At 67.4% G+C, this 57,349-nt stretch carries 53 protein-coding genes; 35 read left to right on the forward strand and 18 right to left on the reverse strand.

The window, feature by feature from the left end:
- Positions 1-33: 33 nt before the first annotated feature.
- From dapE to map, 6 genes are all read right to left on the reverse strand, one after another.
- Positions 34-1,170 carry a succinyl-diaminopimelate desuccinylase gene (gene dapE / locus SAHL_RS05710; RefSeq protein ID WP_123590442.1) on the reverse strand — a complete coding sequence of 379 codons (1,137 nt, stop codon included), beginning with the start codon at positions 1,168-1,170 and terminating at the stop codon, positions 34-36.
- Position 1,171: 1 nt separating this feature from the next.
- The gene (locus SAHL_RS05715) at positions 1,172-1,522 is read right to left on the reverse strand and encodes an ArsC/Spx/MgsR family protein (protein WP_123590443.1); all 351 of its coding nucleotides are present in this window, start codon (positions 1,520-1,522) and stop codon (positions 1,172-1,174) included.
- A gap of 16 nt (positions 1,523-1,538) precedes the next feature.
- Complete coding sequence (dapD, locus tag SAHL_RS05720) at positions 1,539-2,363, reverse strand: 2,3,4,5-tetrahydropyridine-2,6-dicarboxylate N-succinyltransferase (protein ID WP_123590444.1); 825 nt, start codon at positions 2,361-2,363, stop codon at positions 1,539-1,541.
- Between the two features lie 77 nt (positions 2,364-2,440).
- Positions 2,441-3,649 carry a succinyldiaminopimelate transaminase gene (gene dapC / locus SAHL_RS05725; protein WP_123590445.1) on the reverse strand — a complete coding sequence of 403 codons (1,209 nt, stop codon included), beginning with the start codon at positions 3,647-3,649 and terminating at the stop codon, positions 2,441-2,443.
- A complete protein-coding gene (gene glnD, locus SAHL_RS05730; protein ID WP_123590446.1) occupies positions 3,646-6,315 on the reverse strand; it encodes a [protein-PII] uridylyltransferase in 2,670 nt (889 codons plus the stop codon). The genes dapC and glnD overlap by 4 nt, the downstream gene beginning before the upstream one ends.
- Position 6,316: 1 nt before the next feature.
- Positions 6,317-7,081, reverse strand: a complete 765-nt coding sequence (map, locus tag SAHL_RS05735; protein WP_123590447.1) for a type I methionyl aminopeptidase — start codon at positions 7,079-7,081, stop codon at positions 6,317-6,319.
- 245 nt (positions 7,082-7,326) lie between these two features.
- Between map and rpsB the strand changes: the two genes are divergently transcribed.
- The 22 genes from rpsB to truD all read left to right on the forward strand — a co-directional run bounded on the left by rpsB (position 7,327) and on the right by truD (position 31,881).
- A complete protein-coding gene (gene rpsB, locus SAHL_RS05740; protein WP_123590448.1) occupies positions 7,327-8,241 on the forward strand; it encodes a 30S ribosomal protein S2 in 915 nt (304 codons plus the stop codon).
- 27 nt (positions 8,242-8,268) lie between these two features.
- The gene (gene tsf / locus SAHL_RS05745; RefSeq protein ID WP_123590449.1) at positions 8,269-9,150 is read left to right on the forward strand and encodes a translation elongation factor Ts; all 882 of its coding nucleotides are present in this window, start codon (positions 8,269-8,271) and stop codon (positions 9,148-9,150) included.
- A gap of 122 nt (positions 9,151-9,272) precedes the next feature.
- Positions 9,273-10,019, forward strand: coding sequence for a UMP kinase (pyrH, locus tag SAHL_RS05750; RefSeq protein WP_123590450.1), 747 nt, complete (start codon positions 9,273-9,275; stop codon positions 10,017-10,019).
- Positions 10,016-10,573: a ribosome recycling factor gene (gene frr / locus SAHL_RS05755; RefSeq protein WP_123590451.1), complete on the forward strand. Its 558-nt coding sequence runs from the start codon at positions 10,016-10,018 to the stop codon at positions 10,571-10,573. Before pyrH ends, frr begins: the two co-directional genes overlap by 4 nt.
- A 23-nt stretch (positions 10,574-10,596) precedes the next feature.
- Positions 10,597-11,319 carry a polyprenyl diphosphate synthase gene (gene uppS / locus SAHL_RS05760; protein ID WP_123590452.1) on the forward strand — a complete coding sequence of 241 codons (723 nt, stop codon included), beginning with the start codon at positions 10,597-10,599 and terminating at the stop codon, positions 11,317-11,319.
- A 2-nt stretch (positions 11,320-11,321) separates the two neighbouring features.
- The gene (locus SAHL_RS05765; protein ID WP_123590453.1) at positions 11,322-12,152 is read left to right on the forward strand and encodes a phosphatidate cytidylyltransferase; all 831 of its coding nucleotides are present in this window, start codon (positions 11,322-11,324) and stop codon (positions 12,150-12,152) included.
- A 105-nt stretch (positions 12,153-12,257) separates the two neighbouring features.
- Complete coding sequence (gene rseP / locus SAHL_RS05770) at positions 12,258-13,619, forward strand: RIP metalloprotease RseP (RefSeq protein ID WP_123590454.1); 1,362 nt, start codon at positions 12,258-12,260, stop codon at positions 13,617-13,619.
- Between the two features lie 13 nt (positions 13,620-13,632).
- The gene (gene bamA / locus SAHL_RS05775; RefSeq protein ID WP_123590455.1) at positions 13,633-15,975 is read left to right on the forward strand and encodes an outer membrane protein assembly factor BamA; all 2,343 of its coding nucleotides are present in this window, start codon (positions 13,633-13,635) and stop codon (positions 15,973-15,975) included.
- A 34-nt stretch (positions 15,976-16,009) separates the two neighbouring features.
- Positions 16,010-16,522 carry an OmpH/Skp family outer membrane protein gene (locus SAHL_RS05780; RefSeq protein ID WP_123590456.1) on the forward strand — a complete coding sequence of 171 codons (513 nt, stop codon included), beginning with the start codon at positions 16,010-16,012 and terminating at the stop codon, positions 16,520-16,522.
- A 1-nt stretch (position 16,523) separates the two neighbouring features.
- Positions 16,524-17,576 carry a UDP-3-O-(3-hydroxymyristoyl)glucosamine N-acyltransferase gene (lpxD, locus tag SAHL_RS05785; RefSeq protein ID WP_123590457.1) on the forward strand — a complete coding sequence of 351 codons (1,053 nt, stop codon included), beginning with the start codon at positions 16,524-16,526 and terminating at the stop codon, positions 17,574-17,576.
- On the forward strand, positions 17,573-18,022 hold the full coding sequence (fabZ, locus tag SAHL_RS05790; RefSeq protein ID WP_123590458.1) for a 3-hydroxyacyl-ACP dehydratase FabZ: 450 nt from the start codon (positions 17,573-17,575) through the stop codon (positions 18,020-18,022). Before lpxD ends, fabZ begins: the two co-directional genes overlap by 4 nt.
- Positions 18,012-18,785 carry an acyl-ACP--UDP-N-acetylglucosamine O-acyltransferase gene (gene lpxA, locus SAHL_RS05795; protein WP_123590459.1) on the forward strand — a complete coding sequence of 258 codons (774 nt, stop codon included), beginning with the start codon at positions 18,012-18,014 and terminating at the stop codon, positions 18,783-18,785. Before fabZ ends, lpxA begins: the two co-directional genes overlap by 11 nt.
- 17 nt (positions 18,786-18,802) lie before the next feature.
- On the forward strand, positions 18,803-19,960 hold the full coding sequence (lpxB, locus tag SAHL_RS05800) for a lipid-A-disaccharide synthase (RefSeq protein ID WP_123590460.1): 1,158 nt from the start codon (positions 18,803-18,805) through the stop codon (positions 19,958-19,960).
- Positions 19,957-20,580: a ribonuclease HII gene (rnhB, locus tag SAHL_RS05805; protein ID WP_123590461.1), complete on the forward strand. Its 624-nt coding sequence runs from the start codon at positions 19,957-19,959 to the stop codon at positions 20,578-20,580. The genes lpxB and rnhB overlap by 4 nt, the downstream gene beginning before the upstream one ends.
- A gap of 4 nt (positions 20,581-20,584) precedes the next feature.
- A complete protein-coding gene (gene dnaE / locus SAHL_RS05810; RefSeq protein WP_123590462.1) occupies positions 20,585-24,082 on the forward strand; it encodes a DNA polymerase III subunit alpha in 3,498 nt (1,165 codons plus the stop codon).
- Between the two features lie 24 nt (positions 24,083-24,106).
- Positions 24,107-25,078, forward strand: a complete 972-nt coding sequence (locus SAHL_RS05815) for an acetyl-CoA carboxylase carboxyltransferase subunit alpha (protein WP_123590463.1) — start codon at positions 24,107-24,109, stop codon at positions 25,076-25,078.
- Positions 25,075-26,403 (forward strand): tRNA lysidine(34) synthetase TilS, encoded by a 1,329-nt coding sequence (gene tilS / locus SAHL_RS05820; protein ID WP_184947416.1) that lies wholly within the window; start codon positions 25,075-25,077, stop codon positions 26,401-26,403. The genes SAHL_RS05815 and tilS overlap by 4 nt, the downstream gene beginning before the upstream one ends.
- A gap of 41 nt (positions 26,404-26,444) precedes the next feature.
- Positions 26,445-28,091 carry a CTP synthase gene (locus SAHL_RS05825; RefSeq protein WP_184947418.1) on the forward strand — a complete coding sequence of 549 codons (1,647 nt, stop codon included), beginning with the start codon at positions 26,445-26,447 and terminating at the stop codon, positions 28,089-28,091.
- A 187-nt stretch (positions 28,092-28,278) separates the two neighbouring features.
- The gene (gene kdsA, locus SAHL_RS05830) at positions 28,279-29,112 is read left to right on the forward strand and encodes a 3-deoxy-8-phosphooctulonate synthase (protein WP_123590465.1); all 834 of its coding nucleotides are present in this window, start codon (positions 28,279-28,281) and stop codon (positions 29,110-29,112) included.
- 34 nt (positions 29,113-29,146) lie between these two features.
- Positions 29,147-30,430, forward strand: coding sequence for a phosphopyruvate hydratase (eno, locus tag SAHL_RS05835; RefSeq protein WP_123590466.1), 1,284 nt, complete (start codon positions 29,147-29,149; stop codon positions 30,428-30,430).
- Position 30,431: 1 nt separating this feature from the next.
- Complete coding sequence (locus SAHL_RS05840; protein WP_245968402.1) at positions 30,432-30,818, forward strand: septum formation initiator family protein; 387 nt, start codon at positions 30,432-30,434, stop codon at positions 30,816-30,818.
- Positions 30,819-30,849: 31 nt separating this feature from the next.
- Positions 30,850-31,881, forward strand: coding sequence for a tRNA pseudouridine(13) synthase TruD (gene truD / locus SAHL_RS05845; RefSeq protein ID WP_123590467.1), 1,032 nt, complete (start codon positions 30,850-30,852; stop codon positions 31,879-31,881).
- A gap of 124 nt (positions 31,882-32,005) precedes the next feature.
- Here the strand turns inward: truD and SAHL_RS05850 are convergent, their stop codons facing one another.
- The gene (locus SAHL_RS05850) at positions 32,006-32,587 is read right to left on the reverse strand and encodes a DJ-1/PfpI family protein (RefSeq protein WP_221177854.1); all 582 of its coding nucleotides are present in this window, start codon (positions 32,585-32,587) and stop codon (positions 32,006-32,008) included.
- A gap of 4 nt (positions 32,588-32,591) precedes the next feature.
- Positions 32,592-33,167, reverse strand: a complete 576-nt coding sequence (locus tag SAHL_RS05855; protein ID WP_123590469.1) for a Smr/MutS family protein — start codon at positions 33,165-33,167, stop codon at positions 32,592-32,594.
- A 99-nt stretch (positions 33,168-33,266) separates the two neighbouring features.
- Here SAHL_RS05855 and surE point away from each other — a divergent pair, with 99 nt between their 5' ends.
- The 8 genes from surE (at position 33,267) to recJ (ending at position 42,083) form a co-directional block, all read left to right on the forward strand.
- Positions 33,267-34,016 (forward strand): 5'/3'-nucleotidase SurE, encoded by a 750-nt coding sequence (gene surE / locus SAHL_RS05860; protein WP_123590470.1) that lies wholly within the window; start codon positions 33,267-33,269, stop codon positions 34,014-34,016.
- A gap of 32 nt (positions 34,017-34,048) precedes the next feature.
- Complete coding sequence (locus SAHL_RS05865) at positions 34,049-34,699, forward strand: protein-L-isoaspartate(D-aspartate) O-methyltransferase (RefSeq protein WP_123590490.1); 651 nt, start codon at positions 34,049-34,051, stop codon at positions 34,697-34,699.
- The gene (locus SAHL_RS05870) at positions 34,699-35,274 is read left to right on the forward strand and encodes a YqaA family protein (protein ID WP_123590471.1); all 576 of its coding nucleotides are present in this window, start codon (positions 34,699-34,701) and stop codon (positions 35,272-35,274) included. The genes SAHL_RS05865 and SAHL_RS05870 overlap by 1 nt, the downstream gene beginning before the upstream one ends.
- Before the next feature lie 20 nt (positions 35,275-35,294).
- Positions 35,295-36,206 (forward strand): peptidoglycan DD-metalloendopeptidase family protein, encoded by a 912-nt coding sequence (locus SAHL_RS05875; protein ID WP_184947420.1) that lies wholly within the window; start codon positions 35,295-35,297, stop codon positions 36,204-36,206.
- A 114-nt stretch (positions 36,207-36,320) separates the two neighbouring features.
- Positions 36,321-37,529 (forward strand): alanine transaminase, encoded by a 1,209-nt coding sequence (alaC, locus tag SAHL_RS05880; RefSeq protein WP_123590491.1) that lies wholly within the window; start codon positions 36,321-36,323, stop codon positions 37,527-37,529.
- Positions 37,530-37,562: 33 nt separating this feature from the next.
- On the forward strand, positions 37,563-38,876 hold the full coding sequence (locus SAHL_RS05885) for a homoserine dehydrogenase (protein ID WP_123590473.1): 1,314 nt from the start codon (positions 37,563-37,565) through the stop codon (positions 38,874-38,876).
- A gap of 53 nt (positions 38,877-38,929) precedes the next feature.
- Complete coding sequence (gene thrC, locus SAHL_RS05890; RefSeq protein WP_123590474.1) at positions 38,930-40,318, forward strand: threonine synthase; 1,389 nt, start codon at positions 38,930-38,932, stop codon at positions 40,316-40,318.
- Between the two features lie 100 nt (positions 40,319-40,418).
- A complete protein-coding gene (recJ, locus tag SAHL_RS05895) occupies positions 40,419-42,083 on the forward strand; it encodes a single-stranded-DNA-specific exonuclease RecJ (protein WP_416235844.1) in 1,665 nt (554 codons plus the stop codon).
- Between the two features lie 18 nt (positions 42,084-42,101).
- Here recJ and SAHL_RS05900 read toward each other — a convergent pair whose 3' ends face one another.
- The 5 genes from SAHL_RS05900 to sufB form a co-directional block, all read right to left on the reverse strand.
- Entirely contained in the window at positions 42,102-42,422 is a 321-nt protein-coding gene (locus SAHL_RS05900) for a Rieske (2Fe-2S) protein (protein ID WP_123590476.1), read from the reverse strand.
- Between the two features lie 35 nt (positions 42,423-42,457).
- Complete coding sequence (locus SAHL_RS05905) at positions 42,458-43,705, reverse strand: cysteine desulfurase (protein WP_123590477.1); 1,248 nt, start codon at positions 43,703-43,705, stop codon at positions 42,458-42,460.
- Positions 43,706-43,714: 9 nt separating this feature from the next.
- A complete protein-coding gene (sufD, locus tag SAHL_RS05910; RefSeq protein ID WP_123590478.1) occupies positions 43,715-45,043 on the reverse strand; it encodes a Fe-S cluster assembly protein SufD in 1,329 nt (442 codons plus the stop codon).
- Positions 45,040-45,801, reverse strand: coding sequence for a Fe-S cluster assembly ATPase SufC (gene sufC, locus SAHL_RS05915; RefSeq protein ID WP_123590479.1), 762 nt, complete (start codon positions 45,799-45,801; stop codon positions 45,040-45,042). Before sufC ends, sufD begins: the two co-directional genes overlap by 4 nt.
- 82 nt (positions 45,802-45,883) lie before the next feature.
- On the reverse strand, positions 45,884-47,368 hold the full coding sequence (gene sufB / locus SAHL_RS05920) for a Fe-S cluster assembly protein SufB (RefSeq protein ID WP_123590480.1): 1,485 nt from the start codon (positions 47,366-47,368) through the stop codon (positions 45,884-45,886).
- A 204-nt stretch (positions 47,369-47,572) separates the two neighbouring features.
- Between sufB and SAHL_RS05925 the strand changes: the two genes are divergently transcribed.
- The 3 genes from SAHL_RS05925 (at position 47,573) to SAHL_RS05935 (ending at position 48,861) form a co-directional block, all read left to right on the forward strand.
- Complete coding sequence (locus SAHL_RS05925; RefSeq protein ID WP_123590481.1) at positions 47,573-48,025, forward strand: DUF3015 family protein; 453 nt, start codon at positions 47,573-47,575, stop codon at positions 48,023-48,025.
- Between the two features lie 97 nt (positions 48,026-48,122).
- Positions 48,123-48,572 carry an acyl-CoA thioesterase gene (locus SAHL_RS05930; protein WP_123590492.1) on the forward strand — a complete coding sequence of 150 codons (450 nt, stop codon included), beginning with the start codon at positions 48,123-48,125 and terminating at the stop codon, positions 48,570-48,572.
- On the forward strand, positions 48,565-48,861 hold the full coding sequence (locus tag SAHL_RS05935; RefSeq protein ID WP_221177855.1) for an Rdx family protein: 297 nt from the start codon (positions 48,565-48,567) through the stop codon (positions 48,859-48,861). Before SAHL_RS05930 ends, SAHL_RS05935 begins: the two co-directional genes overlap by 8 nt.
- Here the strand turns inward: SAHL_RS05935 and SAHL_RS05940 are convergent.
- From SAHL_RS05940 to SAHL_RS05950, 3 genes are read right to left on the reverse strand one after another with little or no spacing between them, the layout of a single operon-like run.
- Positions 48,858-49,289, reverse strand: a complete 432-nt coding sequence (locus SAHL_RS05940) for a DUF3293 domain-containing protein (protein ID WP_123590482.1) — start codon at positions 49,287-49,289, stop codon at positions 48,858-48,860. The two genes, SAHL_RS05935 and SAHL_RS05940, sit on opposite strands and share 4 nt — an antisense overlap.
- Before the next feature lie 55 nt (positions 49,290-49,344).
- Entirely contained in the window at positions 49,345-51,807 is a 2,463-nt protein-coding gene (locus SAHL_RS05945) for an acyl-CoA dehydrogenase (RefSeq protein WP_123590483.1), read from the reverse strand.
- Between the two features lie 22 nt (positions 51,808-51,829).
- Positions 51,830-52,450, reverse strand: a complete 621-nt coding sequence (locus SAHL_RS05950; RefSeq protein WP_245968407.1) for a TetR/AcrR family transcriptional regulator — start codon at positions 52,448-52,450, stop codon at positions 51,830-51,832.
- 121 nt (positions 52,451-52,571) lie between these two features.
- On the opposite strand from SAHL_RS05950, the gene SAHL_RS05955 reads away from it, so the two are divergent.
- Positions 52,572-53,012, forward strand: coding sequence for an acyl-CoA thioesterase (locus tag SAHL_RS05955; protein WP_123590484.1), 441 nt, complete (start codon positions 52,572-52,574; stop codon positions 53,010-53,012).
- Between the two features lie 143 nt (positions 53,013-53,155).
- On the opposite strand, the gene SAHL_RS05960 is transcribed toward SAHL_RS05955, so the two are convergent.
- Positions 53,156-53,773, reverse strand: a complete 618-nt coding sequence (locus SAHL_RS05960; RefSeq protein WP_123590485.1) for a nitroreductase family protein — start codon at positions 53,771-53,773, stop codon at positions 53,156-53,158.
- Positions 53,774-53,777: 4 nt separating this feature from the next.
- Positions 53,778-55,166: an adenylosuccinate lyase gene (gene purB / locus SAHL_RS05965; protein WP_123590486.1), complete on the reverse strand. Its 1,389-nt coding sequence runs from the start codon at positions 55,164-55,166 to the stop codon at positions 53,778-53,780.
- Positions 55,167-55,312: 146 nt separating this feature from the next.
- Here purB and SAHL_RS05970 point away from each other — a divergent pair, with 146 nt between their 5' ends.
- On the forward strand, positions 55,313-56,704 hold the full coding sequence (locus SAHL_RS05970) for a class II fumarate hydratase (RefSeq protein ID WP_123590487.1): 1,392 nt from the start codon (positions 55,313-55,315) through the stop codon (positions 56,702-56,704).
- The last annotated feature ends 645 nt before the right edge of the window (positions 56,705-57,349 follow it).

The raw sequence follows: 57,349 nt of genomic DNA on the forward strand, positions 1-57,349 counted from the left end.
GAGCGGCGGCGGACGCCGTCGCGCCCGCGGCCGTCAGCCGCCGAGCAGGCGGGCCGCGATGCGTTCGTAGATGTCGCTGAGGCGGGCCACGTCGGCGGCGGCGATGTGTTCGTTGACCTGGTGAATGGTGGCGTTGAGCGGACCGAGCTCGATCACCTCGGCGCCGGTCGGGGCGATGAAGCGCCCGTCGGACGTCCCGCCGCCGGTCGACAGCGCGGGCGCCGTGCCGCAGACCTCCGCGACGGCGGCCCGGGTGGCATCGATCAGCGCGCCGGGGCGGGTGACGAACGGATGCCCGGACAGCCGCCATTCGAAGGCGTCGGTGTCGATGCCGTGCGCCTCGGCGAGACGTTCCACCCGCGCTCGCAGGCCGGCTTCGTCCTGGCAGGGATTGAAGCGCCAGTTGAAACGGGCCTCCGCCGTGCCGGGGATGACGTTTTCCGCGCCGGTGCCGGCCTGGATGTTGGAGACCTGAAAAGAAGTCGGGGGAAAGAAATCGTCGCCGTCGTCCCAATGCTGGGCGCCGAGTTCGGCGAGTAGCCCAACAAGCCGGTGCAGGGCGTTGTCGGCGCTGTCCGGATAGGCCACGTGGCCCTGCCGGCCACGCACCCGCACATGGCCGTTGAGGCTGCCACGGCGGCCGTTGCGCAGCGTGTCGCCGAGCGCGGCGGTGCTGGAGGGTTCACCCACCACGCAGTAGTCGATGGTGATATCGCGCTCGGCGAGCCAGTCGACCACGGCCCGGGTGCCGTCGACGGCGGGGCCTTCCTCGTCGCTGGTGATGAGAAACGCCAGCCGACCGGCGTGATCGGGATGGGCCGCGCGGAAACGCTCCGCGGCGCAGACCATCGCCGCGACGCTGGATTTCATGTCCGCCGCGCCGCGGCCGTAGAGCCAGCCGTCGGCGAGTTTTGCGGAGAAGGGCTCGTGATGCCAATCCACGACGGGCCCCGGGGGCACAACATCGGTGTGCCCGGCAAAGCACAGCAGCGGCCCGCCGCCGCCGGCCACCGCCCAGAGGTTGTCGACTTCGCCGAAGCGCAGGTGATGGATCTCGAAACCGGCGGCGGCCAGGCGCTCGGCGATCAGCGCCTGGCAGCCGGCATCGTCCGGTGTGACCGAGGCGCGCGCGATCAGCGCCCGGGCCAGTTCGAGTGCCGCCTCCGCCATGTCAGTCGGCGCCGGCGAGCGCGGCCTCGTAGCGCGCCGCGGAAAAGCCCGCGAGGGTGTCCGTGGCGGTCTCCAGAATCGGCCGCTTGATCAGCGTCGGATGCTCGAGCAGGACCGGCACGGGATCGGCTTCGGCGCGTGCGCGCATGTCCGCGTCGAAGTCCCGCCACGTCTTGCTGCGACGGTTGATCAGCGCATTCTCGCCCAGGGCCGCGCGCCAACGCTCCAGGCGCGTGCGATCGACGCCGTCACGGCGCAGGTCGGTCCAGCTGTGGTCGATGCCGGCCGTGGCCAGCCACTGCCGGGCCTTGCGGCAGGTGTCGCAGCTATCGATGCCGTAGAGGTGGATCATCGTGGACCCCGCCGCGTTATTCGGCGCTGCGCAGCAGCTCGTTGATGCCGACCTTGGCGCGCGTGCTCTCGTCGACCTTCTTGACGATGATCGCCGCGTTGATGCTGTAGCGGCCGTTGTCGCGCGGCAGGCTGCCGGCGACCACCACCGACCCGGCCGGCACTTCGCCGCGCACGATCTCGTCGGCCTCACGATCGTAAATGGGCGTCGACGCGCCGATGAACACGCCCATGGAGATCACCGAGCCGCGGCCGATGCGCACGCCCTCGACGATCTCCGAACGGGCGCCGATGAAGCAGTCGTCCTCGATGATGGTCGGGGCGGCCTGCAGCGGCTCCAGCACGCCGCCGAGCCCGGCGCCGCCGGACAGATGCACGTTGTCGCCGACCTGGGCGCAGGAGCCCACCGTCGCCCAGGTGTCGACCATCGTGCCGCGGCCGACATAGGCGCCGATATTGACGTAGCTGGGCATGATCACGGCGTTGGGGGCGATGTGAGCGCCGCGGCGCACCATCGCCGGCGGGACGATGCGCGCGCCCTGCTGCTGGAAGTCCGCGGCATCGAAGTCGGCGTACTTGGCCGGGACCTTGTCGAAATAGCGGGTGTGCGCGCCTTCGATCGGCTGGTTATCCCGGAGACGGAATGACAGCAGCACCGCCTTCTTCAGCCATTCGTTGACGACCCAGCCGTCACCCCGGGGCTCGGCCACGCGTGCCTGCCCGGCGTCGAGCCGGTCGAGCGCGTCCTGTACGGCACTGCGCACGCTGTCGTCGGCGGAATCCGGCGAGATCGCATCGCGGTTGTCGAATGCGTCCTCGATGATCTTCTGGGTGTCGGTCATGATCTCTCCCTTCGGCGCATCGGTGGCCCCGATGCGGGTCGTGCATGGCTCGGCCTTGTCGGGCTGCGAAGTCTAACCTAGAGCGTCCGCGCCTCGCAGACGCGCGCCAGCCGCTCCACTGCCTCGACGCAGCCTCCGGTATTGGCCACCAGCGACAGGCGCAGGCGGCCGCGCCCGGGATTCACGCCATTGACCTCGCGCGCAAGATAGCGACCCGGCACCACGCGCAGATTCTCGTCGCGTAGCGCGGCCACCGTGAGTGCCTCGTCGTCGACGTCGAAGGCCGGCCAGAGATAGAAGGCGCCGGCGGGCCGCGCGACGTCGCAGAACGGCGCGAGACGCGGCATCACGGCGTCGTATTTCTCGCGATAGCGGTCGCGGTTGGCGCGCACGTGGGCCTCGTCGCGCCAGGCGGCGATGCTCGCGGCCTGGACGTGGGCCCCGAGGGTCGCGCCGTGGTAGGTGCGATAGCGCACGAAATCGGCGAGCACGCGTGCGTCGCCGGCGACGAAGCCGGACCGCAGGCCCGGCAGATTGGAGCGCTTGGACAGGCTGTGAAAGACGACGCAGCGCGAAAGATCGTCGCGCCCGGTTTCCGCCGCGGCCTGCAGCAGGCCCGGTGGCGGCGCGCTCTCGTCCGGATAGATCTCGCTGTAGCACTCGTCGGAGGCGATCACGAAATCGTGTCGATCGGCCAGCGCCAGCGCCTGCTTGAAATAGTCGAGGTCGGCGACCGCCCCGGTGGGGTTGCCCGGCGAGCACAGATACAGCAGCTGGACACGATCCCAGTCGGCGGCGGACGGCGCGTCGAGATCGGCCAGAAAGCCGGTCTCGGGCAGGCAGGGCAGGTAGAGCGGCTGGGCGCCGGCCAGCAGGGCAGCGCCCTCGTAGATCTGATAGCCCGGGTTCGGCATCGCCACCCGCGGGGTCGGGCTGGCGCGGTCGTCGATGAGCGCCTGAGCGAACGAAAAAAGCGCCTCGCGGGTGCCCGCCGCTGGCAGTATATGTCGTTCGGGATCAATCCATTGCGCTGGAACATTGAAGCGATTTATCAGCCAATCGCTAATCGCTTCGCGCAGCGCCGGCCCGCCGCGGGTCGGGGGATAATGCGCGATGCCATCGAGATGCTCGACCAGCGCGGTGCGCGCGCAGGCCGCCGGCGGGTGCTGGGGCTCACCGATGGCCAGCGAAATGGGTGATCGGTCCGGGTTGGGGGTGACATCGGCGACCAGTCGCGCGAGTTTTTCGAAGGGATAGGGCTGGAGGGCGTCGAGTCGGGGATTCATGGGCCGGTCTTGTCGAGTTCGGCGGTCAGCGTCTGGCGCAGTTGGAGCAGCCGGGCGCGATTGCGCAGCGGTTGATGGTCGTGATCGGTGACGAAGAAGATATCCTCGGCCCGTTCGCCGATGGTGGCGATCTTGGCGGTTTCGAGCAGGATGCCGGACTCGCGGAATACATCGCCGATTTCGGAGAGCAGGCCGGGGCGGTCGGCGGTGATGATCTCCACGATCGTGCAGTCGCGTTCGGTCGCTTCGCTGAAGTAGATCTGGGTCGGCACATTGAAATAGCGGCTGCGACGCGAGGCGCGCCGGGTCACGTCGATGTGCTGCACCGCCGGGTCGGCGATGGCGTCGATCAGCGCCTGTTCGACCTCGTAGCGTTGATACTCCTCCGTGATCGACTCGCCGTTCTCGTCGCAGACGACATAAGTGTCCAGCGTGTAGTCGTCGCGCGTCGAATTGATGCGCGCGTCGAGAATCGACAGGCCGAGCTGGGCGAGCACCCCCGTGGTCACGCCGAACAGATAGTCGCGGTCGCGCGTGTAGACGAACAGGGTCGTGCCCTGATCCTCGATGTAGGTCAGCGACACCAGCGGTCCGTCGCGGCCCTCGTGGCTGACGATGGCGCGCGTCTGGCGCGCGATCTCCTCGGGGCTGTGGCGCAGGAAGTAATCCGGCTCGAAGCGTTCCCAGACGGCCTTGAAACGCGGCGTGTTGACCTTGGTACGGGTGAGCAGGGCGGCGGCGGCACTGCGCGTTTCGGCGATCAGCTCGTCCTCGTCCAGCGGATCGTCCAGACCGCGCTCGAGCGCGCGTCGCGTGCTGGTGTACAGATCGACGAGCAGGCTTTCCTTCCAGGAGTTCCAGAGGCTGGGATTCGTCGCCCGGATGTCGCAGACCGTCAGCAGGAACAGGCGGTCCAGCCGGGCCCGGCTGCCGACCTCGCGCGCGAACTCGTTGACGACGGTCACGTCGTTGATGTCGCGCCGCTGGGCGGTCATCGACATCAGCAGATGCTGGCGCACCAGCCAGCAGACGAGATCCGTGTCGTCCGAGGACAGGCCGTGGTTCGTGCAGAATTCCCGGGCATCGCGTTCGCCGAGTACCGAATGATCGCCGCCGCGCCCCTTGGCGATGTCGTGCATGAGCCCCGCGATCAGCAGGATCTGGGGCTTGTTGAGTGTCTGCATCAGTTCGCTGGCGAACGGCAGTTCGTGGTCGAAGCGCGGCAATGCCAGTCGGCGCAGATTGCGGATCACGAACAGCGTGTGTTCGTCGACCGTGAGCGTGTGGAACAGGTCGTACTGCATGCGGCCGATGATGCGCCCGAAATTCGGCAGATAGCGCCCGAGCACGCCGTAGCGGTTCATGCGCCGCAGCGCGCGCGTCACGCCGCTGCGCTGGCGCAGAATCTCAGTGAAAAGACGCCGGCAATGGATTGAGCTGCGGAAGTTTTCATCGATCAGATGGCGGTCGCGCCGCATCAGGCGAAGGGTATGCGCCCGGATGCCGGTCAGGCGCGGCCGGGTCTGCATGAGATAGAAGATCTCGAGCAGCGCGCTGGGGGTTTCGGTGAAGACGTCGTCCGCGGTCACCTCGATGAAGCCGTGACGCGCCTGGAAACGCTCGTTGATCGGGCGCGGGCGCTCGGTCTGGTGCGGATGCAGAATCGCTTCCGAGAACAGTTGAAGCAAAATATCATTGAGTGCCGACAGCGCCTTGATATTGCGGTAATAACGCTGCATGAACTGCTCGACCGCCAGCGTGTTTTCGGCGTCGCTGTAGCCGAGCATCTGAGCGATCTGGATCTGATGATCGAACAGCAGCCGATCCTCGGCGCGACCGGTCAGGGTGTGCAGCGCAAAGCGGACCCGCCACAGGAACGCCTGGCCACGCTTGAGTTCGGTGAACTCCCGCGCGCTCAGAAAGCCGTAGTCCACGAGTCCGTCGAGGGTGTCGGTGGCGAACTGGCGCTTGGCGACCCAGGCGATCGTCTGGATGTCGCGCAGTCCGCCGGGCGATTCCTTGACGTTGGGTTCCAGCTTGTAGGCGGTCTCGTCGTAGCGGGCATGACGGGTCTGCTGCTCGTCCACCTTGGCCTTGAAGAACTCGGCCGAGGGCCAGATGTGCTCGGCCGAGGTCGCCGCCCGCATGGCGGCGAACAGCGACAGGTCGCCGGCGAGCGCGCGCGACTCCATCAGGTTGGTCATGATGGTGATGTCGTCGGTGGCGCGTTCGGCGCATTCGACCGGCGAGCGCACGCTGTGGCCGATCTCCAGCCCGATGTCCCATAGGTGCATCAGAAACGCTTCCAGCGCGGGGCCGATGTCGTCGAGCTGGCCGTCGCGATAGAGGATCAGCAGATCGATGTCCGAATGCGGCAGCAGCTCGCCGCGGCCGTAGCCGCCCACCGCGACCAGGCAGGCGTCGGGGGTGTCGACGAGTGTCTCCCAGGCGCCGGCCAGCACGGTGTCGACCAGCTCGCTGCGCGCGGTGACGAGGCTGTCGATATGCGCGCCGGCCTCGAAGGCGGCCTCGATGCGGCGTGCGCCCTCGGCGAGGACGTCGCGGGCCGGCGCGATCTCGCGTCCCTGAATCGCGCCCGCTCGTTCGAGGAAATCGGCCCATGACGAGGCCGGGGCGTCGGGCGCGCTATCGATCGGGTCGGTCACCTCAGGCGGCCGTCTGGCTCGGCGTGAGGATCTCCACGCCGTCGGCGGTCACCAGCACGGTGTGCTCCCACTGCGCGGACAGGCTGTGATCCTTGGTGACCACGGTCCAGCCATCCGGCAGCACCTTCACGTGGCGCTTGCCGGCATTGACCATCGGTTCGATGGTGAAGGTCATCCCCGCTTCCAGGCGCAGGCCGGTCCCGGGCTCGCCGTAGTGCAGCACCTGCGGTTCCTCGTGAAAGCCCAGCCCGATGCCGTGGCCGCAGTATTCGCGTACCACCGAGCAGCGCTGTGCCTCGACATAGGTCTGGATCACCGCCCCGATGTCGCCGAGCGTGGCCCCCGGCCGCACGGCGGCGATGCCCTCGTACATCGCGGCCTCGGCGACGTCGGACAGTCGCCGGGCCTTGATCGACGGCTCCCCGGCGAAGAACATCCGCGACGAGTCGCCGTGGTAGCCGTCCTTGATCAGGGTGATGTCGATGTTGAGTGCGTCCCCCTTCTTGAGCTTCTTGTCGCCGGGGATGCCGTGGCAGACCACGTGGTTGATCGACGTGCATATCGATTTCGGGAAACCGTGGTAGTTCAGCGGCGCCGGGGTCGTGCCGAGGGTGTCCACCATGAAGTCGTGGCAGCGGGTGTTGAGTTCGTCGGTGGTCACGCCGGGCCGGACGTGCTCGCCGATCATGTCGAGCACCTGCGCGGCCAGGCGGCCGGCTTCGCGCATCTTGTCCTGTTCCTCGGGCGTCTTTAGGGTCACGCTCATGGGTGTGGCTGTCCTTCTGGGGCGGCGTTGCGGGGTAGCGGGGCCGTGTCGAGGCGCCGCATCGGTGGCCTGAATGGGGCGGCTATGGTATAAACCGCTCGCGCTCGCGGCAATGCGAGGCGAAATCCGGCGGCTCGACCGCCGAAAATACACACGCGCTTCGGCACATGAGACGGGGTGCCGGTCGGCATGACGTCGACGGGTTGTCTCATGGGAGGCGCGGAGGATCAACCCGGAGAAACGATATGAGTCAAGTCAGCATGCGCCAGTTGCTCGAGGCGGGTGTGCATTTCGGCCACCGCACGCGCTATTGGAACCCGAAGATGGCCCCCTACATCTTCGGCCACCGCAACAAGATCCACATCATCAACCTTGAAGAGACGCTGCCGCTCATCAAGGATGCCTACAACTACATCAGCCGGCTGTCTGCGAACGGCGGCAACGTCATGTTCGTGGGCACCAAGCGCGCCGCGCGCGAGGCCGTCGGCAAGCAGGCCCAGCGCTGCGGCATGCCGTTCGTCAATCATCGTTGGCTGGGCGGCATGCTCACCAACTTCAAGACCGTCAAGAACTCGATCCAGCGCCTGCACGATCTCGAGCAGATGATCGAGGACGGCTCGATCCGCAAGCTGTCCAAGCGCGAGGGCCTCGACCTGCACCGCGAGCGCGACAAGCTCGAGCGCGGGATCGGCGGCATCAAGGAGATGACGAGCCTGCCGGATGCGCTGTTCGTCATCGACGTCGGCTTCGAGAAGATCGCCGTCGACGAGGCCCGCAAGCTCGGCATCCCGGTGATCGCCGTGGTCGACACCAACTGCTCGCCGGACAACATCGACGTGGTGATCCCCGGCAATGACGACGCCATTCGCGCCATTCGGATCTACACCGAGATGGTGGCCGATGCCGTTCTGACCGGTCGCGGCAGCAAGGGCGAGTTCACCGGTCCAAGCGAGGACATCGTCGAGGTCCAGGAAGAGGGCGCGGCGCACGAGCCCGGCAAGCCGGCCGAGGCGCAGGCCGCCAGCGAGGCGACCCAGAATTCGGTCATCCAGGAATCCCAGGGCGAGTCCGAGCCGCGGGCGACCGCCTCTCTCGGCGACGTGGCTTCGGTTCCGGCCGAGGAGCCGCGCGAGTCCGACGCGCACGACGCCGACAAGTAACACTGCAGTTTTCGAGAGGTATTAGTGATGGCGATTAGCGCTGCTCTGGTGAAAGAGCTCCGGGAGCGCACCGGCGCCGGCATGATGGAGTGCAAGAAGGCGCTCCAGGCCGCCGACGGTGATATCGAGGCCGCGGCGGAGGCCATGCGCCGCGAAGGTCTTGCCAAGGCTGACAAGAAGGCTGACCGCATCGCGGCCGAGGGCCGCGTGGCGGCCGTCGTGTCCGAGGACGCGAAGTCGGCGGTCCTCGTCGAGGTCAACTGCGAGACCGACTTCGTGGGCAAGAACGACGACTTCATCGCCTTCGCCGAGGCGGTGGCCCGCGTGGTGCTGGACGAGAATCCGGCCGACGTCGACGCGCTGGGCGCGCTGACGATCGACGGCGAGGACATCGAGGCGCGCCGACGTGCCCTCGTGGCCAAACTCGGCGAGAAGATCACGGTGCGTCGCTTCCGGCGCATCGAGTCCGCCGAGGGCCGGCTCGACGTCTACAAACACGGTGCCCGTATCGGCAGTGCGGTGGCGGTGTCCGGTGGCGAGCCGGAGCTGGCCCGGGATCTGGCGATGCACGTCGCGGCGACCGCGCCGGCGCATCTGTCGGCCGACGACGTGCCCGCCGAGCGCCGCCAGGCGGAGCGCGAGATTCTCGTCGCCCAGGCGCAGGACTCCGGCAAGCCGGACGACATCATCGAGAAGATGGTCGACGGTCGTCTGCGCAAGTTCCTGGCCGAGATCACGCTCATGGGTCAGCCGTTCGTGAAGGATCCGGACGTCACGGTCGAGCAGCTCTGCAAGCAGCAGGGCGCGACGATCACCGACTACGCCCGGATCGAAGTCGGCGAGGGGATCGAGAAGAAGCAGGAAGACTTCGCGGCCGAAGTCAAGGCGCAAGCCGAGAAGACCGCCTGAAGAAAGATGCCGGCTGCCGAGGCAGCCGGTTTTTTTTGCCCGCCGCCGTCGGCGGGCCGTGCGTACTGTTATCTTGACCCGGCCGGAGTTTTGCCCATGTCCTCCCACGTGCACGCTTGTCGATGAGCCAGAAGAAGCCGACCTATCGACGCATATTGCTGAAACTCAGTGGCGAGGCCCTGATGGGCCAGTCGGACTACGGTATTTCCGCCGATGTGGCCGAGCGGCTCGCTCGCGAACTGGCTGAGTTGATCGAGGCCGGCGTGCAGGTGGCGCTGGTCGTCGGCGGCGGCAACATCTTCCGCGGCGTGGGTCTGGCCGGGCGCGGCATGGATCGGGTGACCGGCGACCAGATGGGCATGCTCGCCACCGTGATCAACGCGCTGGCCCTGCAGGATGCGATCGAGAACCAGGGCATGACCGCCCGGGTGATGTCGGCGATCCGGATCAATCAGGTGTGCGAGGACTACATCCGCCGTCGTGCGATCCGGCATCTCGAGAAGGGCCGGGTGGCGATCTTCGCGGCGGGCACGGGCAATCCGTTCTTCACGACCGATTCGGCGGCGAGCCTGCGGGCGATCGAGATCAACGCCGATCTCATGCTCAAGGCGACCAAGGTCGACGGCATCTACAGCGCCGATCCGGTCAGCGACAGCAGCGCCCGCCGCTACACGCATCTCACCTACGACGAGGTCATCGACCAGCGTCTGGCGGTCATGGACACGACGGCGATCGTGCTCTGCCGCGACAACGGCATGCCGCTACGGGTGTTCGACATCAATCGCGCGGGGGATCTGTTGCGGATCGTCGACGGCGCCACCGATGTCGGCACGCTGGTCGACAACAATACGACGAGAGCCACAGCATGATCGAGGACATCTACAAGGATACCCAGCAGCGCATGGACAAGACCATCAGCGTCATGCGCGACAATTTCAGCAAGATCCGCACCGGTCGGGCGAGCACGAGCCTGCTCGATCACGTGACCGTCGACTACTACGGCACCGAAGTGCCGATCAATCAGGCCGCCAACGTGTCCGTCGAGGATGCGCGCACGATCACGATCCAGCCGTGGGAGAAGTCCATGGTGAGCAAGATCGAGAAGGCGATCATGGGCGCGGATCTCGGTCTCAATCCGTCGACGGCAGGCGAAGTCATCCGCATCGTGCTGCCGCCGTTGACCGAGGAGCGCCGCAAGGACCTGGTCAAGGTGATCCGGGCCGAGGCCGAGGATGCGCGGGTCGCGGTCCGCAACGTGCGTCGCGATGCCAACGCCACGGTCAAGGAGCTGCTCAACGACAAGGACATCAGCGCCGACGACCAGCATGCCGCTGAGGCGCATATCCAGAAGCTGACCGATCAGCACGTCGCCCGCATCGATAGCCTGCTCCAGGACAAGGAGCAGGAAATCATGACGGTTTGAGCCATCACGCGGACGTCGCTGCCATGACTGTTCCCGAACATGTGGCCGTCATCATGGACGGCAACGGCCGCTGGGCGAACGCGCGTGGTCTGCCGCGCGCCGCCGGTCATCGGGCGGGCGCGCGCGCGGCCCGGGCGATCGTCGAGAGCGCCCGCGAGACCGGTATCCGGGTGCTGACGGTCTTCGCCTTCTCCAGTGAGAACTGGCAGCGTCCGCGTGCGGAAGTCCGGCTGCTGCTGGACCTGTTTCGCCGGACGATCCAGCGCGAGCTCGGTTCGCTCCACGACAACAACGTGCGCCTGAGTTTCATCGGCGAGCGCGACCATTTCTCCGCCGGCTTGCAGCGCGCCATGGAGACCGCGGAGACGCGCACGCGCGACAACGACGGTCTCGATCTGGTCGTTGCGGTCGACTTCGGCGGACGCTGGGACGTGGTGCGCGCCGCCCGCGAGATGGCGCGCGACTGCGCGGCCGGACGGCTGGATCCCGATGGCATCACGGAAGCGGTGTTCGGCCGCTATCGCAGCCTGGCGCACGTGCGCGAGCCCGATCTGTTCATCCGCACGGGCGGCGAGCGCCGGATCAGCAATTTCCTGCTCTGGGATCTTGCTTACAGCGAGCTCTACTTCACCGATCGTCTCTGGCCGGACTTCGATCGCGAGGCGCTGGAGGAAGCGATCGACTGGTATGCCCGCCGCGAGCGGCGCTTCGGTCGGTTGCCGGAGGCGGCCGCACCGGGCCGCTGAGCATGCTGGCCACGCGAATCGCGACCGCGGCCGTGGTGGTGCCCATCGCGGTCCTGGGCATGCTGTTTCTGCCGACCGGCGCGATCGCGCTCGTATTCTCGGCGCTGATGCTGCTCGGCGCCTGGGAATGGGGCGGCCTTGTGCGCCTCGAGACCACCGGTCGCGGTGTGTTCGTCGCGGTCGTTGCTGCGGTGATGGGCTTGGTCTTGCTTCTGCGCAACGCGCCGCTGCCGGTGAGCGCGGAACTGTTCGTGATCGGTCTGGCATGCCTTTGGTGGCTGGCCGCGATCGCCTGGATCGTGCGCTACCCGCAGGGCTGGTCCGACGTGCTTGGCCGCCTCGGCCCGGGTGCGGCCGTCGGCGTCGTCGCGCTGGTTGCGCCGGTCGCTGCGGTGACCTATCTGCACCAGAGCGACGACGGCGTGCTGTTGCTGCTGACGTTGTTCGTGCTCGTCTGGACGGCGGACACCGGCGCCTATTTCGCCGGCAAGGCCTTTGGCCGCCACAAGCTGGCGCCGCGCGTCAGTCCGGGCAAGACGATCGAGGGCGCTGTGGGCGGTCTGGTCGCCGCCATGATCATGGGCGCTGCGGCCGCATGGCTGCTCGGTTACGGCGGTGGGCGTACAATCGCCTTCATGGTGCTGGCCGGCTGGGTCGCGGCCGTTTCGATAGTCGGCGATCTCACGATCAGCATGTTCAAGCGACACGCACAGCGCAAGGACAGCGGTATGCTGTTTCCGGGCCACGGCGGCGTGCTGGACCGTCTCGACAGCGTGCTCGCGGCCGCGCCGTGGTTTGTTGCCGGGCTGCACTGGCTGCCGGCGCAGGTCTAGCTGCAATCGGGAATTTTCGTCACCGAGGGATCATGTCGGCAGCGCCGCGGTCGAAGGCCGTGACGCCGTGCCGCGCATCGCCGTTCACAGGGAGCATCAAAACGCATGTCTGACTGGCTGATGTCGGTACCGGCATTCATCGTGGCGATCGGCATCCTCGTCGCGGTCCACGAATACGGCCACTTCTGGGTCGCGCGTCGGATGGGCGTGAAGGTGCTGCGGTATTCGATCGGCTTCGGCACGCGTATCTGGGGCTTCACCGGTCGCCGTTCCGGAGTCGAGTACTGGCTGTCGGCGATTCCGCTGGGCGGTTACGTCAAGATGCTCGACGAGCGGGAAGGGGCGGTCGCCGAATCGGAGAAGCCCTACGCCTTCAACCGACAGCATCCGGCCAAGCGGATCGCCATCGTCGCCGCGGGCCCGGGCGTCAACTTCCTGTTCGCCATTCTGGCCTATTGGTTCGTGTTCATGATCGGCGTCGCCGGCATCAAGCCGGTGATCGGTCCGGTCGCCGACGGCACGCTGGCGGCGGCCTCCGGCCTGCAGGCCCGGGACGAGATCGTGGCGATCGACGACCGTGCGGTGGGTGACTGGCAGGAGCTGCGCCTGACGCTGCTCGACCGTGGCCTCGACGGCGATCCGATCACCCTCGATGTGGCGCGTCCGGACGCGGGTCGACGCTCGATCACCATCGATCTGAGCAGCGCGCCGTCCGATCCGGAAGCGCTGTTCGAACGCCTGGGGCTCGCCCCCTACCAGCCGCCGGCGACGCCGCGGATCGCGGGCGTGGTCGACGATTCCCCCGCGGCACGGGCGGGTCTCGAGAGCGGGGATGATGTCACGGCCATCGACGGGCGGGCACTGGATTCGCCGCAGGCCCTGGTCGACTATGTCCAGGCGCGGCCGGGTGAACGCGTCGAACTGGACGTCACCCGCGACGGCGAACGGCTCACACTGCCGGTGACGCTGGCGCGGGTCGATAGCGACGACGGTGAGCCCCGCGGCCAGCTCGGGGCGCGCATCGGCGTCGATGCCGCGGCCTGGGATGCCATGCGCACCACGCGCCAGCTCGGCCCGCTGGCGGCGATTCCCGCCGCGGTCGACAAGACCTGGGAGGTCTCGGCGCTGACGGTGCGGCTGATGGCGCGCATGGTCACCGGCGATGTGTCCTGGCGCAACGTCAGCGGCCCCATTCAGATCGCCAACATCGCCGGTCAGACCGCGAGCGTCGGTCTGGAGGCGTTCGTCGGCTTCCTCGCACTGGTCAGCGTCAGTCTGGCGGTGCTCAACCTGTTGCCCGTCCCGGTGTTGGATGGGGGGCATCTTCTGTATTATTCGATCGAATGGATACGGGGGCGGCCTCTGTCCGAGGCTGTACAGGTGGCGGGTCAGCAGGCGGGCATGGTTGCCCTGCTCATGCTCATGACTCTGGCTTTCTACAACGATATCCTGCGCTTGCTCGGGTAGCGGAGCTGTTTATATGCCTCGAATTCTGATGCGCGCGCTCGTCGTGCTGTTGTGTTTCTATGCCGCCGGCGCGTGGGCTCAGTATGACTTTCGCGTGCAGGACGTGCGGGTGACCGGCGTCCAACGGCTCGAACCCGGCACGGTACTGACCTATCTGCCCCTTTCGACCGGCGACCGGCTGAGCCAGGCGCGTGCGCAACAGGCGATCCGCGCCCTCTACGATACCGGCCTGTTCGAGAACGTCACGCTGCAGCGCGAAGGCAACACCCTCGTGGTGGACGTCGTCGAGCGTCCGGAGATCGCGCGCTTCACGATCGAGGGCAACGAGCAGATCGGTGGCGATCAGCTCAAGAAGAGCCTCGAACAGCAGGGGCTGGCCCAGGGCGAGCTCTACAAGCGCTCTCTCGTGGATCAGCTCGATCAGGAACTGCGGCGCCAGTACTATGCCAACGGCTACTACAGCGTCCAGCTCGACAGCGAGGTCACCGAGCTCGACAACAACCGCGTCGCGATCGATATCGATGTCCAGGAGGGGCCGGTGGCCTCGATCAAGGACATCAACATCATCGGCAACGAGCGCTTCTCCGACGATCAGCTGCGTGACGTGTTCCAGCTTGAATCGAGCGCGCCGTTCTACACGCATCCGCTGACCTTCTGGCGCGACCGCGACCGTTATTCGCGAGAGCGGCTGCTCGGTGACCTGGAATCGCTGAACTCGTTCTATCAGGACCGCGGCTACATCCGCTTCAACGTGTCCTCGATCCAGGTGTCGCTGTCGCCGGACAAGCGCGACATTTTCTTGACGATCAACGTCGACGAGGGCGCGCAGTACACGATCAGCGACTACGAATTCGCCGGCGACATGATCGTGCCCGAGACGACGCTGCAGCGTCTGGTCGACGTGGAGGCCGGCGAGATCTTCCGTCGCAGCGAGGTCGACGGTTCGGCCAGCCGCATCAGCTCCGGGCTGGCCGACTTCGGCTATGCCTTCGCCGAAGTCGATCCGCTGACCCAGGTCGACGAGGAGGACAAGACGGTCGATCTGACGTTCTTCATCGATCCCGGCAAGCGGGCCTACGTACGTCAGATCACGTTCTCCGGCAACGAAAAGACCAACGACGAAACGCTGCGTCGCGAGATGCGCCAGTTCGAGGGCGCGCCGTTCTCGCGCAGTGGCGTCGAGCGCTCGCGCACCCGGCTGGCGCGTCTGCCCTTCATGCAGGACGTGCAGGTGGACACGCAGAAGGTCGCCGGCTCCGAGGATCTGGTGGACGTCAATTACGACGTGTCCGAGCGTGCGGCCGGCACGCTGCAGTTCGGTGTCGGCTTCTCCGACGCCCAGGGCTTTCTGATCAATGGCAGCGTGTCGCACAGCAATTTCCGCGGCACCGGCAACAAGGTCAGCCTGCAGGCCGAGACCAACGACTACGCGCGTAGCGTGGGCGCGAGCTGGACCGATCCCTACTTCACCGACGAGGGCGTTTCGCGCACGATCTCCGCGTTCTATCGTGACACCGATCAGCTCATTCGCATCGGTTCCGGCTTCGATCTGAACTCGGTCGGCGGCGCGATGACGTTCGGCCTGCCAATCACCGAGTATTCGCAGATCCGTGCGGGGCTTGGCGTCGAGCGCAACGAAATCAACTCCGCGGTCAATCGTGACGGCGAGCAGCGTCTGTCCGACGAGCTTGCCGAGTTCATTAACGAGAACGGCCGCGAGGCCACGACCTACGAGTTGCAGACGGGTTGGCAGCGCGACACGCGCAACCGCACGTTCTTCGCCACCCGCGGCTCGAATTCCCAGGTCGAGTTCAACATCAAGGGCCCGGGCTCGGATCTCGAGTACTACGACGTCAGCTTCGAGCACCAGCGCTATTTCCGTATCGGCGCCTGGATTCCGGGGCTGTCGGACAAGGTCGTGCTGCAGACCGACGGCCGCATCGCCCAGACCGATATCTGGGGGCAGGGCGAAGACGTACCACCCTACGACAACTTCTTCGGCGGCGGCGCGCGCTCGGTGCGCGGCTTCTCGAACGGCGGCATCGGCCCGCAGGACTCCTTCGATAATCCCTACGGCGGCCAGTTCCTCACGACTCTGCAGAATGAGCTCGTGATTCCGACCTTCCTCGAGTCGGACAACAAGTCGACGCGTCTGGCCGCGTTCTACGACATCGGCAGCGTGTACGAGGAAGCCAGCGATTTCGACGCCAGTGAGCTGCGCAAGTCGGCGGGTGTTGCCTTCTACTGGTTCACCCCGTTCTTCGGTCTGCTGCGCGTGAGTTACGCCGCCTACGTCGACGGTCAGCCGGGAGACGATACCGATCGCTTCCAGTTCTCCTTCGGTGTGGGGCTGTAGCGCCGCGCCTGCGCTGCCTTGTCCAGGAGCGACCATGACCCATCTGCGGTACGCCTTCGTGCTGATGTTCGGCCTGCTGCTGGCGTCGGTGGCAGTGTCTGCACCCGCGCAGACACCGCGGATCGGCGTCGTCGACGTTGATCGGCTGGTCAGCGAATCCCCGCAGGCCAGCCGTGCGCGAACCAGCATGGCCAAGCAGTTCGCCAAGCGAAAGAACGAGCTGGAGGCCGCCTCCGAGAGTCTGCGCCAGGATATGGAGCGGCTGAATCGGGACGGTTCGGTGATGAGCGAAGACGATCGGGCCCGGCTCCAGACCCGTATCCGTGAGCGCCAGCGGGAGCTGCAGATGCGCCAGGGCCAGTACAACGACGACGTGGCCGAGGCCGAGCAAAAGGAGTTCAAGCGGATGCGCGCTGATATCCGCGGCGTGATCGACGCCTACGCCCGGGAGCAAGGTTTCGATCTCATGCTCGGCGACGGCGTGCTCTATGCGACCGAGGCGATCGACGTCACCGACGAGATTCTCGACCGCCTGAAGCAGCGCTGACGTGTCGCATCATTCCGGTTACGAGACCACGCTCGGCGCGATAGCCGAGCAGTTCGACCTCGAGCTCGCCTTGGGGGATCCGGGCGCGCGGCTGGACGGCGTCTGTGCGCTGACCCCCGGCCGCGACGCCGGTCTGGCCTTCGCCGAGAGTGAGGCGCAGGCCGACGCCCTGGCCGCGACCGGCGCGACGGCGGTCATTCTGACCGCGGCGCTGGCGCCGCGCTGCCCCGTGGCGGCGCTGGTCTGCGAGCGCCCGCGGCTGGCGTTCGCCCGGGCGGCGAGCGTGTTCGAGCCGGCGCCGCCGGCGGCCGGCGTGCACCCGAGTGCGGTCGTCGAGCCCGGCGCGCGTGTCGACCCTGGAGCCAGTATCGGGCCGCAGGCGGTGGTTGGGGCGGATGCGGTGCTCGAAGCGGGCGTCGTGGTCGGGCCGTCGAGCGTGATCGGGGCGCGAGCGCGCATCGGGACCGATACGCGTATCGAGGCCAACGTCAGCGTCGGCGACGGCGTCGTCATCGGTGCCCGGGTGCGCATCGAGGCCAATGCCGCGATCGGCGGTCGCGGCTTCGGTCTCGTTCACAACGGCCAGGGGTGGGACCCGATCCCGCAGCTCGGAGGCGTGCGCATCGATGACGACGTCGAGGTCGGGGCCGGCACCACGATCGATCGCGGCGCCATCGACGATACGGTCATCGGCCCCGGCGTGAAGCTGGACGATCAGGTCCATATCGGCCACAACTGCGTCATCGGCGCGCATACGGTGGTCGCGGGCTGTACGGGCATCGCCGGTTCCTGCACCATCGGGGCGCACTGCATGATCGGCGGCGGCGTGGGCATCGGCGATCACGTCACGGTCGTCGACGGCGTGATCATCACCGCCGCCAGCCAGGTGCCCAAGGACATCACTGCGGCCGGCGTATACTCGTCGACCCTGCGCGCGATGCCGGCGGGCAAGTGGCGCAAGCGTCTGGCGCTGTTTCGCCAGCTCGACCGGATCGAGCGCCGTCTGCGCCGGGTGGAGCGGCCCGGCGCTTTCACAGGAGACAAGGACGAATGAGCGAGCAAGACGACATCCGGGCGATCATGCGGCAGCTGCCGCACCGGTTTCCCTTTCTGCTGGTGGACCGCGTGCTCTCGTGCGAGCCGGGCCAGTCCATCACCGCGATCAAGAACGTGACCATCAACGAGCCGTTCTTCCCCGGCCATTTCCCGGAGCATCCGGTGATGCCGGGCGTGCTCATCCTCGAGGCGCTGGCGCAGGCGGGCCTGATTCTGGGCATGCGTACGGTCGAGTCCGAGGAGGGCACCATCGTCTACTTCGCCGGGATCGACAAGGCGCGCTTCAAGCGTCAGGTTGTACCGGGCGATCAGCTGCTGCTCAAGCTCGTGGTCGGCTCGGCCAAGAAGCGTCTCTGGCGTTTCGATGCCGAAGCCTGGGTGGGCGACGAGCTGGCCTGCCGCGCGCAGATGATGGCGATTCCGGGGAAGGCCGATGCCAGTTGATCCCAGCGCACAGGTCCATCCGGAGGCCCAGCTCGCAGACGACGTGGATGTCGGCCCGTTCTCGGTGATCGGCCCCAACGTGCGCATCGGCGCGGGCACCCGCATCGGCCCGCACGCCGTGATAACGGGCCACACCCACATCGGTCGCGAGAACCACATATTCCAGTTCGTGTCGCTCGGCGCGGAGCCGCAGCATCGCGTCTACAAGGGCGAGCCGACGCGGCTGGTCATCGGCGATCGCAACACGTTCCGCGAATACTGCAGCGTGCACCGCGGCACGACGATCGATCAGAGCGAGACCATCATCGGCGACGACAATCTGCTGATGGCCTATACCCACGTGGCTCACGACTGCGTGCTCGGCAACGGCATCACGATGGCCAACGGGGCGAGTCTGGCCGGCCACGTCCGTATCGGCGATTTCTGTATTCTCGCCGGCTTCGCGCTGGTCTATCAGTTCCGGCGCGTGGGCACGATGGCGTTTCTGGCCTATTGCAGCGGCGTGCAGCAGGACGTGCCGGCATTCGTGCGCTCCTCGGGGGCGCCCGCCGAGCCCCACGGCATCAATTCCGTGGGCATGCGCCGGCGCGGTTACTCCGAGGACGAAGTGGCCGCGGCGAAGCAGGCCTATCGCACCATCTATCGTTCCAAGCTGCGGCTGGATCAGGCCCGCGAGGCGCTGCGCGAGCCGGCCGAACACAGCGAGGCGGTGCGCGTCATGCTGGCGTCGCTGGACGCCGCCCAGCGCGGCATCATCCGCTAGCGTCGCGGCGAGCGCGCGTGTCCCATGCGGCACCGCTGTTCACGCTGGTCGCCGGCGAGACCTCCGGCGACAGCCTCGGCGCGGGGTTGATCCGGGCGCTGCGCGTGCACTATCCACAGGCCCGCTTCGAGGGCGTGACCGGGCCGCTCATGCGGGCCGAGGGCTGTGAGAGCCTGGCCGATATTGAGGCGTTGTCGCTGTTCGGTGTCAGCGAGGTGGTCGGCCAGATTCCGCGGCTGCTGCGACTGCGCCGCCGGCTCGCGGCACACGTATTGTCGGCTCGGCCCGCGGCCTTCATCGGTATCGACGCGCCGGCCTTCAACACCGGGCTCGAGCTTCGACTCAAGTCGCGCGGCGTGCCCACGGTCCACTACGTCTGCCCCACGGCCTGGGCCTGGCGCGAGGGGCGCACGCGCCACATCCGGCGTGCGGTCGATCGCCTGCTGGCGATCTTTCCCTTCGAGGAGGCGTTCTTCGCGCGTCACGGCATCCCGGTGACCTATGTCGGCCACCCCCTGGCCGGTGAGCTGCCGCGGCATCCGAACGCGGACACTGCCCGGCGCGCACTCGGTCTGGAGCCGGGCGCCCGCTGGGTGGGCCTGCTGCCCGGCAGCCGGGGTGCGGAGGTCAGCCGGCTGGGGCGCCCGTTTCTCGAGACCGCGCGCTGGCTCACGCGCCGTTCGCCGGGCCTGCGCTTCGTCGCGCCGATGGCCAACGCCCGCGTCCGCGCCCTGTTCGAGGCCGATCTCGCCGACTATCCTGATGTCGACGTGACGCTGATTGACGGTCGATCGCGCGAGGTGATGCGCGCGGTCGAGGTGCTGCTGCTGGCCTCCGGAACCGCGTCGCTGGAGGCGCTGCTGGCCAAGACACCGATGGTGGTGGCCTATGCACTGTCGGACAGCAACTACTGGATCGCCCGAAGCCTCAACCTGATCAAGACCGAGCACGTGAGCATGCCCAATCTGCTGGCCGGCCGTGCGCTGGTGCCCGAATTCCTGCAGCAGGAGGCGAGCCCGGACTTCATGGGCCCCTGGCTCTATCGTCTGCTGCACGCCGAGACCGCGCGCCGGCGCCAGATCGACGCGTTCGACGGGATACACGCCCGCCTCGCGCTGGACGCCGACGCGCGGGCCGCGCGCGCAGTGGTGGATCTCGTCGAGGCCCGCCCGTGACGCGCCGCCGCCGACGTTTCGCCTGCCCCTGTGTCGCCGGCGTCGACGAGGTCGGCCGTGGCCCGCTGGCCGGGCCGGTGGTGGCCGCCGCCGTGATTCTGCCGCCGAAGGGGCTGCCGCGGGGTCTGACCGACTCCAAGGCGCTGACCGAAGCCGAGCGCGAGCGGCTCGATGTCAAGATCCGGGCGCGGGCGCTGGCCTGGGCGCTGGGCGAGGCGTCGGTTGCGGAAATCGACGCCATGAATATCCTGCAGGCGAGCCTGCTCGCAATGCGGCGAGCCGTGGCCGCACTCACGCTCACGCCCTTCGCGGCCTGGGTGGACGGCAACCACGCGCCCGGGCTGGCGATGCCGGTGCGTGCGGTGGTTGGTGGCGACGGCGCGGTACCGGCGATCAGTGCCGCCTCCATCGTGGCCAAGGTCGCGCGCGATCGGCAGATGGTCGCGCTCGACGCGGCCTACCCCGGCTACGGCTTCGCTCGGCACAAGGGCTATGGCACTGCCGGCCATCGCCGCGCCCTGGAACGGCTCGGCGTCACCGAGATCCACCGGCGCAGCTTCGCTCCGGTCGCCCGCTTGGCCGAAGCGCGCCAGACCGTCTTCGATTACACGTTACGATAAGCCCATGACCACGCCCTTCGTTCATCTGCGCGTCCACACCGAATATTCGCTGTCGGACGGGATCGTGCGGATCAAGCCGCTGATCGCCCAGACGCGAGAGGCCGGCATGCCGGCCGTGGCCGTGACCGACAACGTCAATCTGTTCGGCATGGTCAAGTTCTACAAGGCCGCGCTGGGCGCCGGTGTGAAGCCGATCGTGGGGGTCGATCTCAAGATCGACGAGGGCCCGGAAACACCGCCGTCGCGCCTGACCTTGCTCGCCCAGAGCCGGGAGGGCTACCGGCATTTGTGCGAGTTGCTGACCCGCGCCTATCTCAAGGGCCAGGACCGCGGGCAGGTGCTGTGCCGCCGCGAGTGGGTCGAGGAGAAGGCCGAGGGTCTGATCGCGCTGTCCGGCGGCATGGCCGGCGACACGGGGGCGGCCCTGCTCGCGGGCAAGCCCGAGCTCGCGGACGCCGCGGCGCGCCACTGGCAGGCGGTGTTCGGCGACCGCTACTATCTCGAGCTCACCCGCTGCGGGCGTGCCGGCGAGTCGGCCTGGCTGTCGGAGACCGTTGCGCTGGCGCTGCGCCACGACATTCCGGTGGTGGCCACCAACGACGTCCGCTTTCCCACGGCCGACGATTTCGACGCCCATGAAGCGCGGGTGGCCATTCACGGCGGCTACACGCTGGCCGACCCGCGCCGGCCGCGCCACTACACGGCCGAGCAGTATCTCAAGACGCCCGCCGAGATGGTCGAGCTGTTCTCCGACCTGCCGGAGGCGATCGAGAACAGCGTGGAGATCGCCCGCCGCTGCAATCTGGAGCTGACGCTCGGCGAGAACGTGCTCCCCGACTTCCCGGTGCCCGCCGAGCACGATGCGGCCAGTTTTCTCAAGGCCGAGTCCGAGCGCGGTCTGGAGACCCGGCTGGCCGATCTCTATCCCGACCGGGATGCGCGCGAGGCCCGCCGCGCGGAATACGAACAGCGGCTGGCGCACGAACTCGGCGTGATCGAGGGCATGGGTTTTCCGGGCTACTTCCTGATCGTGGCCGACTTCATCCGCTGGGCCCGCGAGAACGGCGTGCCGGTGGGGCCGGGGCGCGGCTCTGGCGCCGGCTCGCTGGTGGCCTACGCGCTCGGGATCACCGATCTCGATCCGTTGGCGTTCGATCTGCTGTTCGAGCGGTTCCTCAACCCCGAACGCGTGTCCATGCCGGACTTCGACGTCGACTTCTGCATGGACGGCCGCGATCGCGTGATCGAGTACGTCGCCGACACCTACGGCGCGAACAAGGTCAGCCAGATCATCACCTACGGCACCATGGCCGCACGCGCGGTGGTGCGCGACGTCGGCCGCGTGCTGGGCCATCCCTACGGCATGGTCGATCGGATCGCCAAACAGGTGCCGTTCGCGCCCGACATGACGCTCGAGCGCGCGCTGGAGGAGTCCGAGGAACTGCGCGCCTCGAAGGCCGACGAGGAGATCGGCTATCTGCTCGACCTCGCCATGTCGCTGGAGGGGCTGTCGCGCAACCCGGGCAAGCACGCCGGCGGCGTGGTCATCGCGCCCTCGGATCTCATCGACTTCACGCCGCTGTACTGCGAGCCGGGTGGCAACAATCGCGTCACCCAGTTCGACAAGGACGACGTCGAGGCCGTCGGCCTGGTCAAGTTCGACTTCCTGGGACTGCGTACGCTCACCATCATCGATCGCGCGGTGAGCGTGGCGAACCGGCGCCTGGAGCACGCCGGCCGCGAGCCGATCGACATCCGCTCGATCCCGATGGACGACAAGCGCGCCTTCGACATGCTAAAGGCCGGCGACACGACCGCGGTCTTCCAGGTTGAATCCTCGGGCATGCGGCGTCTGATCAAGCGCCTGCGCCCCGATGCCTTCGAGGACATCATCGCGCTGGTCGCGCTCTATCGGCCGGGCCCGCTCGAGTCCGGCATGGTCGAGGACTTCATCGACCGCAAGCACGGCCGCGCCCAGGTCGTGTATCCGCACGCCTCCCTGGCCGAGGTGCTGGAGCCGACCTACGGCGTGATCCTGTATCAGGAGCAGGTGATGCAGATCGCCCAGGTGCTGGCCGGCTATTCGCTGGGCAGCGCCGATCTGCTGCGGCGGGCGATGGGCAAGAAGAAGGCCGAGGAGATGGCCAAGCAGCGCGACGGCTTCATCAAGGGCGCCGTCGCCAACGACATCGACGAGAACACCGCGGCCTACATATTCGATCTGGTCGAGAAGTTCGCCGGTTACGGCTTCAACAAGTCGCACTCGGCGGCCTACGCGCTGCTCACCTACCAGACCGCCTGGCTCAAGGCGCACTATCCGGCCGACTTCATGTCGGCCGTGCTTTCCGCGGACATGGATCACACCGACAAGGTCGTGATCATGATCGACGAGTGCCACCGCGTCGACATCGCCGTGGCGCCGCCGGACGTCAACGCCTCCGAATACGATTTCTCGGTGGTCGACGAGGCGACCATCCGCTACGGCCTGGGCGCGGTCAAGGGCGTCGGCAAGGGCGCGATCGACGCCATCATCGCGGAGCGGCGCGAGGGCGGGGCGTTTGCCAACCTCTACGACTTCTGCCGCCGGATCGACACCGGCAAGGCCAATCGCCGGGCGCTGGAGGCGCTCGTCAATGCCGGTGCACTGGACGCGCTGGGGCCGAACCGGGCCAGCCTGATGCACGGCCTGACGCGGGCGCTGGCCGCGGCCGATCAGGACCGCGCGGCCTCGACCGCGGGCCAGAACGACATGTTCGGCCTCGCCGAGGACGCCGACAACAGCGGGCCCCCGCTGGAGGTGCTGGCCGAGTGGCCGGAGGATGAGCGCCTGCGCGCCGAGCGCGACACGCTGGGCCTCTACCTCACCGGCCATCCCATCCGCGCCTGGGAGGCCGAGCTCGCGTTGATGACCCACGGCAAGATCGCCGATCAGGTCGCGGCCATGCCGCGTCCGGAGGAGGGCGCGCGCGCGCGGCGGGCCGACAAGCGCGCGGCGATCGTGGCGGGCCTGGTGGTGGAGGTGCGGCGGATGAAGAAAGGCCGCCGCATCATCGTCGTGCTCGACGACGGCAGCGGGCGCATCGAGTGTCCGCTGTTCGAGGACAAGGCCGCCGAGTACGGCCATCTGCTCACCGCCGATCGGCTGGTCATTGTCGACGGCACGCTCCAGTACGACGATTTCACCGACGGTTTCCGGCTCAACGCGAACAGCGTCATGGACATCGACGGCGCGCGCGAGCGCTACGCCAGCCGCATCATGCTCCAGCTGCAGGCGGAATCGGGCGTGGACGTCGACGCGCTCGCGGGCTGTGTCGACCGCTATCGTGCGGAGGCCGGCTGTGACGTGGTGCTGCGCTATGCCAACGCCGACGCGCGTGCGGTGCTCACACTCGGCGAGACCCGGGTGCGCGTCTGTAACGGTCTGCTCGACGACCTGCGCGGTCTGGTGGGTGCGGAAGCCGTGCAAGTGCGTTATCGTCGCGCTCAGACGACACTCCAGTAACACAACGCAGCAAAAAACGAACTGATGGCGCAGAAAAACCTCGATTACCTGGACTTCGAACAACCGATCGCCGAGCTGCAGGAGAAGATCGAGGAACTGCGCTTCGTGGCCGACGGCAGCGAGGTCAACCTCAACGAGGAGATCACGCGGCTCGAATCCAAGCGCCGCAGTCTCACCGAGCAGATCTTCTCCAAGCTGTCGACCTGGCAGGTCGCGCAGATGGCGCGGCATCCGCTGCGGCCGTACATGCAGGACTACATCGACGGCCTGTTCACGGACTTCGTCGAACTGCACGGCGACCGCGCCTATGCCGACGATCCGGCGATCATCGGCGGCACGGCGAGGCTCGGCGGCCAGTCGGTGATGGTCATCGGCCACCAGAAGGGCCGCGACACGAAGGAGAAGATCCACCGCAACTTCGGCATGCCGCGGCCGGAAGGCTATCGCAAGGCGCTGCGGCTGATGAAGCTGGCCGAGCGGTTCAACATGCCGGTGCTCACGTTCATCGACACCCCCGGCGCCTATCCCGGCATCGGCGCCGAGGAGCGCAACCAGTCCGAGGCCATCGCCCGCAATCTGTTCGAGATGGCGCGTCTGCGCGTGCCGATCCTGTGCACGGTGGTGGGCGAGGGCGGCTCCGGCGGCGCCCTCGCCATCGGCGTGGGCGACCACCTGCTCATGCTGCAGTACAGCATCTATTCCGTGATTTCGCCCGAGGGCTGCGCCTCGATCCTGTGGAAGAGCGCGGACAAGGCCGAGGAAGCCGCGGAGGCGATGAAGGTCGGCTCCGAGGATCTGCACCGGCTCAAACTGGTCGACGAGATCATCGAGGAGCCGCTCGGCGGCGCGCATCGCGATCCGGCACAGCTGATGTCCAGCCTGCGGGATCGCCTGCTGTCGAACATGGCGCGGCTCAGGCATCAGGACGTCGACGCGCTGCTGGAGGCGCGCTACAAGCGCTGGATGGCCTTCGGCGACTTCAAGACCGCGGGGTGAACACCCTCCGGCGCGCGCTGGCCACGCTGCCGGCGCCGGCCGGTCGGCTTGCGGTGGGCTACAGCGGCGGGCGCGACTCCACGGCGTTGCTGCACGCGGCCCGCGACGCGCACCCGGAGCGCGTACTGCGCGCCATCCACGTCTGTCACCACATGCAGGCTGAGGCCGAACACTGGGCGGCGCACTGCCGGGCGCAGTGCGCCGCACTCGGCGTCGGCTTCACGCGGCTGGACGTGGACGTGGCCACGGCCGGGGTGGAGGGCCGTGAAGCCGCTGCACGACGCGCCCGCTACGATGCCGTCGCCGCGGCTCTGGCTGGCGACGAGCTGTTTCTGACCGCCCATCACGCCGAGGACCAGGCCGAGACCTTTCTGCTCCAGGCGCTGCGCGGCGCCGGTCTGGCCGGACTCGCGGCGATGCCCGTGCTGCGCCCGCTCGGTGCGGCACAGCACTGGCGGCCGTGGCTCGCCGTCGAGCGCGCGACGATCACCGACTACGCGCGCCGGCACCGACTGGAGTGGATCGAGGATCCGAGCAACCGCGATCTGTCGCTCGACCGCGCCTGGCTGCGCGAGCGCCTCTGGCCGATCCTGAGCGAACGGTATCCGGCCGCGGCGCGCACGCTCGCGCGCAGCAGCGGGCATGCCGCGGCCGGTCGGCGCACGGTGGTCGATCTCGCATCGCGCGACCACACGGATGCCGTGGATGCGGCCGGCCGACTCGATACGACCGTGCTGTCCGCGCTCACCGCCGACCGCCAACGGGCACTGCTGCGCCACTGGCTCGACGCGCAGGCGCGGGACGCGCCGGACCACCGCCACCTCGAACAGATCCGGGCACTGCCGGACAGTCGCCGCAGGGCCAGCCCCTGCGTGCGTTTCGGTTCGACCGAAGTGCGCGCGTTCGGAGATCATCTGTACGCGATGGCGGTGCTGGCGTCGGCGCCATTCGACTGGTCGAGCGGCTGGGACGGGCGCCAACCGCTGGAATTGCCGGCCGGATGCGGTCGGCTCGTGTCGGTGGTCGAGACCGGCGTCGAGGACGCGCGGCTGCAGGTGGTCTTCCGGCGCGGCGGCGAGCGCGTGGCCGGCCCCGACGGCCATCGTCGAGCCCTCAAGGACGTGCTCAGGGAGCAGCGTGTCGCGCCCTGGTTGCGTGGCCGGATTCCGCTCGTCTATGCTCATTCCGTGCTGGTTGCGGCGGGCGACGTCTGGCGGCACCCAGAAATCGAGCGGCTGCTCGGCGGTCGTGGTATTCACTTTCACTGGCGTGATGCGCCGGCCGGTGCGGCCGCGCGCGTTGTCGATGTCCCGCCTTTCGGCTAGCATGCGCGCCATTGTCCCGCTGACGACCTTTCGGATCGCGCATGGCAGCCGACGCGGCAGGCACCCGATATATCTTCGTGACCGGCGGGGTGGTCTCCTCGCTGGGCAAGGGCATTGCGGCCGCGTCGCTCGGCGCATTGCTCGAGGCCCGGGGCCTGAGCGTGTCCGTGATCAAGCTCGATCCCTATCTGAACGTAGATGCGGGCACTATGAGCCCGTTCCAGCACGGCGAGGTTTATGTCACGCGTGACGGCGCCGAGACCGATCTGGATCTGGGCCATTACGAACGTTTCCTGAAGACGCGGACCTCGCGTCTGTCGAACTTCACGACCGGCCAGATCTACAACAACGTCATCAACAAGGAACGCCGCGGCGACTACCTCGGCGGGACCGTGCAGGTCATTCCGCACATCACCGACGAGATCAAGCGCTGTATTCTCCAGGGCGGCGAGGGCGCGGACATCTGCCTGGTGGAGATCGGCGGCACCGTCGGCGACATCGAGAGCCTGCCGTTTCTGGAGGCGATCCGGCAGTTCGGCGTCGAGCTCGGTCGGGATCGGGTGCTGTTCATGCATCTGACGCTGGTGCCCTACATCCCGTCCAGCCAGGAGATGAAGACCAAGCCGACGCAGCACTCGGTCAAGGAGCTGCGTTCCATCGGCATCCAGCCGGACATCCTCATCTGCCGCGTCGATCGGCCGCTGCCGGAGAACGAACGCCGCAAGATCGCGCTGTTCACCAACGTCTCGGACCGCGCGGTGATCGCGGCGATCGATGTCGACGATATCTACAAGATGCCGGGCCTGCTGCAGCAGCAGGCGCTCGACGGTCTCGTGATGGATCATTTCCGCATCGAGGCGCCGCATGCGGACCTGTCCAACTGGTCGCGCCTGGTGGATGCGCGCAAGACCCAGGACGTGACCGTGCGTGTGGCCATGGTCGGCAAGTACGTGGACCTGGCGGACGCCTACAAGTCGGTGAACGAGGCGCTGTCGCACGCCGGGCTGCATACCGGCACCCGGGTGGACATCGACTACGTGGATTCCGAGACCGTGGTGCGCGACGGCGGCGCCTGTCTGGCGCCGATGGACGCGATCCTGGTGCCGGGCGGCTTCGGCGAGCGCGGCATCGAGGGCAAGATCGCCGCGGCCCGCTTCGCACGCGAGAACAACGTGCCTTATTTCGGCATCTGCCTGGGCATGCAGGTCGCCTGCATCGAGTACGCGCGCAGCAAGGCCGGGCTCGAGGGCGCGCACAGTACCGAATTCGTGCCCGATCCCGAGCATCCGGTGATCGCGCTGGTCACCGAATGGCACGACGCCGGCGGCACGGTTCAGACACGTGACGCGGATGCCGATCTCGGCGGGACCATGCGCCTGGGCGAGCAGCGCTGCGACCTGGTCGAGGGGAGTCTGGCCGCGCGCTGCTACCGGGCCGAATCGATCTACGAGCGTCACCGCCACCGCTACGAGTTCAACAATCACTATCGCGATGCGCTGGCGAAGAGCGGGCTGATCTTCTCGGGTTTCTCGGCCGAGGACGGATTGGTGGAGATCGTCGAGCTCGACGATCATCCGTGGTATCTCGGCTGCCAGTTCCATCCCGAGTTCACGTCCACGCCGCGCTCGGGGCATCCGCTGTTCATCGGCTTCATCACCGCCGCTCGGGCCCGCCGGAAGGACGTCTGATCGGCCCCGGCAGCATCGCGCCGGCGCTTCGCGCCGCCCGCGGCACAGACAAGGAGAACAGTTTGCGCATCGCGAGCCCGCCATCGACCATGTCACAGGCGCGCGCACCGTGGACGTGCCGCAGCGCCGCCGCGACGACCGCGTCGTGGCCCGTCGTTGACGCCGGTGCGCGCGCCGCGGTGCGATCGTGAACATCTGCGGCTTCGAGGTCGGCGCGGACCGACCGATGTTCCTGATCGCCGGGCCCGACAGTCTCGAGTCGACCGGGCTTGCCGTCGACGTCGCCGGACAGATGGCGGAACTGACCGCCGAACTCGGCATCGGCTATGTCTTCAAGGGTTCCTTCGACAAGGCCAACCGCAGCTCCGGCGACAGTTACCGCGGCCCGGGGCTGGAGGCCGGTCTCGAGATCCTGGCCGAGGTCCGGCGCCAGGTCGGTGTACCGGTGACGACCGATGTGCACGTCGAGGCCCAGATCGCCCCGGTCGCGGCGGTCGTGGATATGCTGCAGACTCCGGCCTTCCTGTGCCGGCAGACCGATTTCATCCAGGCCGCGGCCGCCAGCGGCACGCCGGTCAACATCAAGAAGGGCCAGTTCCTCTCGCCGGGCGAGATGGCCGGCGTCGTGGCCAAGGCGCGGGCTGCCGGCGGAGAGCGGATCCTGGTCTGCGAACGCGGCTTCGCCTTCGGCTACAATAATCTGGTCGCCGACATGCGCAGCCTGGCGATCATGCGCGACACCGATTGTCCGGTGGTCTTCGATGCCACCCACTCGGTCCAGTTGCCGGGCGGGCAGGGCGCCCGTTCCGGCGGCGCCCGCGAACAGATTCCGGTACTCGCCCGATCGGCGGTCGCCGCCGGCGTGTCCGGGCTGTTCATGGAGACCCATCCCGATCCCGACAACGCGTTGTGCGACGGCCCCAATTCGTGGCCGCTCGCGCACATGCGTTCGCTGCTCGAAACGCTCGTCGAACTCGACGGCGTGGTCAAGCGGCGCGGTTACAGCGAACACGCGCTCTAGGGCGCGCGAACCTCAGCGAACAAGCGAAATTCCTATGTCCAAGATCAAGCAGATTCGTGGTTATCAGGTCATCGACTCACGCGGCAACCCCACGGTCGCCGCACGCGTGATGCTCGAGTCGGGCGCCGAAGGTCTGGCCATGGTGCCTTCGGGCGCCTCGACCGGCAGCCTCGAGGCGGTCGAACTGCGCGACGGCGACCCCAACCGTTTCCTCGGCAAGGGCGTGACCCGCGCGGTGGCCAGTGTGAACGGCGAGATCGCCAAGAAGTTCAAGGGCTTCGAGGCCGACGATCAGGCCGGTCTCGACAAGGCCCTGATCGAGCTCGACGGCACCGAGAACAAGGCGCGTCTGGGCGCCAATGCGCTGCTCGGCGTGTCGCTGGCGGTGGCCCGGGCCGCGGCCGCGGACAGCCGGAAGGGGCTGTACGCCTTTCTGGGCCACGACGACGCCACGCATCTGCCAGTGCCGATGATGAACGTCATCAACGGCGGCGCGCATGCGAACAACAACGTCGACATGCAGGAGTTCATGATCGTGCCGGCCGGGATGTCGAGCTTTGCGGAGGCGCTGCGCTGCGGCGCCGAGATCTTCCAGCACCTCAAGAAGCTGCTGGCGGAGCGTGGCCTGTCGACCTCCGTCGGCGACGAGGGCGGCTTCGCGCCGGATCTGCCCTCCAACGCCGCGGCGCTGGATACGCTGGTGGAGGCCATCGAGCGGGCCGGCTACACGCCGGGCGGCAACGTCTGGCTCGGCCTCGACGCGGCCAGCACCGAATTCTGCGAGAACGGCCGCTACAAGCTGGACTCCGAGAACGCCGACTATGACGCCGCCGGTTTCGTCGACTACCTCGCCGATCTGGTCGACCGGTATCCGATCCTCACCATCGAGGACGGCATGGCCGAGGACGACTGGGACGGCTGGGCGCTGCTGACCGAGCGTCTGGGCGATCGCGTCCAGCTCGTGGGTGACGATCTGTTCGTGACCAATACCCGCATCCTGCAGAAGGGCATCGAGGAGGGTATCGCCAACGCGATCCTGATCAAGCCGAACCAGATCGGCACGCTCACCGAGACGCTGCGGGCCATCGACGTCGCCAGCCGCGCGGATTACGCCGCGGTGGTCTCGCATCGCTCGGGCGAGACCGAGGACGCGACCATCGCCGACCTGGCCGTGGCCACGGCCGCCACCCAGATCAAGACCGGGTCGCTGTCGCGCTCCGACCGGATCGCGAAGTACAACCGGCTGCTGATGATCGAGGCCGAGCTGGGACCGCGGGCGGTCTATTCCGGGCGCGACGCGTTCGGCGTCGGGCTCTGAGATGACGCTGCGGGCCGATCTGCTGCGCGCTGGACAGCGCGCGCGGTCGCGCTACAATCCGAGCATGTATCGGATTGCCGTCATTGCGCTCGTGGTCGTGTTCGTCGGCCTGCAGTATCGGCTGTGGGTCGCGGACGGCGGCTGGTCGGAAGTGCATCGGCTGAGCCAGGAGCGCGCCGAGCTGGAGGAGCACAACGCCCAGGCCTCGAATCGCAACGCGGCGCTCCAGGCGGAGATCGACGACCTCAAGTCCGGCGAGCAGGCCACCGAGGGCCGTGCGCGCTCGGACATCGGCATGATCCGAAAGGACGAATCCTTCTTTCTCACCGTGGCGCCGCCCGGTCGCGACCAGACGTCGGCCGAAAAAGACCGGCAGGCGGCCCGTTAGCATCGCACTCCTGACGGGCGATGCGGTTGACGTGGCGGCGCTGGCGCATGCCCGCGGCACGCCGCCGCCGTGCCGCGGGCGGATCCGCGTGGAGCCCGCGGACTTCCGGGTCGACGAGGACTGCGCCATCGAGCACACGGGCTCCGGCGAGCATTTGTGGTGCCGGATCGAGAAGACGGGCCTGACGACCCACGACGCCGTGCAGGCGATCTCGCGCCGTGCCGGCGTGCACCCGCGCCACATCGGAGTCGCCGGACTGAAGGACCGGCATGCGGTGACGCGGCAGTGGCTGTCGATCGCCTGGCCGGTGCACGATCCCCTGCCCGATCTCGACGACCTGCCGGGCGTGCGGATCGAATCCATGGTTCGTCACGAGCGCAAGCTCAAGCGCGGAGCGCATCGCGGCAACCGCTTCGTCATCCGGATCCGTGACCTGACCGGCGACACGGCCGCGCTGGACGAGGATATCCGGCGCGTGGCCGCGTGCGGCGTGCCGAATTATTTCGGGGCCCAGCGGTTCGGCCACGGCGGCCGCAACATCGGCCTGGCGCGTCGGCTGTTCGCCGGCCGGCGGCTGTCGCGCAACCGCCGCGGATTCGCCCTGTCGGCCGCCCGCTCGCTGCTGTTCAACGCGGTGCTGGACGCACGCGTGCGCGACGGCTCCTGGCAGCGGCTGCTCGACGGCGAGGCGGTGATGCTCGATGGCAGCCACAGCGTCTTTTCGTTGGCCGAAACCGACCAGAGCGCCGATGAACTGGAAAAGCGGCTGGCGCGTTTCGATATTCATCCCAGCGGCCCGATGGCCGGACGCGGCGGCGATGATGTGATCAGCGGCCGTGCACGTACGCTCGAACAGACCGTGCTGGGTGAGTACGGCGACCTGATGGCCGGACTCGAGCGTTGCGATGTGGACGCCGGGCGTCGCGCGCTGCGGCTTGCGGTACCATCGCTGGATTGGCAGTTTGAGGACGATGCAACGCTCGTCCTCTTGTTCTGGCTGCCGCCCGGTGCGTTTGCGACCAGCGTACTGCGCGAACTCGTCAACATCGGCGAACACGACTGAGATCGATGTACGAGGGGGCGCCGAGCCTGGTGAAGCGCCTCCCCTCAAGACGAACAGACGCCTGGCTCTTCCGGCCCATGATGAATACCGCGCGTGGCGTCGGGTGTGGCGCACCTGCCGATCGCTAATCCGATGCCTCGAGCCAGCGGTATTCCATCTGCAGCGCGGTACGCCGGGCCAGAGCGCGATCGGCCAGTTCGGACACCAGATACAGGCTCATGTCGATCCCGGCCGAGATCCCCCCGGAGCTCACGTAGCGGCCGTCGCGCACCCAGCGCCGGTCGCGTTCGACCGTGAGTTCAGGAAACCGGGCGGCGAGGGCGCTCTGATCCTCCCAGTGCGTAGTCACCCGCCGACCATCCAGCAAGCCGGCGCCGGCCAGCAGAAAGGCACCGGTGCACACGCTCGCGACGATGCGGGCCGGTTCGGCAGCCGCGCGCAGCGCCGAGAGTGCGTCTGGCGAGGACAACTGGGGCTCGTGTTCGCCGCCGGCCACGATGAGCACATCGAGTGGGGCGTGGGCGCCCAGTACCTCGTCGGGGAGTACGCGAAAACCGCCGCGTGCGGTTATCACGTCCGGTCTGGCCGCCAGCAGGCGCGGGTCCAGGTTCACGCCACCGACGCGGCAGGCCGTGGTAAACACTTCATAGGGGCCGCTGAAGTCGAGCACTTCGGCCCCGTCATAGATATAAATGCCGACTTGCACTGGGTCAGCCACGCCTGAGTAGCACGTAGACTGCGCCGGTACCGCCATCGTTCGGCCGGGCGGAGCAGAACGCCAGCACTTCGTTTCGCTGACGCAGCCAGCCGGCGACCTTGGTCTTGAGCACGGGCCCGCGATGGCCGGACCGCAGGCCCTTGCCGTGAACGATGCGCACGCAGCGGTGGTCGCGGTCGAGGGCATCACGCAGGAATACCGCCAGACAGTGCCGCGCGACGTCCACCACCATGCCGTGCAGATCGAGCTCGGCCTGGCAGCGATAATGGCCGCGCCGCAGCCGCCGCATGACCGACAGCTGCACGCCCTCGCTGCGATAGACCAGGTCGTCGCCGGTCTCGACATCGGGTGGCGGCTCGTCGAGCAGCTCGCCGATGACCGCGCGTTCGTCGGCCTCGCGAATGGCCGGCCGCGCCGAGGGCAGAGTGCGCTCGCGCTTGCGCCGCGGCGCCCGGTTGACGTCGGCCACGGGGCCGACGGCATCGCGGAACAGCGAGCGATCGGCCTCGGTCACCGAGGCGTCGTCCTCGGCGGCCGGCTCGTGGGCGGGGTCGGTGCGGTCGGTCACGAGCGCATGCCTCCGAACAAGACGCGGACTCGATGCGCTATGCTAGCGGGCCTGCGGCCGCGTTGCACGCACGATTTCTGCCACTCGATAGCCCGTTAAATGCGTTTATTGCTGAGTAACGACGACGGCGCGTACGCCGCCGGCCTGACGTCGCTGCGCGCGGCCATGGCCGAAATCTCCGACGACATCGTCACCGTCGCGCCGGATCGCAACCGCAGCGGCGCAAGCAACTCCCTGACCCTCGAGCGCCCGCTGCGCGTCCGGCGCCTCGAGGCGGGACTGTACTGCGTCGACGGCACGCCGACCGATTGCGTGCATCTGGCCACCACCGGCCTGTTCGAGCGCGACGCCGATATGGTCATATCCGGCATCAACGCCGGCGCGAATCTCGGCGACGACGTCCTGTATTCCGGCACCGTCGCCGCCGCCACGGAAGGTCGGACGCTGGGCCTGCCGGCCGTGGCCGTCTCGCTGATCGGCGAGAATCCGACGCACTATGACACGGCGGCCCGCGTCGCGGTCGACATGGTGCGTCTGATGATCCGGCATCCGCTGCCGGCCGACACCATCCTCAACGTCAACGTGCCGGATCTGGCCTACGAAGCACTGGACGGTTTCGCGGCGACGCGGCTGGGCAACCGACACCGGGCGGAACGTCTGATCGAGGACAGCGATCCGCGCGGCCGCCCGATCTACTGGATCGGGCGCGCCGGCGGCGAGGCCGACGCCGGGCCGGGCACGGATTTCCACGCCGTCGGCCAGGGCCGCGTATCGATCACCCCGATTCAGATCGATCTGACGCGCCACGGTGCCATCGACTCACTCGACGAGTGGGTACAGTGGCTGTGAGCGCGGATCCGCGCCATCCGCACGTGCGCGGCATGGGCATGGCCTCGGCGCGCAGTCGCGCACGGCTGGTCGAGCGGCTGCGCGCCCTCGGCATCGACGACGAGCGCGTGCTGGATGCGATCAACCGGGTGCCGCGGCACGAGTTCGTCGACGAGGCGATGACCAGCCGCGCCTATGACGATACCGCGCTGCCGATCGGCTACGGCCAGACCATTTCGCAGCCCTACATCGTGGGCGAGATGACCCGGCTGCTCATCGGCGAGGGCGTGCCCGAGCAGGTGCTGGAGATCGGCACCGGCAGCGGCTATCAGGCCGCCGTGCTCGCCGAGATCGTGCCCACGGTCTACAGCGTCGAGCGCGTGGAACCCCTCTACGAGCAGGCGCGGCGCCGGTTCGCCCGTCTGGGCTATCGCAACATCCGCGTGCGCCTGGCGCGCGAGGACGTCCTCGGCCTGCCGGACTACGGCCCCTTCGAGGCGATCCTGGTCACCGCCGGGGCGGAATCGCTGCCGACCGGCCTGCTCGAACAGCTCGCTGAGGGCGGGCGCATGATCGTGCCGGTCGGCGCGAGCGGCGATCAGCGCTTGATCGTGGTCCGGCGCGAAAACGACACGTTCGTGCGCGAGACGCTGGATGCGGTCAGTTTCGTGCCCTTGATCCATGAATCCCAGGACCTGCGCTGATGTTCCGCCGCCTCTACGACCTGGTCGTGCGCGGCGCGGGCCACCCTCGGGCGCCGACCTGGCTGGGTGTGCTGTCGTTCGCGGAGTCGTCTTTCTTCCCGATTCCGCCCGACGTGATGCTCGCCCCCATGGTGCTGGCCGATCGCCGTCGGGCCTGGTGGTTCGCGCTGATCGCCACCGTGGGCTCGGTTCTGGGCGGCATGCTCGGCTATCTGATCGGCGCGCTGTTTCTGGAGACGCTGCTGCCCTGGCTTCGGGAACTCGGCTATTACGAGGGCTATGCGACCGCGCGCGACTGGTTCGGCGACTACGGCTTCTGGGCCGTGCTTCTTGCGGGTTTCTCGCCGATCCCCTACAAGGTCTTCACCATTGCGGCCGGCGCGGTCGCGATGCCGTTCGTCCCGTTCGTGCTGGGATCGCTGATCGGGCGCGGGGCCCGCTTTTTCATCGTCGCCGGACTGGTACGCTGGTTCGGCCCGGTTTTCGAGCAGCGTCTGCTCAAATACATTGACTGGATCGGATGGGCCATCGTCGCCGCCGTCTTTATTGCCGTCGCCGTCTATCAGCTGCGCTGATTGCGGCGCTCGCCGTTCTCGTGCTCGCGGGCTGTTCGCTGCGCGAGGCCACGCGGCCTGAGATCTATACGGTCGAGCGCGGCGATACGCTGTACTCGATCGCCTCGGAGCACGCGCTGTCGTGGCGCGATCTCGCGCGCTGGAATCGGATCCGGCCGCCGTACCGCATCGAGGTCGGGCAGCGGCTTTCGCTCGATCCCTACCCGCCGATCGACTACTCGCGCATGTCGGAGGACGGCAGCGCTTCGAAACCGGCAACGACCCGGGAGCGGCGGCGCCCCCGGGCGGTGCGTGCGCCCCAGGATTCGCGCGCCGAGCAGGAACGCGCGATCCAGGCCTCGACGCCGCAGCTCGACCGTACGATCGAGCGCGATGGCCGCTCCGCCGGCGCGACGCGGCGCGACGCTGGCGACTCGCAGGGCGAGGACGGCGAGGACGAGGCGCCGGAGGCGAGCCCGCCGCAGCCGATCGAGCGCCCGGCGCCGACCATCGCCGACGAATCCGAGATCAACCAAGCGAGCCGCGAGCGCCCGGTCGAGCCGACCCGGACGGGCGGTCCCAGCGAAGACGGCTGGCAGTGGCCGGCCAGCGGTTCAATCCTGCGCGAGTACGGCGCTGACCGTACCCGGCAGGGCATCGATATCGGCGGCCGCGAGGGCTCGCCGGTCTATGCCGCCTCTAGCGGTCGCGTGGTCTACAACGGCACCGGACTGAAGGGCTACGGCCAGCTGATCATCATCCAGCACGACGAGGCGTATCTGTCGGCCTACGGTTTCAACCGCCGCACGCGCGTCGAACAGGGCCAGGATGTGGCCGCCGGCGCGCATATCGCGGACATGGGCCGCGGTCCGCAGAACAAGCCGATGCTGCATTTCGAGATCCGCAAGAACGGTGAGCCGATCGACCCGGAGAGCGTCCTGCCGGCGGACTGATCGACGCCGCGGCGTCTTGCTAGTCGGTCCGTGGGTAATCTGGCACACTGCAGCGTTTCATGGTCCACGGGCCGTCATTCACCCGCCCCAGTGGCGCTGCAAGCCGACCGAATCATGTCCAAGCCGTCACCCAACTCTGATTTCGCGCGCATCAAACGACTGCCGCCGTACGTGTTCAGCATCGTCGGTGAACTCAAGCAGGCGGCGCGAGCGCGGGGCGAGGACATCATCGATTTCGGTATGGGCAATCCGGATCAGGATACCCCGCAGCACATCGTCGACAAGCTCGTCGAGGTGTCCCAGCGCGGCGGGACCCACCGCTACTCGAGCTCGCGCGGCGTGCCGCGTCTGCGCAAGGCGATCTGTGACTGGTACCGGCGCCGATACGCGGTGGAACTCGACCCCGAGACCGAAGCGATCGTAACGATGGGCTCCAAGGAGGGTCTGGCGCACCTGATGCTCGCCATCCTCGAGCACGGCGACCAGGTATTGGTGCCGAACCCGGCCTATCCGATCCATCCCTACGGCGCGGTGATCGCCGGGGCGGACGTGCGCCACGTGCGGATGATGCCCGACACCGACTTCTTCGCCGAGCTCGAGAAGGCGATCAAGGAGTCCTGGCCGCGGCCGAAGATGGTGCTGCTGAACTTCCCGGCCAACCCCACCACGCAATGCGTGGAGCTGGAGTTCTTCGAGCGCATCGTGGAGATGGCGCGCGAGTACGACCTCTGGATCGTCCAGGATCTGGCCTATGCCGATCTGGTGTTTGACGGCTACCGGGCCCCGTCCATCCTCGAAGTGCCGGGCGCGCGCGACGTCGCCGTCGAGTGCTTTTCCATGTCCAAGAGCTACAACATGCCGGGGTGGCGGATCGGCTTCATGTGCGGCAACGCGACGCTGATCGCCGCGCTCGCGCGGATGAAGTCCTATCTCGACTACGGCATGTTCACGCCGGTGCAGGTCGCGGCGATCGCCGCGCTCAACGGGCCCCAGGACTGCGTGGAGGAGATCCGCGAGACCTACCGCGTGCGCCGGGACATCCTCTGCGACGGACTCAACGACATCGGCTGGGCCGTCGACAAGCCCAAGGCGACGATGTTTGTCTGGGCGCCCATACCCGAGCCCTATCAGCACATGGGCTCGCTCGAGTTCACCAAGAAGCTGCTGGCCGACGCCCACGTGGCGGTGTCGCCCGGCGTCGGTTTCGGTGAATACGGCGATACGCACGTGCGTTTCGGCCTCATCGAGAACGACCAGCGCACGCGCCAGGCGCTGCGCAACATCAAGCGCATGCTCAAGCGCGACGAAGTGATTCCCGCGTAGGCGAGGCGCCACGCGAACCAAGGAGAGGCGAGAGTGCAACCGGTCAATATCGGTCTGCTGGGGCTGGGCACCGTGGGTGCCGGCGTGGTCGACCTGCTGTCGCGCAACCGAAGTGAGATCACGCGGCGCGCCGGGCGCGACATCCGCGTGACGCGCGCGGCGGTGCGCAATCCCGACAGTCCCCGCGACTGCGACACCACGGGCATCGACATCGGCACCGACTGCCATGCGATCGTCAACGACCCCGACATCGACGTGGTGCTCGAGCTGATCGGCGGCGAGCACGAGGCCCGTGACCTGGTGATGGCCGCCATCGACTCGGGCAAGCACGTCGTCACCGCGAACAAGCACCTGATTGCGCTGCACGGCAACGAGATCTTCGCCGCCGCCGACGCGGCCGGCGTAGTGGTCTCGTTCGAGGCCGCGGTGGCCGGCGGCATCCCGATCATCAAGGCGATCCGCGAGAGCCTGGCGGCCAACCACATCGAATGGGTGGCCGGCATCATCAACGGGACCGGCAACTTCATCCTCAGCCAGATGATGTTCGAGGGCGTGAGCTTCGAGGAGGCGCTGGCCGACGCCCAGCGGCGCGGCTTCGCCGAGGCCGACCCAACCTTCGACGTGGAAGGGATAGATGCCGCCCACAAGCTGGCGATCATCGGCAGCATCGCCTTCGGGATCCCGCTGTCCTTCGACCGCATCTACACCCAGGGCATCCGCGGCATCGCCAGCGATGACATCGAATACGCCGCCGAGCTCGGCTACCGGATCAAGCATCTGGGCATCGCCCGGCGCCAGGAGACCGGCGTCGAACTGCGCGTGCACCCGACGCTGGTTTCCGAGAAGGCCCTGCTGGCCAGCGTCGAGGGCGAGAAGAACGCGATCATGGTCTACGGCGACGCCGTCGGACCGACGGTCTACTACGGCTCGGGTGCCGGCGCGGGCCCCACGGCTTCGTCCGTGGTCGCCGATCTGATCGACACCGTGCGCATGATGAGCGTCGATCCGAAGGGCCGGGTGCCGCACTTGGCCTTCCAGCCGGATCAGATCACCCACGAGCCGATTCTGACCGAGCCGGACTTCGAGTGCGGTCATTATTTCCGGGTTCAGGTCGCCGATCAGATCGGCGTGATGGCCGAGATCACCCGGGCGCTGGCGGAGCAGCAGATCGGCATCGAGGCGATCCTGCAGAAGGACCCGCCGACCGCCGAGGACGATGCGCGCGTGATGATCGTTACCAAGCCAGCGCGCGAACGTCGCCTTATGAAGGTGCTCGACCACATCCGGTCGCTGCCCTACACCCGTGAGGGGCTCGTGCACATGCGCGTGGCCCAGTTCGAGGACTGACTCCGCCGTCGATTCATCCCGGCGGCGGGGCGAACCCCACCGGTCGATACCGCATGCGCTACATCAGTACCCGTGGCCGCGCCCCGGCGCTGGACTTCGAGGAGGTCGTGCTCACCGGCATGGCCGCCGACGGCGGTCTCTATGTGCCGGAGCAGATACCCGAATTCTCGCCGGAGGCGCTGGCGGCGATGGCCGGCCAGCCCTACGCCGAAGTCGCCTTCCGGGTGATGCGGCCGTTCGTTGGCGATGCCATCGACGACGCCACCTTCCGCAGGCTGATCGACGAGACCTACGCGAGCTTCAAGCACGACGCGGTGACGCCGCTGAAGCAGCTGGACAGCAGTCATTTCCTGCTGGAACTGTTCCACGGCCCGACGCTGGCGTTCAAGGATGTGGCGCTGCAGCTGCTCGGTCGTCTGCTGGACCATTTTCTCGCCCGGCGGGGCGAGCGCGGCGTGATCATGGGCGCGACATCAGGCGACACCGGCTCGGCGGCGATCGAGGGTTGTCGCCACTGCGACAACCTCGACATCTTCATTCTGCATCCGCACGAGCGGGTGTCGGCGGTGCAACGGCGCCAGATGACCACTGTGCCCGCAGCGAACGTCCACAACATCGCCATCGAGGGCGATTTCGACGATGCCCAGGCGATGGTCAAGGCCAGCTTCGCCGATCAGGGGTTTCTGCAGGGGCGACGGCTGATCGCGGTGAACTCGATCAACTGGGCGCGGATCATGGCCCAGATCGTCTATTACGTGTATGCGGCGCTGGCACTCGGCGCGCCGCACCGGGCCGTCTCGTTCACCGTGCCGTCGGCGAACTTCGGCAATCTGTTCGCCGGCTACATGGCCCGTCGCATGGGGCTGCCGGTCCGGCAGTTCGTGATCGCGACCAATGCCAACGACATTTTGCACCGGACCCTGTCCGCGAACGACTTCTCGCGTCGGGAACTCAAGGCCACGCTCGCGCCGTCGATGGATATCGTGGTCTCGTCGAACTTCGAGCGGCTGTTGTTCGAGGCCTACGATCGCGACGCCGCGGCGGTCGACGCGCTGATGAGCCGTTTCCAGCACGAGCCGGCGGCACTCGCCGAGGCGCCGCTGGCCGAGCTGCGGGCGCTGTTCGCAAGCCACAGCGTCGACGACGACACCATAATCGCCGTCATCCGCGAAGCGTTCGGGCGAACCGGGGAACTGCTCGACCCGCACACCGCGACCGGTTATCGCGCCGCCGAGCGGGCGCGTACCGATGCCGTCACGCCCATGATCACGCTGGCCACGGCCCATCCCGCGAAGTTCGAGGACGCCGTCGTCCGCGCCGGCTTCAAGGGCGCGCCGCTGCCGGATGCGCTGCAGGACCTGCTGTCCCGCCCCGAGCGCTACGATGTGCTGCCGGCGGAGCTGGCCGCGGTGCAGCAGTACGTCGCCGATCATCGCCGCTGAGCGTTCGGCGCAGGGCGGGCCCGGGTCGGTCGACGCCCGCGGCGCGCGTTCCGTCGACACGCCGCGCATAGCCGAGCGGGCCTGCGATGCGGCGGAGACGCTGGCCGGGGTGGAATCCGCGCTTCTGCGGCGCGTCTATGCCGGTCGCGGCGTCCGCCATCGCGACGAACTCGACTACCGCCTGGCCGCGCTGCCCCATTTCGGCAACCTCGCCGGCGTGGATGCCGCCTGCGAGTTGCTCGGGACGGCGATACGAGAAGGCGGGCCGATTCGCGTGGTGGGCGATTTCGATGCCGACGGCGCCACGAGCACCGCGCTCGTCTGCGAGGTGCTCGCGCAATGCGGGGCGCACGTCGACTACTTCATTCCCGACCGTGCACGACACGGCTATGGCCTGTCGCCGGCGGTGGTGGCGGCCATCGGGCCGCCCGCGAACAGCCACGGCGTACTGCTGACCGTGGACAACGGCATCGCCGGCCACGCCGGTGTCGACAGCGCGCGGGCCGCGGGCTGGCGGGTGGTCGTCTGCGATCACCATCTGCCCGGCGATACGCTGCCGGCCGCCGACGCCATCGTCGATCCGAATCAGCCCGGCTGCGGTTTCGAGGGCAAGGCGCTGGCCGGCGTGGGCGTGGCGTTCTATCTCATGGCCGCACTGCGCGCCCGGCGCGCCGCCGAAGGCGCCGCCGATCTGCCCAGGCTGGCCGATTATCTCGATCTCGTGGCGATCGGCACGGTGGCGGATGTGGTTCCCTTGGACCGGCTCAACCGCACGCTGGTGAGTCAGGGGCTGGCGCGCATCCGGTGCGGTCGAACGCGGCCCGGCGTGGTGGCGCTGATGGCGGTCGCCGGGCGCGAGGCTGCACGCCTCGACGCCGCGGATATCGGCTTCGCCCTCGGCCCGCGGCTCAACGCGGCCGGCCGCCTCGAGGACATGGGCATCGGCGTGGAATGTCTGCGTGCGCGCGATGCCGGGCGGGCGCAGGCGCTGGCCGCCGAGCTCGCGGCCATCAACCGCCAGCGCCAGGCCCTGCAGGCCGACATGCAGTCCGAAGCCGAAGCGGCCCTCGAGGCCGCGGATCGCCTCGACACGAGCGCGTGTCACGGCCTCACCGTATACGATCCGGGCTGGCACGAAGGCGTGGTCGGGCTCGTCGCGGCGCGGCTGCGCGAGCGCCGGCATCGGCCGGTCGTCGCGTTCGCGCCCGGTGCCGGCGGGCAACTCAAGGGATCGGCCCGCTCCATCCCGGGCCTGCACATCCGCGATGTGCTCGCACGGGTCGATGCGCAAGCGCCGGGTGTGATCGCCCAGTTCGGCGGCCACGCCCAGGCGGCGGGGCTGGTGCTTGCACCCGAGCGGCTGGAGGCCTTCGCGCAGGCCTTCGACGCGGCCGTGGCCGAGCGCTTGACGCCGGCGATGGCGACACGGACGTTGTTAACCGACGGCGAACTGACGGATGCCGAACTGTCACTCGCCACCGCGCAAATCCTGCGGGATGGCGGCCCCTGGGGAAAGGATTTCGAGGAGCCGCTGTTCCACGGCCTGTTCGTGGTGGTCGATCAGCGGATCGTTGGCGAAAAGCATCTCAAGCTGACCGTGCAGCCGAGCGCCGGCCGCAGGCGACTCGAGGCGATGTGCTTCAACCGCACGGAACGGCTGGAGACCGGGGCGGCCTATCGACTGGTCTACAGGCTGGCGGTCAACACCTTTCGCGAGCAGAGCCGCGCCAATCTCATCGTGACCCACCTGCGGCCGGCGGACTGACGGCGTGTTGCGCCGTGTTCAGTCGAAGCGGTCGTCGCGTACCTGGATCATGCCGTCCTGCACCCGGGTCGGAAAGCTGTCGACATCCTCGTAGGCCGGTGGCGTCAGCGCCTTGCCGTTCTTGATGCAAAAGCGTGCGCCGTGGCGGGGGCAGATGACTTCGTCGCCCTCGACGTCACCGCTGGCGAGCTCGCCGCCGTCGTGGGTGCACATGTCCTCGATCGCATAGTAGGTGCCGTCGCGATAGAACACGGCGATCATGGTGTCGTCCACGTCGACGACCCGGCACTGACCGTCCTTGAGTTCCCCGTCCCTGGCGACATCGACCCAGTCGCTCATGCTTTGCCTCTCGTGTGGTTTCGATTCCGTCGGCCTCAGCCGAAGATCCGCTGAATGCTGTGCAGGCCCTTGATCAAGGCGTCCACGTCGGCTTGGTCGTTGTAGGCGGCGAAGGAGGCGCGCGCCGTCGCCGAGACGCCGAAACGCTCCATCAGCGGCATGGCGCAGTGATGGCCGGTCCGGATGGCCACGCCGGTCTCGTCGAGCAGGGTGCCGATATCGTGCGCGTGCACGCCGTCCATCACGAAGGAGATGATCGCCGCCTTGCCGGGCGCGGTGCCGATGATGCGCAGGCCGTCGATCTCGTTCATGGCTGCCGTCGCCGATTCCAGCAGCGCGTGCTCGTGGGCGGCGACGGCGTCGAGATCCAGTCCGCCGACGTATTCGAGCGCCGCGCCGAAAGCGGCGGCGCCGGCGATATTCGGCGTACCGGCCTCGAACTTGTAGGGCAGCTCGTTGTAGGTCGTGCCGGCAAACGAGACCGTCTCGATCATGTCGCCGCCACCCTGGTAGGGCGGCATCGCCTCCAGCAGCTCACGCCGGCCGTAGAGTACGCCGAAGCCGGTCGGCGCGAATATCTTGTGCCCCGACATGGCGTAGAAGTCGGCCCCCAGCGCGCGCACGTCCACCGGCGTGTGGGCCATGGCCTGGGCGCCGTCGACCAGCACCGGGACATACCGACGGTGGGCCGCGGCGATCATGTCCGCCACCGGCAGCACCGTGCCCAACGCGTTCGAGATGTGGGCGATGGCGGCGATCACCGTGCGGTCGGACAACCGCTGTTCGAAAGCCGCCAGCGAGACGCTGCCGTCGTCCTCGACCGGTACCACGACCAGATGGGCGCCGGTGGCTTCGGCGACCATCTGCCAGGGCACGATGTTCGAGTGATGCTCGAGCTCGGTGATCAGGATCTCGTCGCCGGCGGCGAGCCGCGGCCGGGCGTAGCACTGGGCCACGAGATTGATGCCGTCGGTGGTGCCGCGGGTGTGGACGATCTCATCGCGCGACGCCGCGTTGATGAAATCGACCATGCGGTCGCGGGCGCTCTCGTAGGCGCGGGTCGCGCGCTGTGACAGCGCGTGGATCGCCCGATGCACGTTGGCGTTGGCGTGCCGATAGTAGTCGTCGCTGGCACGGATCACGGACAGCGGCTTCTGGGTCGTGGCCGCGTTGTCGAGATAGGCCAGACGTCGCCCCTCGGCGAGTGACTCGGACAGAATCGGGAAGTCCGCGCGCACGCGCTCCACGTCGAATGTCGCGATTGGTGCTGCGGTACTGGCCATGATTACCTCTCAGGCGAGATCGGCGTAGCCCCGGCCGCCCGGCAGTTTGTGGAGGAGGGCGGCTTCGACGTAGCGTTCCAGCGGTGCGATGCCGACCTTCTGTACCAGCGCGTTGGCGAAACTGTAGGTTAGGATCGCGCGCGCGCCGGCTTCGTCGACACCTCGGCTGCGCAGGTAGAAGACCGCGTCCTCGTCGAGCTGGCCCACGGTGGAGCCGTGCGCGGCGGTGACGTCATCGGCGTAGATCTCGAGTTCCGGCTTGGCGTCCACTTCCGCCTTGTCCGACAGCAGCAGGGCGTCACAGGCCTGCTCGGAGTCGGTCTTCTGGGCGTGCTTATGGATGATGATCTTGCCGTTGAACACGCCGCGGCCGTGGTCTGCCAGCACACCCTTGTAGATCTCGCGCGAGATGCTGTGCTCGGTGTCGTGATCCACGCGGGTGTGGTTGTCGATGTGCTGGCGGCCGGTCGGGGCGTAGACACCGTAGAGATGGATCTCCGCGTTCTCCGCGACAAGCCGCGTGTTGGTGTCGGTGCGCGCCAGCCGGCCGCCCAGATCGAAGCCGTGATTGTAGACGCGGCTGTCTCGGGTCTGGCTCGCGAAGAAGCTGGCGATGTGGTAGCCGCGCTCGGATTCCTGCTGCACGCGACAGCGGGTCAGTTCGGCGTTGGCGCCCATCACCGCTTCGGTGACCGCGTTGGTGAAATAGGGCTTGTCGCCGAGCCCGACATAGTGCTCGATCACGGTCGCCCGGCTGGACTCGCCCATGACGAAGCGATGCCGGATCTGGGACATGCGGTCGTCGTGCGCGCCGCTGGCCACGGTGATGACATGCAGCGGCTTGTCGAGCGACACGCCCCGGCCAAGCGCGACAAAGGCGCCATCCGTGGCGAACGCTGCGTTCATGGCCGTCAGGCTGCCGGGTTCGTCGCCGATCTCCTCGGCGCGCACCTGGGCCGTCGGCTCGGCATCGAGAAACGCGGCGAAGGACTCGACGCGGGCGCCGTCCGGCAGTCCCTCCAGCGCCGAAAGCCGCTTGCTGAAGTGGCCGTCGACGAGAACCAGCCGATAGGCGTCGAGCTCGTCCGGAAGGAAGGGGGCGATCGCGTCGGCGTCGATATCCTCGGCGCTGTCCGCGATCTCGAAACGGCGCTTTTCGAGCGGGCGAAGGCTGGTGTATTTCCAGTCCTCCATGCGCGTGTGCGGGAAACCCGTCTCGGCGAACGCGCGCAAGTCGACATGGCGCGCCTTCTTGCCGGCCTCGCCGCCGGGCAGATCGCGTTCGACGCGGGCGTATTCGGCGAGATAATGATCGATGAGCGGCGCGATATCGTTCATGACGTGGTTTCGGGCGCGTCGACTTCCAGGTTGACGTAACCCTCGGACTCGAGCACGTCGGCCAGTTCTGGGCCGCCGGAGCGGATGATTCGACCCTTGGCCAGCACGTGCACCCGATCGGGCACGACATGTTCCAGCAACCGCTTGTAATGGGTCACGAGCACGGTCGAGCGCTCGGGCGAGCGCAGGGCGTTGATGCCGCGCGCCACGATCTTGAGGGCGTCGATGTCGAGCCCGGAGTCGGTCTCGTCGAGGATCGACAGGCTCGGTTCCAGCACCAGCATCTGGAAGATCTCGTTGCGCTTCTTCTCGCCGCCGGAGAAGCCCTCGTTCACGCCGCGCTTGACCATGTCCATGCTCATGTCGACGTGCGACAGCTTGTCGTTGACCAGCTGCATGAACTCCATGGCGTCGATCTCGGGCTCGCCGCGATACTTACGGCGCGCGTTGACCGCGGCGCGCAGCAGGTAGAGGTTCGAGACACCCGGAATCTCGACGGGATACTGGAAACCCAGAAAGACGCCCTCGCAGGCGCGTTCGTCGGCATCGAGATCGAGCAGGTCCTTGTTCTGGTAGTTAACGCTGCCCTGGGTGATTTCGTAGTCCTCACGGCCGGCGAGAATGCTCGCCAGCGTGGACTTGCCGGAGCCGTTCGGCCCCATGATGGCGTGGACCTCGCCCGGGCCCACCTCCAGATCGATGCCGCGCAGTATCGGCGTGCCTTCGACCTCGGCATGTAGATTCTTGATGGAAAGCATAAAAGGTGTTTGCGGATTTAAGAATAGGACAGGCCCGCGTCGTGGACGCGGGCCCGACAACATCGCGGCGCCGGAAGCGGCGTTATCCCACCGCGTTTTCCAGCGTCACGTTGAGCAGCTTCTGCGCCTCGACGGCGAACTCCATCGGCAACTCGTTGAAGACTTCCTTGCAGAAGCCGTTGACGATGAGATTGACCGCGTCCTCCTCGGACAGGCCGCGCTGCTGGCAGTAGAACATCTGGTCCTCGCCGATCTTGGAGGTCGTGGCCTCGTGTTCAAGCTTGGCGGTCGAGTTCTTGGATTCGACGTACGGGAAGGTGTGGGCTCCGCATTGGTCGCCGATCAGCAGCGAATCGCACTGGGTGAAGTTCCGCGCATTGTGCGCGCTCGGCAGTATCTTGACCAGGCCGCGATAGGACTGCTCGCCACGTGCGGCGGAAATGCCCTTGGCGATGATCGTGGACTTGGTGTTCTCGCCCACGTGGATCATCTTGGTGCCGGTGTCGGCCTGCTGCATGCCGCGGGTCACGGCCACCGAGTAGAACTCGCCGACCGAATCCCGACCGGTGAGCACGCAGCTCGGGTACTTCCAGGTGATCGCCGATCCGGTCTCGACCTGCGTCCAAGAGATCTTCGAGCGATCACCGCGGCATTCGCCCCGCTTGGTCACGAAGTTGTAGATGCCGCCCTTGCCGTTCTCGTCGCCGGGATACCAGTTCTGGACCGTGGAGTACTTGATTTCGGCATCGTCTGCGGCGACGAGCTCGACCACGGCCGCATGCAGCTGGTTCTCGTCGCGCTGCGGTGCGGTGCAGCCCTCGAGATAGCTCACATGGCTGCCTTCCTCGGCGATGATCAGCGTGCGCTCGAACTGGCCCGTGTTCTCGGCGTTGATTCGGAAGTACGTCGACAGCTCCATTGGGCAGGTGACGCCCTTGGGGATATAGACGAACGAGCCGTCCGTGAACACGGCGGAGTTGAGCGCGGCGAAGAAGTTGTCGCCCTGCGGGACGACCGTGCCCAGATATTTCTGGACCAGCTCCGGATGCTCGCGGATCGCTTCCGAGATCGAGCAGAAGATCACGCCTGCGTCGGCAAGCTTCTGCTTGAACGTGGTCGCCACGGACACGCTGTCGAAGACCGCGTCGACCGCGACGTTATTGCTCTTGGGGAATTCGGCACCCTCGACACCGGCGAGCATCTCCTGCTCGTGCAGCGGAATGCCGAGCTTCTCGTAGGTCTCGAGCAGCTTCGGATCGATCTCGTCCAGGCTCTTCGGCTTGTCCTTCGCGCTCTTCGGCGCGGAGTAGTACGAGATACTCTGGAAGTCGATCTGCGGGTAGTGCAGGTGCGGCCACCTGGGATGGCGCATCTGCAGCCACTGGCGATACGATTCCAGCCGCCAGTCGAGCATCCACTGGGGCTCATCCTTCTTGGCGGATATGAATCGGATCACATCCTCATTGAGGCCCGGCGCCACCGTATCCGATTCCAGATCGGTGACGAAGCCGGCTTCGTATTCGCGCTCGGCGACGAGTGTTTCGACGTCTTCCTGATGTGCGGCCATAGCGACTCGGGTGGTCGTGGAAGTATTCGGCAATACCCGCAAGTATAACGCGAAACCGCGGTTAGCCGGTGACTTGAATTCGCGCCTCGGATGATAGTGGGGCGCTATCATGCGTGTTCAAGCTGCCGGATGCCCGTGCGAGCTTGCGCCGTATGGCAATACGCGCTTTAATGACAATGCATTACACCAATCAGGGAGTACCCCATGCGGTCCAACGTTCTTCGTCTGGGCGTTCTCGCTCTGGCCGGCGGCGCACTTGCCGGCTGCTCTCAGATCACGATTACCTCGGACACCATCGTCGACGGTTCGGCGCGTATCGCCGACGCCACGACGAACGCGGTCGAAGGCACCAGCGCGGTGACCACCGACACCGCCAACGATGTCGATGCGCGCACGCATGCGGCTCGTCGTGAATTCGTGGGATCCCAGATGGCGATGCTGCAGCGCGAGGCCGCCCGCGGTCAGGGTGAACATCTGGAGACACTCGCCTATTTGATGCATGCCGACGATGCGAACGCCTTCCAGGCCGAGATGCAGGCCAACTATCAGGACCTGTTTTCCGGTGAAGCGGATGCCGAGCAGTGGCTCACCCGCCTCTACGATACGGTCGGCACGCCGCCGGACATGAAGGTCGCTGCGAGCGGCACGGCGAGCTGATCGCCATTGTCTCCGGCCGGCCGATGCATGGCGCATCGGCCGCGTCCGCTGCGCCCACTGGATGTGGGCGCGTGATCCTGCCGCAGACGAGCGCACGATGCCGCGAAGCGATCGCTGGGACATCGAGGTCCCGTTTCATATCGACATCGACGTCCTGGAAGCCGACATCGACCGGCTGCAGCACGTCAACAACGCGGTCTATCTGCGTTTTCTGGAACAGGCCGCCTGGGCGCACACCGAAGCGCTCGGCCTGGACTGGACGACTTATCAGGCCCTCGATGCCGCCTGCGTGGTCCGCCGGCACGAGCTCGACTACCTGCTGCCCGCCGAACTTGGCGACAGGCTGCAGGTGGCGACCTGGATCGTGGACAACGACGGCCGACTGACCATGTGGCGCGCGTTCCAGATTCGTCGCGTGGGCGATGGCCGCACACTGCTGCGAGCGCGGACCCAGTACGTGACGGTCGGTCTGTCGAACGGTCGGCCGAAGCGTATGCCGCAGCGTTTTGTCGACGCCTATCGACCGGTCGCAGAAGCCGGTGGCTGAGGCGCCGGCAGCCATCCACGCGCCGCGGGTGGAGATCCGCTACTGCCCGGGCTGTCGCTGGCTGGCGCGTGCCGCCTGGATGGCGCAGGAACTGCTCACGACCTTCGGCGACACCCTTGGCGAAGTCGCGCTCGTGCCGTCGTCACCCGGCACCTTCGAGATCCGGCTCGACGGCGAATGTCTGCACTCGCGCGAGCGCGACGGCGGTTTCCCGGAGCCCAAGCCGATCAAGCAGCAGATCCGCGATCGCCTGACACCGTCGCGTGATCTCGGACACTCGGAACGCTAGGCCGGCGCTTTATGCAGCCAGAGTAATGACACCGGTGCCGCAGCCGGCACCTGCACGATGGCCAGTTGCCCCAGTCGCCGCGCCAGGGCACGCATCCGACCTTCCTCAAGCCCCGCAGCGAGCACGCCGGGCTCGTCCGGCCAGCGGCCGTCCGCAGCCTCGTTGACGCTCGAAAGCCACGCTGTGGCGCGCGTGGCAACCCAGTGGCGCAGAAACTCAGTTCGTCCGCGGTTGCGATCCGTATCGAGAATCGCGGCACCGGGATTGCAGGCGGTGATCAGCCATGCCCGGCCGCTGCCGTCATATCGGCGCACCCAGCCTGCCAGTCGCGCGGGCGTGGGTTCGCCGATTCGGATCACGCAGCGATCGCCCTCGTGTGCAATGCAGTAGCGGGTCGTGGTAAAGGCGGTTTCGAGCGATGAGTCCATGCGTGAAAAGCCCCGGGCCGTGGCCCGGGGTCTTGTGGGAAAAGCGGGACGCGTCTCAGGCGACCCGCGATTCCATGCGATGGTCCTCGTGGCGGTGATTGACGGGATCGGCAAGATATTCCTTGCTGAACGCGTCGGTGAGGATCGCGTCGTAGCGCAGGTCGTCGTATTCCTTGACCTGGCGCGCCTCGGCGTCCGTGAGCACGCCGGCCGCCACCGCACTGGCCAGCTGCTCGTCCACGGTGAAGCCTTCGGCCTCGCCCTTGCCGACCGCCTTGGCGAACTTCTCGAAGGCCGGCTCGACCTCGATCAGCTTGTCGAAGGCCTTTTCCATGCGGCCCGTTGCGCTGTGCTCGTCGGTCCCGAGATAGATGTTCGCGGTCAGACGATCACGGAAGCTCGACGGCTCGAGGATGGCGTCGCCGATGGTGTTGATCAGGCGATCGCTCGGTCCCTTGTGATGACGACCGGTCGGGAAGACGAGCACGCGCATCGCGCCGCCGACGAACCGGTTGGGGAAATTGCGGAAGAAGCCGTCGAATGCCTGTTCGATCTTGTGCAGGCAGTCCTGCATGACGTAGTGCAGGTGTTCGATGTCTTCGTCCTTTTCGCCCTCGTCATAGAAGAACTTCAGCGTCGCCGAGCCGAAGTAGAGCTCGGACAGGACGTCGCCCAGGCGGGCGGAGAGCAGTTCCTTGCGCTTCAGTTCGCCGCCGAGCATGCCCATCGTGATGTCCGAACAGATCGCCAGCGCCGAGGAGAAGCGCTCCAGCTGACGATAGTAGGGCGCGGCCACGCCCGACACGGGCGCCTTGGCGGTCATCGCCCCGGACAGGCCGAAGGTGAGCGTGCGCGCGGCCCGGTTGACCGAGTGGCCCACATGCGACCAGAGCAGGGTGTCGAACTCCTCGAGATCGTCGTTGCGTGCCGCCTCCATCTCGGGGAAGACGTAGGGATGGCAGCGGATCGCGCCCTGACCGAAGATCATCAGGCTGCGGGTCAGGATGTTCGCGCCCTCCACCGTGATCGCGATCGGGATGGACTGATAGGAGGAGAACAGATAGTTGCGTGGCCCCTGCTGGATGCCGCGCCCGCCGTGTACGTCCATGGCGTCGTTGACGATCTGGCGCATCCATTCGGTCATGTGGTACTTGGCCATGGCCGTGACCACCGCCGGCGTGCACTGATCGACGCCGCTCGCGGTGAAGATGCGCGCAGCCTCCATCTTGTAGTTGAGGCCGCCGATGCGCGCGGTGGCCTCCTGCACGCCCTCGAACTTGCCCACCGGCACCTTGAACTGGCGCCGGATGCGACCGAAGGCGCCGGTCATGCGATAGGCCGTCTTCGAGGCGGCCGAGGACAGCGCCGGCAGCGAGATGCCGCGGCCGGCCGACAGGCACTCGACCAGCATGCGCCAGCCGCCGCCGGCCTTCTCCTGCCCGCCGATGATCGCATCCAGCGGCACGAATACGTCCTTGCCGTAGATCGGCCCGTTCATGAAGGCGCCCGGTGAGTGGCGGCGGCCGATCTCCACCCCCGGCTCGTCGGCGGAGATGAGCGCACAGGTGATGCCGTAGTCGGTCGTGTCCGGGTCGCCCAGCAGGCCGTCGGGGTCATAGAGCTTGAAGGCCAGGCCGATGACCGTCGCCACCGGCGCCAGCGTGATCCAGCGCTTGGAGAAGGCGAGCTTCATGCCGAGCACCTCCTCGCCGTTGTACTCGCCGCGGCAGACGATGCCGGTATCCGGCAGCGCGCCGGCGTCGGAGCCGACCTCGGGGCCGGTCAGCCCGAAGCAGGGGATCTGGCTGCCGTCGGCCAGGCCCGGCAGCCATTTGTCCTGTTGTTCCTTGGTGCCGTAATGCACGAGCAGTTCGCCCGGGCCCAGCGAGTTCGGCACCATCACCGTGACCGCGGTGGTCAGCGAGCGCGAGGCGATCTTGGCCACCACGGTGGACTGCGCAACCGCGGAGAATCCCAGACCGCCATGGGCCTTGGGAATGAGCATGGCGAAGAACTTGTGCGCGCGGATGTATTCCCAGGCTTCCTGCGGGATGTCCTTGAGTTCGGCGCTGATCTCCCACTCGTCGAGCATGCCGCAGAGCGTTTCCGTCTCGTTGTCGAGAAACGACTGCTCGGCCTCGGTGAGCTGGGTGCGCTTGAAATCCAGCAGGTACTGCCAGTCCGGTTTGCCGCGGAACATCTCCGTTTCCCACCAGGTGCTGCCGGCTTCGAGCGCTTCGCGCTCGGTGTCCGACATCGGCGGCAGTACGGCCTTGAAACCCTTGAATATGGGTTTGGACGCAAAGCGACGCCGCAGCGGGGTACTGTTGAACAGGATCAGCAGCGGTGCGAAGACCACGGCCGCGATCAGAAGCCCGACCCAGCCGATCGCGCCCACCGCCGCCAGCGCGGCGAAGTAGATGACGACCGCTGCGCTCCAGACCACCAGCGAGACGCCGAGGTAGGCCAGCGTCCAGGCAGCCGCGATCGCGACCAGTATCGATAACAGAGCTGTCATGGGAACCTCCGTAGTAAAAGACTCAACCGTTGCGAGCCGCTGTGCCAGCGGGCGCCGCGTCGGTCGTGGCCGCGTCGTCACCGTCCAGATCGGGCGGGACGAGCGTGACCATCAGAAACTTCACGTAATCGCCGAAGGCGGGCTCGTCGGCGGTCGGCCATTCACCCGGCAGGTCGCGCCGGATCTGCAGCGCGCCGAGAAACACCGAGAACGTCATCAGCGCCCAGCGGCGCGCCGTTTCGGCCCCGAGGCCGAGGCCGGCATAGCAATCCTGGATGAAATCGAGGCGGCGCTTGGACACGCGTTCGACGTAATCGCGCACGAAACCGGGCTTGGTAGCGCTCGACAGGGCGGTGTGTATACGACTGGCACGGCGGGAGGCGTTGACCTCGGTGATCAGGCGCTGGATGCGCGCGCGGGGGTCGGTCTCCTGGCGGACCCGCTCCAGCACATCGTCGGTCTCGCGCGCCTCCCAGAGTTGAAGCGCGGCCACGAGCAGGGCTTCGCGGTTGGCGAAATGCCAGTAGAAGCTCCCCTTCGTCACGCCCAGATCGCGCGCGATCGGCTCCACGGCCACGCCCTCGACGCCGCGCTGGCCGATCGCATCGAGGGCGGCTTCGGCCCAGTCCCGGCTGGTGAGCATCGTTTTCTGAGGCTTCGGCATTGCGCACTGCACAATTGGACTCCCGTATAATGTCGTCGAGTTGCCGGGCCGTGTCAATACGGCGCCGTATGGAACCGCACAGCTGGAAGGAAGAAACCGCATGCGCCAACCGACGCGTTCCGATTACGCGCACTACGTCGCCATCAAGGTGAAGTGGGGCGAGATGGACAGCCTGGGCCACGTCAACAACACCGTCTTCTATCGTTACTCGGAGGACGGGCGCATCGACTACATGCATACGATCGCCGACGACGGCGATACCCAGACCAGCGATGGCCCGATTCTGGCCGATCTGCGCTGCAGCTTTCGCCAGCAACTGCGTTTTCCCGCGGAGATCGAGATCGGCACCCGCGTCAAACGCATCGGCCGATCCAGCTTCGAGCTGGAGCAGTGCCTGTTCTACGCCGAGACCGACGACGTCATCGCGGTCTACGACACCGTGGTGGTGTGGTTCGATTTCGGCGCGCAGACGAGCATGCGGGTGCCCGAGACGGTGCGTGAACGCATCCGGACGCTCGAGCACGTGCCCCCGGAGGAGTAACGGGGTCCAGCGCGGTCGTACAGACGCCGCACCGCGGCCGCGCAGGGCTTGCCATGCTGCGACGGCTGCCCGTTAGTGCGAACAGGGCGGTCGAGATGATGTATACAGCCGGGCGCATGCCATCGGCGCCGCGTGCGCGGGGTTCAGCGCTCGCTTTCGGTGAAGCGGTCGCGCACGAACACCTCGGACAGGTCGAGCTGGCCACTACGCGGATGCGCGGCCGCCTGCGCCTTGCCGAAAGTGATCATCATGCAGATCCGGTGATCCGGCGGCAGGTTGATCAGATGGCCGACCCGCTTGAAGTCGAAGCCGTCCATCGGACAGGAGTCGTATCCCATGCCCCGTGCGGCCAGCATGGCGGTCTGGGCGGCCATGCCGCAGGAGCGCATGCCCTCGTCGCGCTGCAGCATCTCGTCGTCGCGATAGAAATGCCGGATCTCGCGCACCATCGACTCGCTGACCTGCGCCGGCGCGTGCCGCCAGTAGCGCTCGGGCGATTTCGCCCAGCTCTTGAGGTCCAGACACATCACCAGCAGCAGCGACGCCTCGGTGACCTGGGCCTGATCCCAGGCCGCCTTGCGGATTTCGGCGCGCAGCGCCGGATCCTGCACCGCCACGAACCGCCAGTTCTGGATGTTGAAGGCGGTCGGCGACAGCAGGATGTGGGTCATGAGCGTGTCGATCTCGTCGTCGCTCATGCGGTGCGCGGGGTCGAAATGGCGCACCGAGCGCCGGGTGGCGATGGCCTCGAAGACGTCCACCGGCTCAGACCGCGCCGCCGGGTGCCGCCCGGGCCTGCGCCGGGGCGTTGCCGACGTAGTCCTGGGGACGCATGGCGCGCAGTCGCGCCTTGTCGTCGGCGGGGATGTCGAGGCTGTCGATGAACGTGTGCATGGCGTCGGCGTCGATCACCTTGCCGCGGGTCAGCGCCTTGAGCTGTTCGTAGGCGCCGCTGATGCCGCGCACGCGCATGACCGTCTGCACTGCCTCCGCGAGCACGATCCAGTTGGCGTCCAGGTCGGCCGCGAGCCGCTCGGGATTGGCCTCGAGCTTGCGGACGCCCTTGAGCAGCGACGCATAGGCGACGCCGCCGTGGGCCAGCCCGACGCCGAGGTTGCGCAGTACCGTGGAATCGGTGAGATCGCGCTGCCAGCGCGAGATCGGCAGCTTCGCGGCCAGATGGTCCATGATCGCGTTCGCCAGCCCGAGATTGCCCTCGGCGTTCTCGAAATCGATCGGATTGACCTTGTGCGGCATGGTCGAGGAGCCGATCTCGCCCTCGACCGTCGACTGCTTGAAATAGCCGAGCGAGATATAACCCCAGACGTCGCGCGCGAAATCGACGAGCACCGTGTTGACACGCATCACGGCATGAAAGAACTCGGCGATGAAATCGTGCGGCTCGATCTGCGTGGTGGCTGGGCTGATCTCCAGATCCATGCCGCGGATGAAGCGGGCCGCGATCGCCGGCCAGTCCGCGTTCGGATAGGCGGCCAGATGGGCGTTGTAGTTGCCCACGGCGCCGTTCATCTTGCCGAAGATCTCGACTTCGGCGAGCAGCGCCCGCTGGCGGGCCAGACGCTGGGCGAAGACCGCCATCTCCTTGCCGAGCGTGGTCGGCGAGGCCGACTGGCCGTGCGTGCGCGAGAGCATGGCGACGTCCGCGTAGTCGTGGGCGAGCGCGCCGATGGCCGCGATCACCCGATCGATGGCCGGCAGCAGATTGTCGTTGCGGGCGTCACGCAGCATCTGCGCGTAGGCGAGATTGTTGATGTCCTCCGAGGTGCAGCCGAAGTGGATGAACTCGTTGACGTGGGCGATCTCGTCGACGGCCTTGATCTTGTTGCGCAGGTAGTACTCGACCGCCTTCACGTCGTGATTCGTGGTGTCCTCGATCGCCTTGACCTGCTGCCCCTCGTTGATGTCGAAGTCGGCGATAAGGCGTTCGAGAAACGCGTCGGCCTGCTCGGAGAACGGACCGACGTCTGGGATATCGGGTTCGGCGGCCAGCGCCTGCAGCCAGCGGATCTCCACGATCAGGCGATAGCGGATGAGCCCGTATTCGCTACAGATCTCGCGCAGATCCCAGGTCTTGTCGGCGTAGCGGCCGTCGATGGGGGAAATCGCAGACAGCGCGGTCAATTGCATCGCCATGGGCACGCATCCGGTGAATCGAGCGGGTGATAGAATCCGCGATTCTACCGAATCGACACGGTCTGCGGTGCGCATCGCACTGCCGCCGGCCCGACGCGCGTCGGGCGGCACGGGCTGAAAGACACAGGCTTGCAACGGAGCGATTGATGGCCGCGAACGACGACTACCGGATCGAAAAAGACAGCATGGGCGAGCTCAAGGTGCCGAAGAACGCGCTCTGGGGCGCGCAGTCGCAGCGGGCCGTCGACAACTTCCCGATCTCCGATCTGCGCGCGCCGCGCGCCATGATCAACGCCCTCGGGCTGATCAAGGCCAGTGCGGCCGAGGTCAACCGCGATCTGGGGCTGCTGGACAAGGCCGTCGCCGAGGCCATCATCGAGGCGGCGACCGCGGTCGCGGCGGGGCGCCACGACGATCAGTTCCCGGTCGACATCTTCCAGACCGGTTCCGGCACCTCGACCAACATGAACACCAACGAGGTGGTCGCCCATCTCGCGACCGAAGCCGCCGGCCAGACCGTCCATCCCAACGATCACGTCAACATGGGCCAGTCGTCCAACGACGTGATCCCGACCTCGATCCACGTGGCCGCGGTGATCGAGAGCGAAAAGCGCCTGTTGCCGGCGCTGCGGCACATGCGCGACACGCTGCACCGCAAGGGCGACGAGCTCGCCGACGTGGTCAAGACCGGGCGGACGCATCTCATGGACGCCATGCCCGTGCGCTTCGACCAGGAGCTCGGCGGCTGGGCCGCCCAGATCGAATCCGGCATCGCCCGCGTCGAGTCCGCGCTGACCCGGATCCGCGGGCTCGCCCAGGGCGGCACGGCCGTGGGCACGGGCATCAACGCGCATCCGGAATTCGGCGAGCGCTTCGCCCGGGCCATCAGCCGGGCGAGCGGCTGCGATTTCCACGCCAGCCACGATTATTTCGAGAGCCTGTCCTCGCAGGACGCCGCGGTGGAGCTGTCCGGCCAGCTCAAGACCATCGCCGTGTCGATGATGAAGATCGCCAACGACCTGCGCTGGATGAATTCCGGCCCGCTCGCAGGGCTCGGCGAGATTCAGCTGCCCGCGCTCCAGCCGGGCTCGAGCATCATGCCGGGCAAGGTCAATCCGGTGATTCCCGAATCCGCCGCGATGGTGGCCGCCCAGGTGATCGGCAACGACACCACCATCACCGTGGCCGGCCAGTCCGGCAATTTCCAGCTCAACGTGATGCTGCCGGTGATCGCCTACAATCTCCTGCAGTCCATCGAGCTCATGGCCAACACCAGCCGCGTGATGGCCGACAAGGCCATCGCCGGGTTCACGGTCAACGAGGCCAACCTGGACGATGCGCTGTCCAAGAACCCGATCTTGGTCACGGCGCTGAACGCGGTGATCGGTTACGACAAGGGGGCCGCCATTGCCAAGCAGGCCTACAAGGAGGGCCGGCCGGTCAAGGAGCTGGCCATGGAGCAGAGTGATCTCAGCGAGGCGGAACTCGATCGGCTGCTCGATCCCAAGGACCTGACCGAGGGCGGCATCAAGAAGTGAGCCGTTTCGATACCGCGTATCTGCGTACGGGGCCCGTTTCGGCGGGCCCCGGGCGCTGACTTGCGCCGACGCCGACTCGGCTCGACGAGCGGTCACGGTCGCGCCATCGGCCCGCGAACCCGAAGGATGCCGTTACGACGGTGCGAGGCGAGCGCGGCCGGCGTCGACGCCGTGGATGTGCGATTCGGCGCCTCTATCGCCGGCAGCCCGGTCGGTGCGCGCTCGGCTCGTGCAGGATCGTCCGAGACGTTACGCGGGATTGAGATCGGTGCGGTTGACGTGTGACCGGGGCGGCTCCGGCGTTGCGTTTCGATGCGTACGGCGCGCTACGCCACGGCCGGATCGCGGGCGGGGTGGCCCCGTGCGCACGAACCGCTGGTCCTTGGAGGAGGCCGACAGATCGCGGTACGTGACGGTTCGGACCCTTGCAATCACACAGGTTCGAGGGACGCGCGTGACCTGGTGGCGGTCGCCATCGATCGTTCGGCCGTCCGGCACAGGGCGAGGGCGGGGCACTTGGCCGAGCGATCCGCGTCAGGGTGCCATCGCCGCTGGGCTCGAGGCCGCATGCCCTTTCCGGTGGCCGCTGCCATGAGCCGGCCGTTTCGGTCGGCGGAGCGGCGGCCCGCCGTCCTTGCGGACGGC

It is taken from the genome of Salinisphaera orenii subsp. halophila YIM 95161, from assembly GCF_003732545.1.
Classification (GTDB): Bacteria; Pseudomonadota; Gammaproteobacteria; order Nevskiales; family Salinisphaeraceae; genus Salinisphaera; species Salinisphaera orenii_A.

Bases quoted from the DNA above. Each gene is read 5' to 3' on its own strand.
- dapE (WP_123590442.1), bottom strand. From the start codon at position 1,170: ATGGCGGAGGCGGCACTCGAACTGGCCCGGGCGCTGATCGCGCGCGCC.
- SAHL_RS05715 (WP_123590443.1), bottom strand. From the start codon at position 1,522: ATGATCCACCTCTACGGCATCGATAGCTGCGACACCTGCCGCAAGGCC.
- dapD (WP_123590444.1), bottom strand. From the start codon at position 2,363: ATGACCGACACCCAGAAGATCATCGAGGACGCATTCGACAACCGCGAT.
- dapC (WP_123590445.1), bottom strand. From the start codon at position 3,649: ATGAATCCCCGACTCGACGCCCTCCAGCCCTATCCCTTCGAAAAACTC.
- map (WP_123590447.1), bottom strand. From the start codon at position 7,081: ATGAGCGTGACCCTAAAGACGCCCGAGGAACAGGACAAGATGCGCGAA.
- rpsB (WP_123590448.1), top strand. From the start codon at position 7,327: ATGAGTCAAGTCAGCATGCGCCAGTTGCTCGAGGCGGGTGTGCATTTC.
- tsf (WP_123590449.1), top strand. From the start codon at position 8,269: ATGGCGATTAGCGCTGCTCTGGTGAAAGAGCTCCGGGAGCGCACCGGC.
- pyrH (WP_123590450.1), top strand. From the start codon at position 9,273: ATGAGCCAGAAGAAGCCGACCTATCGACGCATATTGCTGAAACTCAGT.
- frr (WP_123590451.1), top strand. From the start codon at position 10,016: ATGATCGAGGACATCTACAAGGATACCCAGCAGCGCATGGACAAGACC.
- uppS (WP_123590452.1), top strand. From the start codon at position 10,597: ATGACTGTTCCCGAACATGTGGCCGTCATCATGGACGGCAACGGCCGC.
- SAHL_RS05765 (WP_123590453.1), top strand. From the start codon at position 11,322: ATGCTGGCCACGCGAATCGCGACCGCGGCCGTGGTGGTGCCCATCGCG.
- rseP (WP_123590454.1), top strand. From the start codon at position 12,258: ATGTCTGACTGGCTGATGTCGGTACCGGCATTCATCGTGGCGATCGGC.
- bamA (WP_123590455.1), top strand. From the start codon at position 13,633: ATGCCTCGAATTCTGATGCGCGCGCTCGTCGTGCTGTTGTGTTTCTAT.
- SAHL_RS05780 (WP_123590456.1), top strand. From the start codon at position 16,010: ATGACCCATCTGCGGTACGCCTTCGTGCTGATGTTCGGCCTGCTGCTG.
- fabZ (WP_123590458.1), top strand. From the start codon at position 17,573: ATGAGCGAGCAAGACGACATCCGGGCGATCATGCGGCAGCTGCCGCAC.
- lpxA (WP_123590459.1), top strand. From the start codon at position 18,012: ATGCCAGTTGATCCCAGCGCACAGGTCCATCCGGAGGCCCAGCTCGCA.
- dnaE (WP_123590462.1), top strand. From the start codon at position 20,585: ATGACCACGCCCTTCGTTCATCTGCGCGTCCACACCGAATATTCGCTG.
- SAHL_RS05815 (WP_123590463.1), top strand. From the start codon at position 24,107: ATGGCGCAGAAAAACCTCGATTACCTGGACTTCGAACAACCGATCGCC.
- SAHL_RS05825 (WP_184947418.1), top strand. From the start codon at position 26,445: ATGGCAGCCGACGCGGCAGGCACCCGATATATCTTCGTGACCGGCGGG.
- eno (WP_123590466.1), top strand. From the start codon at position 29,147: ATGTCCAAGATCAAGCAGATTCGTGGTTATCAGGTCATCGACTCACGC.
- SAHL_RS05840 (WP_245968402.1), top strand. From the start codon at position 30,432: ATGACGCTGCGGGCCGATCTGCTGCGCGCTGGACAGCGCGCGCGGTCG.
- surE (WP_123590470.1), top strand. From the start codon at position 33,267: ATGCGTTTATTGCTGAGTAACGACGACGGCGCGTACGCCGCCGGCCTG.
- SAHL_RS05865 (WP_123590490.1), top strand. From the start codon at position 34,049: ATGGGCATGGCCTCGGCGCGCAGTCGCGCACGGCTGGTCGAGCGGCTG.
- SAHL_RS05870 (WP_123590471.1), top strand. From the start codon at position 34,699: ATGTTCCGCCGCCTCTACGACCTGGTCGTGCGCGGCGCGGGCCACCCT.
- alaC (WP_123590491.1), top strand. From the start codon at position 36,321: ATGTCCAAGCCGTCACCCAACTCTGATTTCGCGCGCATCAAACGACTG.
- thrC (WP_123590474.1), top strand. From the start codon at position 38,930: ATGCGCTACATCAGTACCCGTGGCCGCGCCCCGGCGCTGGACTTCGAG.
- SAHL_RS05900 (WP_123590476.1), bottom strand. From the start codon at position 42,422: ATGAGCGACTGGGTCGATGTCGCCAGGGACGGGGAACTCAAGGACGGT.
- SAHL_RS05905 (WP_123590477.1), bottom strand. From the start codon at position 43,705: ATGGCCAGTACCGCAGCACCAATCGCGACATTCGACGTGGAGCGCGTG.
- sufD (WP_123590478.1), bottom strand. From the start codon at position 45,043: ATGAACGATATCGCGCCGCTCATCGATCATTATCTCGCCGAATACGCC.
- sufC (WP_123590479.1), bottom strand. From the start codon at position 45,801: ATGCTTTCCATCAAGAATCTACATGCCGAGGTCGAAGGCACGCCGATA.
- sufB (WP_123590480.1), bottom strand. From the start codon at position 47,368: ATGGCCGCACATCAGGAAGACGTCGAAACACTCGTCGCCGAGCGCGAA.
- SAHL_RS05925 (WP_123590481.1), top strand. From the start codon at position 47,573: ATGCGGTCCAACGTTCTTCGTCTGGGCGTTCTCGCTCTGGCCGGCGGC.
- SAHL_RS05930 (WP_123590492.1), top strand. From the start codon at position 48,123: ATGCCGCGAAGCGATCGCTGGGACATCGAGGTCCCGTTTCATATCGAC.
- SAHL_RS05940 (WP_123590482.1), bottom strand. From the start codon at position 49,289: ATGGACTCATCGCTCGAAACCGCCTTTACCACGACCCGCTACTGCATT.
- SAHL_RS05945 (WP_123590483.1), bottom strand. From the start codon at position 51,807: ATGACAGCTCTGTTATCGATACTGGTCGCGATCGCGGCTGCCTGGACG.
- SAHL_RS05950 (WP_245968407.1), bottom strand. From the start codon at position 52,450: ATGCTCACCAGCCGGGACTGGGCCGAAGCCGCCCTCGATGCGATCGGC.
- SAHL_RS05955 (WP_123590484.1), top strand. From the start codon at position 52,572: ATGCGCCAACCGACGCGTTCCGATTACGCGCACTACGTCGCCATCAAG.
- purB (WP_123590486.1), bottom strand. From the start codon at position 55,166: ATGGCGATGCAATTGACCGCGCTGTCTGCGATTTCCCCCATCGACGGC.
- SAHL_RS05970 (WP_123590487.1), top strand. From the start codon at position 55,313: ATGGCCGCGAACGACGACTACCGGATCGAAAAAGACAGCATGGGCGAG.